Annotated in this window: 43 protein-coding genes (1 of these 43 only partly in view); 34 read left to right on the forward strand and 9 right to left on the reverse strand. The window is 42.1% G+C overall.

The genetic code is table 11. The features are described 5' to 3' along the window. Window positions 1-1,047, forward strand: partial view of a tetratricopeptide repeat protein gene (locus VL121_RS05025; RefSeq protein WP_325402808.1) — the 3' portion only. 576 nt of this gene lie to the left of the window's left edge; 1,047 of the gene's 1,623 nt are visible here — the last part of the coding sequence; its start codon lies beyond the left edge, outside the window; it ends in the stop codon at window positions 1,045-1,047. Between the two features lie 143 nt (window positions 1,048-1,190). Here the strand turns inward: VL121_RS05025 and VL121_RS05030 are convergent, their stop codons facing one another. Both VL121_RS05030 and VL121_RS05035 read right to left on the reverse strand, forming a co-directional pair. Next, complete coding sequence (locus tag VL121_RS05030) at window positions 1,191-1,829, reverse strand: peroxiredoxin (RefSeq protein WP_325402810.1); 639 nt, start codon at window positions 1,827-1,829, stop codon at window positions 1,191-1,193. 101 nt (window positions 1,830-1,930) lie between these two features. Then, window positions 1,931-2,845 carry an AraC family transcriptional regulator gene (locus VL121_RS05035; RefSeq protein WP_325402812.1) on the reverse strand — a complete coding sequence of 305 codons (915 nt, stop codon included), beginning with the start codon at window positions 2,843-2,845 and terminating at the stop codon, window positions 1,931-1,933. Window positions 2,846-3,109: 264 nt separating this feature from the next. Here VL121_RS05035 and tatC point away from each other — a divergent pair, with 264 nt between their 5' ends. Together tatC and VL121_RS05045 are read left to right on the forward strand one after the other, a co-directional pair. Further along, window positions 3,110-3,991 (forward strand): twin-arginine translocase subunit TatC, encoded by an 882-nt coding sequence (gene tatC / locus VL121_RS05040; protein ID WP_325402814.1) that lies wholly within the window; start codon window positions 3,110-3,112, stop codon window positions 3,989-3,991. A gap of 198 nt (window positions 3,992-4,189) precedes the next feature. Continuing rightward, window positions 4,190-4,660, forward strand: coding sequence for an Lrp/AsnC ligand binding domain-containing protein (locus VL121_RS05045; protein WP_325402816.1), 471 nt, complete (start codon window positions 4,190-4,192; stop codon window positions 4,658-4,660). A 130-nt stretch (window positions 4,661-4,790) separates the two neighbouring features. On the opposite strand, the gene VL121_RS05050 is transcribed toward VL121_RS05045, so the two are convergent. Beyond that, window positions 4,791-5,885: an ABC transporter permease gene (locus tag VL121_RS05050; RefSeq protein WP_325402818.1), complete on the reverse strand. Its 1,095-nt coding sequence runs from the start codon at window positions 5,883-5,885 to the stop codon at window positions 4,791-4,793. A 244-nt stretch (window positions 5,886-6,129) separates the two neighbouring features. Between VL121_RS05050 and VL121_RS05055 the strand changes: the two genes are divergently transcribed. The 5 genes from VL121_RS05055 (at window position 6,130) to VL121_RS05075 (ending at window position 13,306) form a co-directional block, all read left to right on the forward strand. Continuing rightward, complete coding sequence (locus VL121_RS05055; protein ID WP_325402820.1) at window positions 6,130-6,363, forward strand: hypothetical protein; 234 nt, start codon at window positions 6,130-6,132, stop codon at window positions 6,361-6,363. A gap of 212 nt (window positions 6,364-6,575) precedes the next feature. After that, window positions 6,576-7,988: an NADP-dependent phosphogluconate dehydrogenase gene (gene gndA, locus VL121_RS05060; protein ID WP_325402822.1), complete on the forward strand. Its 1,413-nt coding sequence runs from the start codon at window positions 6,576-6,578 to the stop codon at window positions 7,986-7,988. 96 nt (window positions 7,989-8,084) lie between these two features. Further along, on the forward strand, window positions 8,085-9,620 hold the full coding sequence (gene zwf, locus VL121_RS05065) for a glucose-6-phosphate dehydrogenase (RefSeq protein ID WP_325402824.1): 1,536 nt from the start codon (window positions 8,085-8,087) through the stop codon (window positions 9,618-9,620). Window positions 9,621-9,764: 144 nt separating this feature from the next. Further along, window positions 9,765-10,505: a 6-phosphogluconolactonase gene (gene pgl / locus VL121_RS05070; protein WP_325402826.1), complete on the forward strand. Its 741-nt coding sequence runs from the start codon at window positions 9,765-9,767 to the stop codon at window positions 10,503-10,505. A 263-nt stretch (window positions 10,506-10,768) separates the two neighbouring features. Beyond that, on the forward strand, window positions 10,769-13,306 hold the full coding sequence (locus tag VL121_RS05075; protein WP_325402828.1) for a TonB-dependent receptor: 2,538 nt from the start codon (window positions 10,769-10,771) through the stop codon (window positions 13,304-13,306). 110 nt (window positions 13,307-13,416) lie between these two features. On the opposite strand, the gene VL121_RS05080 is transcribed toward VL121_RS05075, so the two are convergent. The 4 genes from VL121_RS05080 to VL121_RS05095 all read right to left on the reverse strand — a co-directional run bounded on the left by VL121_RS05080 (window position 13,417) and on the right by VL121_RS05095 (window position 17,090). After that, a complete protein-coding gene (locus VL121_RS05080) occupies window positions 13,417-13,872 on the reverse strand; it encodes a nucleoside deaminase (RefSeq protein WP_325402830.1) in 456 nt (151 codons plus the stop codon). 31 nt (window positions 13,873-13,903) lie between these two features. After that, a complete protein-coding gene (locus VL121_RS05085; protein WP_325402831.1) occupies window positions 13,904-14,473 on the reverse strand; it encodes a hypothetical protein in 570 nt (189 codons plus the stop codon). 52 nt (window positions 14,474-14,525) lie between these two features. Beyond that, window positions 14,526-15,923: an FAD-binding oxidoreductase gene (locus tag VL121_RS05090; protein ID WP_325402832.1), complete on the reverse strand. Its 1,398-nt coding sequence runs from the start codon at window positions 15,921-15,923 to the stop codon at window positions 14,526-14,528. Between the two features lie 264 nt (window positions 15,924-16,187). After that, window positions 16,188-17,090 carry a helix-turn-helix domain-containing protein gene (locus VL121_RS05095; RefSeq protein WP_325402833.1) on the reverse strand — a complete coding sequence of 301 codons (903 nt, stop codon included), beginning with the start codon at window positions 17,088-17,090 and terminating at the stop codon, window positions 16,188-16,190. Between the two features lie 129 nt (window positions 17,091-17,219). Between VL121_RS05095 and rpiB the strand changes: the two genes are divergently transcribed. From rpiB to VL121_RS05110, 3 genes are all read left to right on the forward strand, one after another. Continuing rightward, window positions 17,220-17,684, forward strand: a complete 465-nt coding sequence (gene rpiB, locus VL121_RS05100) for a ribose 5-phosphate isomerase B (protein ID WP_325402834.1) — start codon at window positions 17,220-17,222, stop codon at window positions 17,682-17,684. Between the two features lie 91 nt (window positions 17,685-17,775). Further along, window positions 17,776-19,266 carry a M28 family peptidase gene (locus VL121_RS05105; protein ID WP_325402835.1) on the forward strand — a complete coding sequence of 497 codons (1,491 nt, stop codon included), beginning with the start codon at window positions 17,776-17,778 and terminating at the stop codon, window positions 19,264-19,266. 144 nt (window positions 19,267-19,410) lie between these two features. After that, window positions 19,411-19,842 carry a hypothetical protein gene (locus VL121_RS05110; RefSeq protein WP_325402837.1) on the forward strand — a complete coding sequence of 144 codons (432 nt, stop codon included), beginning with the start codon at window positions 19,411-19,413 and terminating at the stop codon, window positions 19,840-19,842. Between the two features lie 42 nt (window positions 19,843-19,884). Here VL121_RS05110 and VL121_RS05115 read toward each other — a convergent pair whose 3' ends face one another. Both VL121_RS05115 and typA read right to left on the reverse strand, forming a co-directional pair. Continuing rightward, on the reverse strand, window positions 19,885-20,610 hold the full coding sequence (locus tag VL121_RS05115; RefSeq protein ID WP_325402839.1) for a 6-phosphogluconolactonase: 726 nt from the start codon (window positions 20,608-20,610) through the stop codon (window positions 19,885-19,887). A 248-nt stretch (window positions 20,611-20,858) separates the two neighbouring features. After that, complete coding sequence (gene typA, locus VL121_RS05120) at window positions 20,859-22,670, reverse strand: translational GTPase TypA (protein WP_325402841.1); 1,812 nt, start codon at window positions 22,668-22,670, stop codon at window positions 20,859-20,861. Window positions 22,671-23,547: 877 nt separating this feature from the next. Here typA and nusG point away from each other — a divergent pair. The 23 genes from nusG to VL121_RS05235 form a co-directional block, all read left to right on the forward strand. Next, on the forward strand, window positions 23,548-24,048 hold the full coding sequence (gene nusG / locus VL121_RS05125; protein WP_325402843.1) for a transcription termination/antitermination protein NusG: 501 nt from the start codon (window positions 23,548-23,550) through the stop codon (window positions 24,046-24,048). Between the two features lie 111 nt (window positions 24,049-24,159). Beyond that, on the forward strand, window positions 24,160-25,260 hold the full coding sequence (gene wecB, locus VL121_RS05130; RefSeq protein WP_325402845.1) for a non-hydrolyzing UDP-N-acetylglucosamine 2-epimerase: 1,101 nt from the start codon (window positions 24,160-24,162) through the stop codon (window positions 25,258-25,260). 176 nt (window positions 25,261-25,436) lie between these two features. Next, complete coding sequence (locus VL121_RS05135) at window positions 25,437-26,279, forward strand: polysaccharide biosynthesis/export family protein (RefSeq protein WP_325402847.1); 843 nt, start codon at window positions 25,437-25,439, stop codon at window positions 26,277-26,279. A gap of 75 nt (window positions 26,280-26,354) precedes the next feature. After that, window positions 26,355-28,751: a GumC family protein gene (locus VL121_RS05140; RefSeq protein ID WP_325402849.1), complete on the forward strand. Its 2,397-nt coding sequence runs from the start codon at window positions 26,355-26,357 to the stop codon at window positions 28,749-28,751. 67 nt (window positions 28,752-28,818) lie between these two features. Continuing rightward, a complete protein-coding gene (locus VL121_RS05145; protein WP_325402851.1) occupies window positions 28,819-29,640 on the forward strand; it encodes an ABC transporter permease in 822 nt (273 codons plus the stop codon). A gap of 17 nt (window positions 29,641-29,657) precedes the next feature. Next, entirely contained in the window at window positions 29,658-30,941 is a 1,284-nt protein-coding gene (locus tag VL121_RS05150) for an ABC transporter ATP-binding protein (RefSeq protein ID WP_325402853.1), read from the forward strand. Between the two features lie 20 nt (window positions 30,942-30,961). Then, window positions 30,962-32,041 carry a DegT/DnrJ/EryC1/StrS family aminotransferase gene (locus VL121_RS05155; protein WP_325402855.1) on the forward strand — a complete coding sequence of 360 codons (1,080 nt, stop codon included), beginning with the start codon at window positions 30,962-30,964 and terminating at the stop codon, window positions 32,039-32,041. 69 nt (window positions 32,042-32,110) lie between these two features. Continuing rightward, the gene (locus tag VL121_RS05160) at window positions 32,111-32,815 is read left to right on the forward strand and encodes a WbqC family protein (protein ID WP_325402857.1); all 705 of its coding nucleotides are present in this window, start codon (window positions 32,111-32,113) and stop codon (window positions 32,813-32,815) included. A 91-nt stretch (window positions 32,816-32,906) separates the two neighbouring features. Continuing rightward, on the forward strand, window positions 32,907-33,821 hold the full coding sequence (locus tag VL121_RS05165) for a glycoside hydrolase family 32 protein (RefSeq protein ID WP_325402859.1): 915 nt from the start codon (window positions 32,907-32,909) through the stop codon (window positions 33,819-33,821). 11 nt (window positions 33,822-33,832) lie between these two features. Further along, on the forward strand, window positions 33,833-34,813 hold the full coding sequence (locus tag VL121_RS05170) for a glycoside hydrolase family protein (protein ID WP_325402861.1): 981 nt from the start codon (window positions 33,833-33,835) through the stop codon (window positions 34,811-34,813). A 62-nt stretch (window positions 34,814-34,875) separates the two neighbouring features. Next, window positions 34,876-35,298, forward strand: coding sequence for a GNAT family N-acetyltransferase (locus VL121_RS05175; RefSeq protein ID WP_325402863.1), 423 nt, complete (start codon window positions 34,876-34,878; stop codon window positions 35,296-35,298). 39 nt (window positions 35,299-35,337) lie between these two features. Continuing rightward, complete coding sequence (locus tag VL121_RS05180) at window positions 35,338-36,084, forward strand: class I SAM-dependent methyltransferase (RefSeq protein WP_325402865.1); 747 nt, start codon at window positions 35,338-35,340, stop codon at window positions 36,082-36,084. Then, window positions 36,084-37,019 (forward strand): glycosyltransferase family 2 protein, encoded by a 936-nt coding sequence (locus tag VL121_RS05185; protein WP_325402867.1) that lies wholly within the window; start codon window positions 36,084-36,086, stop codon window positions 37,017-37,019. The genes VL121_RS05180 and VL121_RS05185 overlap by 1 nt, the downstream gene beginning before the upstream one ends. A gap of 309 nt (window positions 37,020-37,328) precedes the next feature. Beyond that, the gene (locus VL121_RS05190; protein WP_325402870.1) at window positions 37,329-37,754 is read left to right on the forward strand and encodes an acyltransferase; all 426 of its coding nucleotides are present in this window, start codon (window positions 37,329-37,331) and stop codon (window positions 37,752-37,754) included. After that, window positions 37,751-38,371: an imidazole glycerol phosphate synthase subunit HisH gene (hisH, locus tag VL121_RS05195; protein WP_325402872.1), complete on the forward strand. Its 621-nt coding sequence runs from the start codon at window positions 37,751-37,753 to the stop codon at window positions 38,369-38,371. The genes VL121_RS05190 and hisH overlap by 4 nt, the downstream gene beginning before the upstream one ends. Further along, window positions 38,372-39,139 carry an AglZ/HisF2 family acetamidino modification protein gene (locus tag VL121_RS05200; protein ID WP_325402874.1) on the forward strand — a complete coding sequence of 256 codons (768 nt, stop codon included), beginning with the start codon at window positions 38,372-38,374 and terminating at the stop codon, window positions 39,137-39,139. Between the two features lie 21 nt (window positions 39,140-39,160). Next, window positions 39,161-42,439 carry a hypothetical protein gene (locus VL121_RS05205; protein ID WP_325402876.1) on the forward strand — a complete coding sequence of 1,093 codons (3,279 nt, stop codon included), beginning with the start codon at window positions 39,161-39,163 and terminating at the stop codon, window positions 42,437-42,439. A gap of 12 nt (window positions 42,440-42,451) precedes the next feature. Continuing rightward, window positions 42,452-43,024, forward strand: a complete 573-nt coding sequence (locus tag VL121_RS05210) for an acyltransferase (RefSeq protein ID WP_325402878.1) — start codon at window positions 42,452-42,454, stop codon at window positions 43,022-43,024. Then, entirely contained in the window at window positions 43,021-44,037 is a 1,017-nt protein-coding gene (locus tag VL121_RS05215) for a Gfo/Idh/MocA family protein (protein WP_325402881.1), read from the forward strand. Before VL121_RS05210 ends, VL121_RS05215 begins: the two co-directional genes overlap by 4 nt. Window positions 44,038-44,057: 20 nt before the next feature. After that, on the forward strand, window positions 44,058-45,236 hold the full coding sequence (locus VL121_RS05220; RefSeq protein WP_325402883.1) for an N-acetyl sugar amidotransferase: 1,179 nt from the start codon (window positions 44,058-44,060) through the stop codon (window positions 45,234-45,236). Window positions 45,237-45,238: 2 nt separating this feature from the next. Beyond that, entirely contained in the window at window positions 45,239-46,369 is a 1,131-nt protein-coding gene (locus VL121_RS05225) for a glycosyltransferase family protein (RefSeq protein WP_325402885.1), read from the forward strand. Between the two features lie 180 nt (window positions 46,370-46,549). After that, the gene (locus tag VL121_RS05230; protein WP_325402887.1) at window positions 46,550-47,644 is read left to right on the forward strand and encodes a DegT/DnrJ/EryC1/StrS family aminotransferase; all 1,095 of its coding nucleotides are present in this window, start codon (window positions 46,550-46,552) and stop codon (window positions 47,642-47,644) included. 18 nt (window positions 47,645-47,662) lie between these two features. Further along, a partial coding sequence (locus VL121_RS05235; protein ID WP_325402889.1) for a hypothetical protein occupies window positions 47,663-48,166 on the forward strand: 504 nt, incomplete at its 3' end.

Here is a 48,166-nt window from a genome sequence, read left to right on the forward strand (position 1 = left end):
CTGGACGCTACTGCTAACCCCACCGATAAAACCTATGCGCATCAGAAAAAAGCGGGTGAAATATTGAATGCCCTGTATCCCGGTCAGCCCGATCATCCGGGTATTGTTCACTATATTATACATACCTACGATTACCCGGAACTGGCGGAAAAGGCCTTACCGGCAGCACGCAAGTACGCCTCCATAGCCCCATCATCGGCCCACGCCCTGCACATGCCCTCGCATATTTTTACGCGGCTGGGATTATGGAAGGAGTCTATTCAATCCAACCTCGCCTCGGCAGATGCCGCCAGGTGTTACGCGGAAGGCTTAAAAATGAAAGACCATCCCGGTGCGGAACTCCATGCCATGGATTATTTAGTATATGCCTACCTGCAAAACGGGCAGGAGGATGAAGCAAAAGCCCAGGTGGACTATCTCAGGTCTATATCCGGTTCATTAACCCAAAATTTTTCAGCCAGCTATGCATCCGCGGCTATCCCGGCACGTTATGCCCTTGAATTGCGGCACTGGAAAGAAGCTGCTGATTTGGATACCAGTAATACAGCGTTCAGTGCAGACAAGCATGCCTGGGAAAAAGCCATTGTACATTTTGCCCGTGTGCTGGGCGCCGTACATACCGGCAAGCTCAAAGCAGCTAAAAATGATTTGCATACGCTGCGCTCATTACAGACTGTTTTACTGAGCGCGAAAGATGATTACAAAGCCGGCCAGGTGCTTGTGCAGGTAAAAGCGGCGGAAGCATGGATCAGTTATGCTGAAGGAAAAAAGGAAGCAGCAGCGGCATTAATGAAGGAATCAGCCAATATAGAAGACAGTACTGAAAAGCACCCGGTAACGCCCGGGGAAGTTATTCCTGCAAGAGAACTGGAAGGAGACCTGCTGCTGGCGCTCGGAAAAAACAGGGAAGCATTGCGCGCCTATGAAACGAATTTGAAGCGATGCCCAAACCGGAAAAACGGTTTGAAAGGCGCTGCATTGGCCGCCGAAAAATCGGGAGATAAAACAAAAGCAGCGGACTATAATAAGCAATTAAACGGAAGGTAATTGCGCTTATATCCTGATTCAAAAAAACAATATGGAACAACTCCAAGAGTGTGTTGAATAAAAAAACGGAGCATAATTAACTATGCCCCGCATTTGATCTTTATGTGTTTTGATTTGCCCGCGTTTCCGGGCAGTAACCGGGGTTAATTAGCCTCCGGCTGAGGTGTGTACCTTAAATACGGTTTAATTTCCTTAACGCCTTTAGGGAACTTTTTCAACGCGTCTTCTGTTTTGATAGCCGTTGATATAATAACGTCTTCCCCCTGGTTCCAGTCTGCAGGCGTTGCTACGCTATGCTTTGCCGTTAATTGCAGGGAATCAATTACACGCAGAATTTCAAGAAAATTTCTTCCTGTGGATGCAGGATAGGTTAAGGTAAGCTTTATTTTTTTGTCGGGTCCAATTACAAATACCGAACGCACCGTTGCTGTTGCTGAAGCATTGGGATGAATCATATCGTATAATCCCGAAACAACCCTGTCATCGTCCGCAATCAAAGGAAATACTACGGTAGTATTTTGTGTTTCATTAATATCGCCGATCCATCCTATATGTTTATCAACCGGGTCAACACTTACCGCCAGTACTTTTACATTACGTTTATCAAATTCACCCTGTAATTGCGCGGTGCGTCCCAGTTCGGTAGTACAAACGGGGGTAAAATCAGCAGGATGTGAAAATAATACACCCCAGCTATCTCCCAGGAATTCATAAAAATCAATTTTCCCTTTCGATGTAACTGCTTTAAAGTTCGGAGCAGTGTCGCCTAATCGTAAACTCATGATAATAATTTTTAGTGTTCGAATGAATGTAAAGCTACAGCTTCCCCATTTTTGCTGATGGTGTTTTATACTTCGATTATGGTACTTTTTATTTATTCTACTTAAATGGTAGGGTATCTGTTACCGCTTACCAATTGTTTATAATTTTTGTTTCGAAAAGCTTCCGGTGTGGTGTGGGTATATTTCTTAAAAAACTTCACAAAATAGGAGTTGTCCGGGAAATTGAGCTCCTGTGCAATATCCCCCACAGATAAGTCAAAATTAATCAGCAGCCGTTTAGCCTCCAGTATTACCCTGTTCCGGATCACTTCCCCGGCAGAAATACCCAGGTAATCTTTGCACAATGCATTTAAATGATTGGGCGTAATGTATAGTAACCCGGCATATCCTTTTGGCAGTTTTATGGTTTTGAAATTATCCTCAATAAGCCGTTGAAAGTTGCGCAGAATCACGGAATTGTAGCCCGCTGTTTCTTCCTTTATTGCTTTTGGATCATCCCTTTCAACGGTTAAAAACAATTGCAGCAATAAAGTGGCGATCATTAGTTGCGCGGAGGGTTGCTTTTCAGATTGCTCGTGCAGGATCCGTTCGAAAATTTGTTCCACCTGCTGCTGTGTATCTTCTTTCAGTAACAATACCTGGTGTGCGGCAACCTGGTCAAAGAAGGGGAACCGGTCAAGGAAGTTAGAATTGATGAAGAGCTGATCAAAAAAAGTAGATGAGAAATTTACGGTATACCCGTCTACTCCTTCGTTAAAATACCACTTGTGTACCTGCCCTGGGCGCATAAAATAAATCATGCCCTTTTGAACAGGAAATGTTACAAAATCTATAACGTGTTCGCCGGACCCCTCCGTAAAGTACACCAGGTGATAGAAAGCATGGTTATGCGCCACTTCCAGGTGCGGGTTGCTGCTCAGGTATCTCCTGAACCGGTCCGCATTCAGCAAATCGTTATGCGATTTGTTGGCAACCAGGTTATGAATATCAAAAGTGGGATATACGGGCTTGGCCATGACTTTATTTTACAAGCGCAAATTTACCACGGATACCCGGCAATTCACGGAGCAATAGGGGGTTCCTATGGTATTGTTTACCGATAATTGAAAAACACCGCAAAAGCCCGTTAAAAAACGGAAAACTACAGGCTGCTTTTTGTAATGCAATTGTTAAAGGGGGCTGATATTAATCTTATTCTATGATATAGTTATGCCGGCCGAATACAATATATGGGTAAGATCAGTTTTTTCATTAGGTTTGCTACCTCAATTTTTAATGAATTGGCAATAGAATCACAAAGAAAATCATTTTTTAAGCGAATCAGGGGGCTGCAGGGTGTTGAAGATGGGGAAATGAGTTTTATAGACCATTTGGAAGCCCTTCGCTGGCATATCGTTCGCTCCGTATTGGCAGTACTGGTTTTTGCCATTGCTATCTTCCTTAATATTGACTGGATATTTGACAATGTGATCATGGGACCTACCCAGGAGGGTTTTATTTCCTACAAACTCTTTTGTGCGCTCAGTCATAAAATAGGATTGGGAGATTCGTTGTGTATGCCACCCATTGCAATGAAAATACAGGTAACTACAGTTAGCGGTACTTTCATGTCAAGTATTTCTATTGCCGCCATCGGTGGCGTTTTAGCCGCTTTCCCCTATTTGTGCTGGGAAGTGTGGCGTTTTGTAAAACCTGCATTAAAAGAGCAGGAACTGAAACATACCAGGGGTATTATTTTCTGGGTTTCTTTTTTCTTTTTCATGGGAGCGGCATTCGGCTATTTTATGCTGGCGCCCTTTACTTTTAATTTCCTGTATAATTATTCCCTGGGCTCCCAGCAAATATTAGATTATAAACCCATGCTGAGTGATTATCTTGATTCTATCATTGATATTACTTTAGGATCGGGTGTTGCTTTTGAACTGCCGATGGCTTCATGGGTGCTGGCAAGAATAGGTTTGCTTACAGCAGGATTTTTACGAACCTACCGCAAATATGCATATATAGCCTTACTGGTACTTGCCGCCATCATTACGCCTTCACCGGACTGGGGCAGCCAAATGATTGTTTGCGTTCCACTTTTTCTTTTATACGAGATCAGCGTTATTATTGCCGCAAGGGTTAATAAAAAGAACGATAAGAAATGGGAAGAGTGGAGCTAGTGAGTAGTAAATAGTAAGTGGTAAAGATATGGCGATTTGAGTTTTTCCCAATGCGTCAGGAACCTGATGCTTCATGTTCTGTTTTTCGCTTCCCTGGCTGTATTACGAATTTTGCCCGAAATATTTTTTACTTATAATTATCTTTTTCCTGTCTGTATATCGGTAAATTGTAGTATCATGTAGATAAATCAGCGTGGAATGGCTTCAAAAATAAATTTAGACAAATTAGACCTGCAGATCATTTCAGCGATGATGGAAAATGCGGGGATATCCTATGCTGATTTAGGAAAAAAACTTTCTGTATCGGGCGGCACCATACATGTGCGGATTAAAAAACTGCAGGAAAGCGGTGTGGTAAAGGGTACGCGGCTCAATGTGGAATTGAAGGAACTGGGTTATGATATTACAGCGTTTGTGGGCATTTACCTCGAAAAAAGTTCTTTATACGATACAGTAGCCAAAGACCTTAAAAAAATACCCGAAATTGTGCGGCTTAATTATACTACAGGCAACTATAGCATGTTTATTGAAATTGTATGCCGCGATATTACCCAGTTAAGACATGTACTGCACGATGAACTGCAAAAAATAAAGGGTATTGAAAGAACCGAAACATTAATATCGCTGGAGGAAAGCTTTAACCGCAATGTGCAGGTAGGTCCGCTGTAAGATGCCAAATCCGAAAGTTGAAATTTCTAAATCCGGGGAAAAATTTATCCCCCAATGACAAACAATAAGCTCAACATTGAAACAGACATACCCTGTAACCTGTACCCTGAATCAATATCAAATCTTAAATTTACTCACTCCTCACATCCAATGCATCTCTCAATCCATTGCCCAGTAAATTAAAGGCCAGTACCAGCAGCATAATACAAATGCCGGGCGATATAGCCAATAAAGGATTATGGGTGATAATAAAATTGTAATTTTCTTTGATCATCAGTCCCCAACTGGGCTGCGGCGGCTGAACGCCTACGCCCAAAAAGCTCAGGCCGGCTTCTATAACAATGGCCGATGCAAAGTTAGAAGCCGCCATAACCATAACCGGGCCAAGTACATTAGGAAGAATATGCCTGAAGATGATCCTGAAACCGGTAAAGCCCAGCGCCCTGGCGGCTTCAACATATTGCAGTTCACGTATGCTCATCACCTGCGTACGAATAATCCTTGCGGTATTTACCCACAGGGTTAAACCAACGGCAATAAATACCTGCCAGAACCCCTTTCCTAATGCCAGGGTAATGGCAAACACCAGCAGTAGCGTGGGAATGCTCCACACCACGTTAATAAACCACATAATACACTTATCTGCGCTGCCGCCGAAATAGCCTGCAACAAGTCCCAGCACTATGCCTATAGACAAAGAAATAACAACCGCAATCAGTCCCACGGCAAGGCTTACCCGCACGCCTACGATCAGGCGGCTCAGGATATCTCTCCCAAACTTATCTGTACCCAGCCAAAACGTTTTTTTAACAATGATGGAAGATAGACCGGCATCCCTGTTCTTAATATTATACGCCTGTCTTTCTGCTACGCCTTCATCAATATACCGCTGCACTATAATACTGTCGCCTGCCTGCTGCCACGAATAAACAGGTATATAAGCATACGCATCCTCCTGCCCGTTTAGTAATCTTTCAAAAAAAACTGATTTTTGAACACTTTTGCTTTTAGGCAGCATAAAAAACAGCATACTGAACCCTGGTTTCTGACCGCCAATCTCCACAGTCATCCTGTTGGCGTTGGGGGAATGATCAGGAGCAAACAAATAAGCAAAAACGCCTGTTAGTACAGCCAAAGCAATAAGGTAAAGTCCAAAGACAGCACCCTTGTTCTTGCGCAACCTTCGCCATGCAGACTGAAAAAAAGAAGATGATACATTTTGCACGGCGTAAAATACTAATTTCTGAAATGAGAAGATGGAAATTTGAAGGAGAAGAGAAAGGTGAGCGGTAAGAAGTGAAAAAATCCTTTGTGTACTTTGCTCCTTCGCACGCCTTGCCTTCCCCGGCCCGACTGAACATCGTTCGGGCGGACGTCTGGTCAGGCAGGCGTGAAACCATCCGAATACATTTTCTTTAACATCTTGCTATGTATAAGAAATGAGAAAAATATTAACTTCGTTCCCTGGAATGAGATATATTTTATACATATTGCTGGGCTATGTGATTTACCGCTTTATTACAGGCTTTTTATTTCCTGTTTTCAAAACGGGTAAACAAATAAAAAAGCAGTTCAATGAAATGCAGCAGCGTATGCAGGACAATATGCAGCAGCAGTCTTCTGCCGGTTCGTCTCCTCCGCAGCAATCATCGGCCGGCAAATCTCCTGTGGGGGAATACATAGACTTTGAAGAAGTAAAGTAGCGCCTTCCTGCCTGTTATAACGATGCCCGGATATCTTCGTCCGGCAATGCGTTTTCCAAATACCACATATTTACACCTTAGCAATCGTTGAATAGATTCTTTCAATATTTGCCCGTACTCCCTGATCATTTTAATAGTTGTCTAAAAATCAGGGAAGATAAACAGATGAAATAACCTAAATTTGCCATCCTTTTCATTTTATTCAAACTACAATGGCAAATCAATTATTCGATTTTGGATTGATTGGGTTGGGCGTTATGGGACGCAACCTGTTATTAAATATGGCCGATCACGGCTTTGCTGTAATGGGATACAACAGGAGCCCGCAAAAAGTTACGGAATTAGAGAGCGAAATTGTTCCGGGAACTACGGTAAAAGGCACTTCCGATCTTAAGGTAATGGCAAACGCGCTTAAATTACCCCGCAGGATCATGATGCTGGTACAGGCCGGCAAACCGGTAGACGATGTACTCAACGAACTGATCCCCTTTCTTGATAAAGGCGATATTATAATTGACGGCGGTAACTCGCACTATACCGATACCTTACGCCGCGTACAGTATATGCAGGAAAAAGGCTTTCACTTTATGGGTATGGGCGTTTCGGGCGGCGAAGAAGGCGCCAGAAGAGGCCCCAGCATTATGCCCGGCGGCGACCCCGAAGCTTACCAGCATGTAAAACCTATGCTGGAAGCCGTTTCGGCAAAGGTAAACGGCGAGCCCTGCGTAGCGCACCTGGGCAAGGGCGCTGCAGGACATTACGTAAAAATGGTACACAACGGCATCGAATACGGTATTATGCAGCTTATAAGCGAAGTTTATGATGTGCTGCACCGCGGCTATGGTCTGAGCAATGATGAGCTGCATGAGGTATTTAAACAATGGAACGAGGGCGAACTGCAGTCTTTCCTGGTAGAAATAACCCGCGATATATTTTTAAAGGATGATGACAAAACCGGCAAACGCCTGGTGGATGTTATTTTAGATAAAGCGGGTTCCAAAGGAACGGGCAAATGGACTTCACAGGACGCGATGGACCTGGGTATTGCCATTCCTACCATTGACATTGCCGTAAGTATGCGCAATCTTTCGGCGCTCAAACAGGAAAGGGTAAACGCTGCTGCGGTATATCCTTCCGGCATTAAAATAACCGGGGTTTCCAAAGAAGATATTATTCAGCAGGCAAGGGAAGCCCTGTTTTTTGGAACCATGATCAGCTATGCCCAGGGACTGGCATTATTATTCGTGGCGTCTAAAGAATACGATATGGATATCCCGCTGCCGCAGGTAGTAAAAATATGGAGAGGGGGTTGTATTATCCGCTCTACTTTGCTGGAAGTATTTTACCAGGCTTATTCCAGTAATCCCGACCTGTCCAATATTTTATTAGACAGCCATATTGCGGCCTTACTGAAAAGCAGGGAGGCTAATACCCGTAAGTTCACAGGCACGGCTGTTCAGGCAGGCATTCCCGTTTCCGCGCTGGCGGTATCTTTGGGTTATTTTGATGCCTACCGCAGTGCCGTAATGCCAACCAACCTGATACAGGCCCAGCGCGATTTTTTTGGCGCCCATACTTATCAGCGTGTTGATGAAGAAGGGATATTCCATTCCAACTGGCAATAGCATACCTGTGTTTAAAAAGGGAAAGAAGGAAAAACCCCGGTTTCCGGACCTGGGTGCTTTTACTCATTGTTAAGCTGTTATTCATATTACAATTACATGCAAGCAACTATTTCAGGCACGCAAAACCATAAGCGTCCGCCTTCTTCGCTGATCTTTATTTTTGGAGGAAGCGGCGATCTTAACCTCCGTAAACTTACGCCGGCATTATATAATTTGTTCTTAGATGAATGGATGCCCGAAAAATTCGCTATCGTAGGCATCGGGCGAAGTGAATATGACGGCGATAAATACAGGGCGCATTTGCTTGAAGGCATCAAAAAATTTTCCCGCCGCAAAGGAGAGGAAAATGGCCACTGGCAAAATTTCGCGCAGCATATCAGCTACCTGCAAATGGATGCCGAAGACGAAGCGGCATACACTAAAATATCCGACATCGTTAAAGAAAAGGAAGCGGCTTTCGGCGAACATCCCAACGTTATTTTTTACCTGGCCGTAGCGCCCCAACTGGTGCCGGATATTGCTGCTAAACTGGGACCCCTGAATATTTGCGCGGATACCAAGTGCACCCGCATTGTTATTGAAAAGCCTTTTGGTCACGATCTGCAAAGCGCAAGAGAACTGAACCATTTGCTGAGTACCATGTTTGATGAAGACCAGATATTCCGTATTGACCATTACCTCGGTAAGGAAACAGTGCAGAATATTTTGGCCCTGCGTTTCGCCAACGCTTTATTTGAGCCTATATGGAACCGCAACTATATAGAAAATGTACAGATCACCGCTGCCGAAACAGTGGGCGCCGAAAGCAGGGGCGCCTATTATGAAAAATCGGGCGCCCTGCGCGATATGGTGCAGAATCACATGCTGCAACTGATGTGCATGGTGGCCATGGAAGCGCCTGTTTCGTTTGACGCTAATGAGATCCGTAATAAAAAAGTGGATGTACTGAATGCCATACGTAAAATAGATCATGCCAGTGTGCAGGATTATGCAGCCAGGGGGCAATATGCAGAAGGATGGATGAAGGGTGAGAAGGTAGCAGGCTACCGGCAGGAAAAAAATGTAGCTCCGCAGTCGGGCGTGGAAACCTTTGCCGCTGTTAAGTTTTATATTGATAACTGGCGCTGGCAGGATGTTCCTTTTTATGTGCGTACAGGCAAGCGCATGCAGAATAAAAGCACTATTATTACGCTGCAATTCCGCCCGGCGCCCAGCTTCGCCTTTCCGCGTGAAGCAGCCGATACCTGGCGGGCCAACAGGCTCACAATCAGCATACAACCCGAAATGGATATCCGTATCCGCTTCCAGGCCAAACGTCCGGGGCAGGATATGACCCTGAGCCCTGTGGATATGATCTTCAACTATGATGAAGCATATGACGAACATGAACCTGAGGCTTATGAAACACTGCTGTTGGATGTAATGGAAGGAAATGCCACCTTATTTATGCGGGTAGACCAGGTGGAAGCAGCGTGGAAGATTATTATGCCTATATTGGAAACCTGGGAAGCCCGTACGCCGGTTAATTTCCCTAACTATGCGCCTGACTCCTGGGGACCGGAAGATGCGGAAGCCCTGATTGCCAGGGACGGGTTTAACTGGATAACGCTGCCACCGCCACATGAGGAGTAGCAGGATAATGCTAATTTTAAAATGGGGAGAATGGTTGCAGTTTACAGGAAACCATAACCAAATAAAATTATAAAGTCCGGAGCCGGAAGCGAAAATCGAAGCGTAATGCATCTCAAATTATAAATTTCCAAATCTCAAATCTCCATGCTTCATATACAAAAAGATCCTTCAACTGTAACCGCTGCATTAGCGGAATGGATAACGCAAACCATTGAAACTGTTTTGCAAAAGCAGAACAGGTTTACCTGGGTGCTTACCGGCGGCAATTCACCAAAGGCATTATACGAACTTTTAGCTGCCAGCCCGTATAAAGAACGTATTGCCTGGGATAAATTACATATTTTTTGGGGAGACGAACGTGCCGTGCCTTTTAGCGATGAGCGCAACAATGCAAGAATGACCTATACCTATTTGCTGAATAAGGTTCCCGTTATTCCGGAACAGGTGCATGTAATGCGAACCGATATGGATCCCGCGCAATCGGCGGTGGAATATGAAAAGATGCTGCACGGGTATTTTGGAACGGAAGGAAATAGTTTCGACCTGGTATTATCGGGCATGGGCGATGATGGCCATACGCTCTCTCTTTTCCCGGGAACGGAAGTGATTCATGAAAAACAGGCATGGGTGAAAGCCTTTTATTTAGCTGCCCAGCAAATGTACCGGATTACCCTTACGGCGCCTGTGGTAAACCGGGCGGCGTTAGTTGTATTTCTAACCTTTGGCGCTAATAAGGCAAAAGCTTTATACGAAGTGCTGGAAGGTAAGCCCGATATTGATCTTTACCCCTCACAAATTATACAGCCCGCTTCGGGCAAGCCGCATTGGTTTGTTGATGCGGCGGCGGCTGCTTTGCTGAATAAAAAACCCGCACTGAACCAATAACATATAGTACTGAGTGGCAAGGCCTGCTTATATGCAGGTATTTAAATTACCACAACAAAAAGTTAAAATCACTTAACGATTCACTTTAATAGCTGTCAATTACCACCTCCTCCTGCATAAAACTGTACCTTTATTCATCTCTCATATATGTCCCTTTTATCACCTTAAGTCGGGAAACCGTATGCACATAACCGCTGTGCTTACATATAGATTTGGCGATAATCAGAAGTGTTTGTATTGATTTATCAACCCAAAAGTAAAGCATGAAATGTATTATACCATTGCTGGTTTTTATTGTTATTTCTTTGGAAGCCAATGCGCAGGATCCTGAGCAGCAGCCAACAGGCGACCATCAGCCCACCCTGCAGGTAAGATCGAACAGGATATACGGTAAACTGGTAGATGAAAACTCGGGCAAAGGTATAGAAGCCGCTTCCGTACAATTGTACCTGGCACACAAAGACAGTTTATACGAAGGAATGCTCACCAAAAGCAACGGCAATTTCAGTTTTTCTAATATTTCAACTGCATATGGTTATAAGCTGATCATCTCCGCATTGGGATATGAACCTTTTGAGCAAATCATTGCCGCTTCACCGGGAGAAAACGGGCGGTTTGAGAAAGACCTGGGTAATATTGCGCTTCATCCCGCTATCAAACAACTGGCAGATATAACAATAACGGCTACCCGGCCGGCGCTGGAAATGAATATAGACCGCAAAGTATTTAATGTGGACAAAAGCTTAACGGCTACAGGCGGTACGGCCGTTGATGTAATGAAAAATATTCCTTCGGTTTCTGTTGATATTGACGGTAATGTGGAACTGCGCAACAGCACGCCCCAGATATTTGTAGACGGCAGACCAACTATTCTTACTTTAGACCAGATACCTGCCGATCATATTGAAAAAGTGGAACTGATTACCAACCCATCGGCTAAATTCGATGCCTCTACTTCGGGAGGGATCATTAACGTGGTATTGAAAAAAGAAAAACGCTTTGGGTTAAATGGAATTGTAAGCACTTCTGTTGGCGTACCCCGTGTACTCAACGGAAATCTCAGTCTTAACCTTCGCCAGGGTAAATTGAATTTTTTCATGAGCGGTGGTTACAACCAGTCTGGCGGAAAGGCCAAGGGGAAAACCCTGCGGGAAAACAAACCGGGTGGCGTTACAAAGGACTATTTCAACCAGTATTCCGTTAACACCCGTTTTCGGAAATTCAGCTCCATTAATTTTGGTTTTGATTATTTTATGGATAACCGTAATACCTTTTCCATAACGCAGCGCTTCGGTGGCGGAAACTCAAAAAGTGATGAAGTGCAGGAACAGGAATACCTCAACAGCAGCAAAGTACTAGCATATTATGGCAACCGTGTGGGCGACAGCCGCTGGGGATTTAACCGCAACAGTACCCGGGCCAGTTATAAACATACTTTTCCGCAGGAAGGCCGGGAACTTACTGCTGATATTACCTATAACTATGGCAAAGGCAGTTCTAATTCAACTATTCTTAACCGTTATTTTTATCCTGATGGCTCAATATACAAACCGTCTGCTACAGTTAATAATGACGGAAGAAACAATAACAACCAGGTTACTTTTGAAGCCAATTATCTTCATCCCATAGGGGAGAACGCAAAATTTGAAACGGGATTAAGAGCCTATTTTAACGATTATAAAAGCTACTTCAATGTTTTTGGGTACGATAACGGCCAGGAAACAAAACTGCCTTTAAGTAATAATTACAAATACACCGAAAATATAAATGCTGTATACGGTACCTATTCACAAAAAATGGGAACCTTCTCTTTCCAGGCAGGATTAAGAGCCGAGTATTCTAAATTTGACGGACTACTAATTGACAATGCGTTTAAGTTTGGTTATCAGTATCCCAAATCGCTCAGCAATATATGGAATGCTTTATTCCCAAGCCTTTTTCTAACTCAGCGGATCGGGGAGGACGATGAGGTGCAGGTTAATTTTTCGAGGAGGATCAGGCGGCCCAATTTCTGGCAGTTGAATCCTTATATAGAAATCAACGATCCGGTTAACCTGCGGCAGGGTAACCCGCAGTTGCAACCTGAATTTATTAATTCGTTTGAGTTCAACTACAGCAAAGGTTTTAAAGGCGGCAACCTGTTAGGCGTTTTGTACTGGAGAAATAACCCGAACGATATTACACAATACAGCGATACCATAACAGCCGCCCAGTATGAGCAACTGCAAAATGCGGCGGTAGACCCCAATGCCATCCTGAATACCTGGGTAAATGCCAGCACCACCAACAGGTACGGCGCCGAGTTTACGCTGCAATATAAAGCGGGTACCAATTTTGATATTACGCCCAGCATTAACCTGCAATACCGGAAAGTAAATGCCCGTATCAATGATATTGATCTGAGCAACAAAGGTTTCAACTGGGACGCGAGGCTCACCGCCAACTACAAAATTAAAACAGATAAAAAACCGGTGTTCAATAACCTGGCTTTCCAGGTCATGGGCAATTATGAGTCGCCGCGTGTAATACCGCAGGGTAAAATGCTTTCCGAATTCAGTGTTGACTTTGCCATACGTAAAGACCTTTTGAAGAATAACAGGGGTACCATTACTTTCGGCATCAACGATGTGTTTAATACCCGCCGCTGGGGAACCATTTATGATACGGAAAACTTTTACCAGGATGCTTACAGGAGATGGAACGTAAGAAACTTCCGGCTCTCATTCAGTTATAAATTTGGTAAAGCCGATTTCTCTTTACTGAACCGCAACAACCGCGGTGGCGGAGGAGATGAGGATTGATGAGGCAGGTGTCAGGTATCAGGACAGTTGAGTAACTCTAATGCCGGGCGGAGTACTCTGTAACTTGTAACCTGCACCCTGTAACCCTCCTGCTTCCATTTTCACATTCCCTATCTCCTGTTTTTAAAAAAGCTTTTGATCAACTGCGCGCATTCTTCCTGCAAAACGTCTTTTACCACAATAGCTTTGGGATGAAATGGCGACAATTGGGGATAGTTACTGAAAGGGGGGCGGCTGATGCTTCCGTTTTTTTCATCAGTGGCGCCAAAAATAATTTTGCCGATCTTACTCCAGTATAATGCGCCTGCACACATCAGGCAGGGTTCCACTGTAATGTAAATCCTGGCCCCGGGTAAATATTTACTGCCCAGGTAATTAAACGCAGCAGTAAGCGCAATCATTTCGGCGTGGGCTGTAGGGTCTTTTAGTTTTTCTACCTGGTTATAACCGCGTCCAATAATGGTATCGTTCATTACTACTACGGCGCCTACAGGTATTTCTTCTTCTTCAAAGGCTTTCCTGGCTTCGTTTATTGCCTGTCGCATAAAATGTATGTCTTCCTGCATAGTATCCGAAATTATAACAATTCCACGGTACTCATTCTTGTTTTTGCAGGTGTTTAAGTATATTCATTTCCCCATCACGGATCCTGATAAAGAAAAAGGAACGGGCATCTTCCATACGAATAATATAAGTGGGAGCGCTATCACTTTTGAATGATTCAATTTCATGAATAAGCATGATCGCATAATCATAATACTCCCGTTTTACCATATCGCGCACTTTAAAGGGTAATTTCTCTTCTGTATATATCTTCAAACTGTTCGTCCAGTTTCCCTGCTTATTGTAATAGGCTGTATAATCTATGCCATTGGCAACATAATGCGCTTTAAATCCTCCATCTTCCATAATCACCCATGACTCGTTATCAACATTATTATACCGGTTCATAAAATCTCTTACAGCCCGGATATTAATGCTGTTTAAATATTGCCTGGATTTTGGATGAGACATTACGGGAGCTGCTTCGGGAACATGGCGGCGGGCAGCGGCGATAGAAAACTTATACAAGTGTTTTCCGGCGGCAGCAAACCGCTGGGCTTTGACGCCAGCAGAAAGTATTAGGAAGATCAGTATTGCCGCAACTGAATAAAAAGCCTTTTGCATAAAACGGAGATTTAAACAATACCATGTTTATATAACCGGATAATTTATTGCATTATGCCACGGTGTCCGCTTTTCTGAATTGCGGTTTAATGTTTTGATTCACCCGGAATAAATTATGCGGATCGTATTTTGCTTTTATTTCCATCAGTCTTTTATAATTGTCGCCATAAGTGGCTGCTATCCTTTCTTCGCCTTCATCCATCATAAAATTTACATAAGCGCCCCCTGCGGAGAAGGGATGCAGCGCGTTCCAGTAATCTTTTGCCCAGTTGATGATCTTTTCTTTATTAGCAGGGTCGCCGTCAATGCCTACTATTACCACGGCATAGTTGGCATCGCGGTAATGCCAGGCAGTATCATTTTTACCAACGCGCGATGCGGCCCCGTTTACCGGGTACATATGCATACTTGAAAGCGGTGTTGGCATGTTATTGCCATATTCCGCATGCAACGCAATGGAGGTGCTGCTCAAGTCTTTTACAAAATCGGCTTTCCAGTACCAGAGCAAACCCGGGGGATACAGCCCATCAAACATGGTTTGCAAAGCAGGCAGGGGCATGAACCCCACAAAATCCAGCGCGGGTGTTTTAAAAGCCCTGATGGGTTGAAACACTTCTTCGGCTTTGCCCGGATCGCCATTATAGCACCATACTATACCGCACATTTTCTTCATATGTAAATGTTCAGGAAATGGCGCGCCGGGAGGAACGGTGAGGAAAGCGAAAAAGCCATTGATATTTTCGGGTGCTTTGGTTATAAAATTATGATACCATTGCATCATCTCTTTTGCATCTTCTATATGCCAGAGCATTGGACCGCCATAAATGGTATGTGCGGGGCTTAATGTAAAAAGAAATGAAACCACTATTCCAAAATTTCCGCCGCCGCCGCGCAAAGCCCAAAACAGGTCGGAATTTTCTTCGGCTGAGGCCTTCACCTGGCTGCCATCTGCCAGAACAACTTCGGCCGCTATAAGATTATCTATAGAAAGACCATATTGACGGGTAAGATGGCCAAGTCCGCCACCCAATGTAAGTCCCGCTACTCCTGTTGTTCCAAAAATGCCCGATGGAACCGCCATCCCTGCTTCGTGTGTAGCGGCATCCATCTCCTTTAATAAACAACCGCTTTCCACAGCTACCGTTTTGCTGGCGTGGTTTATTTTAATCGCTTTCATACCGGAAAGATCAATAACCAGTCCGCCATCGCAAATGCCCAGTCCGCCGGCATTATGCCCCCCGCCTCTTACCGCAAGAAGCATATTGTTTTCTCTTGCAAAGTGTACACAGGCAATAATATCGGCAACATCTGCACATATGCAGATCATAGCAGGGTACTTGTCAATCATACCATTATATACTTTTCGTACGGTATTATACGCCGCATCGGCGGGCTGAACCAGTTTTCCCCGTAAACCGGCTTCGAAAGTGCTGATTATTTCGTTTGTCATCTGGCAATGTTTGAAGCGTTTAATGATGTGTATAATCTTTTTCAAAATTATTGAGCAGTAATGCCGTGCTGTTTGCTTAAAGGCTCAAAAATTTGTTCCACAGGTTCAATTTGGGGAATGCAGGGGTAAGCTGGCGCTGGTAAGATAATATTGCAGAGAGGGATAATGGATACGATCACAAAAGTAAGCGGACAACCTGCCAAACAATAGCAATTATTGTTCAAAGAATAGCAATATCTGATCATTTTGCAGGTGCATATATATTTAGCATGCATTTATTTTAGTAAAGCACGATGGTGTGCAGCCGAATTTTTCAGAAAAGCATTTGGTAAAATAGGAGGGGCTGCTGAAACCGGTTTGATAGGCGATTTCAGCGATCTTTGTTTTTTCCTGTTTCAGCAATATTGTGGCTTTATTCATACGCAGGTCAAGCATAAAATGATGGGGAGACCTTCCGGTTAGGGCTATGATTTTCCGGTAGAGCTGCGGCCGGCTTATACAAATTTCGCTGCTGATGCTATTAAGATTGAAATACTGATCTGCGAGCCTGTATTCGGCAATACGCATCAGGCTGGATAAAAATCTTTCTTCTTTTATGGTAAGCCATTTCACCTCAGTGCTACCTGGTAAAAGTTGCTCCTTCCGGCAATAGTTTTTTGCAAGTGCAGAAATTAATATCCCGTTATCGCGCACTGCCAGGCTCAGGTAATGTGCCAGTTTGATGGCCTCATAAAAAAGGTTGCCCTCCGCTGCCGGGGGCTGTATTAGGCTTACCCCAATTTTTAAAACGATTTCCGGAAGTTGTGCCTGGGATTGTATAAATCTTTGCCGGATTTGAATGGCGCATTGTACCGCCAGTGCCGCATCGTTAAACACGCCCATAAGGCTGTCATCAGTTTCCCATTTAAGTTCCTTTCCCTGAAAAGCGGCTATATTGTTCATGACGAGCTCCTTTGCCCGGTAAAGAGGGGGTAGTAGCAGGGAATGCTTTTTTGAACGGGTAATATCTTTTATGGAATACACCATGGCAGCCAGAATACCCCTGTAGCCGGGGCCGGCTGTTTCATTACCGGGATGTATATAGCCACAACCCGGTATAAGGTCTTTAGCCGCCGGTTCTTCATAAATGCCGGGGCGCGGAGTTGCAGACTTACAGGCGTTAACCATATCATGCTTTTATAAAGTGAGGCAAAGCACCTGTTAAGATACGAATTACTGATTATAATCTAAAGGTTATGCACCGCTTTACTTATTTTTGTAAAGTATACATCTTTTCACAGGCAAACCTGGTAATATATGAGTATGCTCCGGTCATCTTTTAATCTTTTTCAACCGATTGCTATTGGTTGCGATCACGCCGGGTTTGTATACAAAGAAGAAATTGTTGCTCAACTGAAAGCGGAGGGTTTTCAATTGCAGGATTTTGGAACACATTCTAAAGAGTCGGTTGATTACCCCGATTTTGCCCACCCTGTGGCTAATGCTGTTGAACAGGAAGAAGCAGCATTTGGCATTCTTTTATGCGGCAGCGGTAATGGTGTGGCCATAACTGCCAACAAACACCAGCACATACGTGCAGCTATTTGCTGGAGCGTAACCGTATCAAAGCTGGCGAGGCAGCATAACGATGCCAACATTATTTGTATACCCGGCCGCTTTGTATCTGTTGAGCTTGCCCTCGAAATGATATGGAAGTTCATTCAAACAGAGTTTGAAGGCGGACGCCATGCGATGAGAGTGGATAAAATAGCCTGTGTGTAATTCCGTTTACTTTACCATTTATCATAACAATCATACGCCCAAATGTAATTTTCCATTATGTTTGGGCATATTTATTTCAAAAGACCGTAGTATGAAAAAATTATTCCTGTTGTTGCTTGTTTTATCCGCCCTTGCGGGCCGCGCTCAGCGATATGCCAACCCCAAGCCCTTTGCGAAAGATATTACTGTTGAAGATTTGCAAAGGCATTTATACATTATTGCGGGAGCCGAAATGGAAGGCAGGGAAACAGCTACGGAAGGACAACGAAAAGCCGCCGCCTATATTGAAAATGAATTCAAATTGCTGGGGCTGGCGCCCGGGAATAAAAATAGCTACGAGATGTATTTCCCGGTATATGCCGACTCTTTACAACAGCTTGCTTTATCCATAAATGACACGGGATTTATAGCCGGCCGGGATTTCTCGGTTAATCTTGCAGATAACCATCCTGCAGGCTTCCGTTTTTCGGAAGTTGTTTTTGCAGGATACGGACTAAGCGATACAGCACGCGATGACTACGAAGGACTGGATGTAAAAGGGAAATTAGTGATGGTGTGGTCTGAAGATGTGGCAGGCAATATTCCGGCAGGTAGCCGCAGGGGATTTAGCGGTTTTACACAGCAAATGGCTGCCATGAAAAATGGCGCCGCGGCGCTTTTAATTATTACTAAAAATATTATTCCCGCGGTAGTAAAAGGCAGTATGTATGTAAACGCATACCACAAAACACAAGGCATTACTACTTTTTATATCAGCGAAAACCTGGCGGAGAAAATAATGGGGCCGGGCTATACGGCTCAGAAAGCTGCCGCTATGCCACAGGTGTATACGGCCAATATAGCGCTCAGCTTTAATAAAACAATGGTGACCATGCAAAGCAGTAATGTGCTGGGTATTTTAGAAGGAAGCGATTTAAAAGACGAATACGTAATACTAACGGCACATTATGATCACCTGGGGAAAAAGGATGGCATCATATGGTATGGTGCTGATGATGATGGCTCGGGTACCGTAACCATACTGGAACTGGCAAAAGTATTTACAAAAGCAAAAGCGGCTGGTAAAGGCCCCCGGAGAAGCATTGTGTTTATGACGGTAAGTGGTGAAGAAAAAGGTTTATGGGGATCCGATTACTATTCATCACATCCGGCCCTGCCTTTGGAAAAAACCACGGTAAACTTAAATATTGATATGATCGGACGTATAGATCCCAGCCGTAAGCACGGAAATTCTGCTAATTACATTTATATAGTAGGTGATGATAAACTGAGCTCAGACCTGAAGCCTATTAGTGAGGCTGTTAATAAAAAATACAGTAAACTGGAGCTGGATTACAAATACAATGACCCCAAAGACCCGGAAAGGATATACTACCGCAGTGATCACTATAACTTTGCTAAAAAAGGTGTGCCTGTTATATTTTACTTTAGTGGCTTGCATCCCGACTATCATGAACCATCCGATACGCCGGACAAGATCAATTACCGCCTGCTGCAAAAAAGAGCGCAACTGGTATTTTTTACCGCGTGGGATATGGCTAACAGGAATGATATGTTGAAGCGTGATATTCCTTTACGATAGAAAGAATAAAACCGCAGCCGGGTAATGCGCGGGATCATGATATGAAAATATATAAATAACCGATATTTGTAAATAATTGTGTTAAAACAGTCGGGGATTCTTTTGGGGGTACAGCGTTTTTGCGTTATTTTGTTTTAAAAATGAATGGGAAAGCGCAACAACCCTCCCCTGCCTGCCGGCAGGCAGGCTCCTCTCTCCGGACAACATGTACCATACTGGAAAATGGATGAAAATAAAACCAGGAATACTATTTTAGATGCATTATGCCTGCTGATTGCAGGTGAAATTATTGCTATATTGGCCAGCAATAATTTTTCCTGGGCGGTTACTATTGCCACGGCAGTTGAAGCAGGCTTTTTTATTATACTCGCGTTTTTAGCCAGGAAAAACCCTTACCCCTCAATCCTGTCTGCGCTGGTTTTGTTTATCATTATTTCTATTATTTCGGCAGCACTTAAACCCACCTACCTTGGCGGCAGTATTATCATTAAAATTTTCATCCTCATTTACCTGGTTCGGGCTATATCTGATGCGCGGGAATTGCAGGCTTTTAAAAAAGGAAGGTTCAAAAAATAAGAACAAGTTCGGTTGGGGTTTACCGGCTGTTATATGAACAGGCTATGTCAGCATAACCGCCGCTTCTTCATCAATCATCACTATACTATTGCTGTGCTGCCGTATAATGCTTGCCGGTAGCGCATTGGTTATTTCACCTTCGAGCGCTTTTTGTATGATTGCGGCTTTTTTATTTCCATTGGCAAGGAGTAATACTTTTTTACTTTCCAAAAGATGTTTTAATCCAAGTGTAATACCCTGGCTGAGTTCTGTGGCTTCTTTAAAATATTTTTGTCCAACAGCAGTAGTGGTTTCATCTAAGGGGGCTATATGTGAATACAGGTCAAAAGAAATGCCCGGTTCATTAAACCCAATATGTCCGTTCATTCCAACGCCAACCAGCATCAGGTCAATGCCGCCATTTTCAAAGATCACACTGTCCATTGCGGCGCATTCCTGAGCAAGGTTTTCGGATAAGGCGTTGAACAAATGGATATGTGAAGCGGAAAAGTGCAGGTGCTTAAACACTTCGTTGCGGAAAAAAAAGGCGCAGCTCCCTTCATTATCCGGGGGGATGCCCACCCATTCATCTAACCCGATAAAAGTGCAGGATGAAAAATCAACATTTTCCGCTTTTGCTTTTTGTACCAGCAGTTGGCAGGTAAGCAATGGCGTACTTCCCGAAGGCAGGCACAATACGGCATCCGGCTTATGTTTTACCAGTGAAATAATTTCATTTGCCGCCTGTTGCGATAAGGCGTTATAGTCTTTAAAAATGATAAGCTGCATCCTGTAAAGGTATCAACGATCGGTTGAAAAGAACCGTCTGGCAGGCTTTATTTTCTTATTTTGCCATTTATTCTAACGTAGAAATCTGCCTGGAAAAGTGACTGGTCTGAAGAGCTGGAAATGCATCGCTATACGAAGTTTCAAACTTCGTTTCTGTTATGTTCTCCCGGGACTTTGTCCCGCAAAATACAGCTATACAAAAAGGCTGATCCTCCCGAACCGGCCTTTCAAAAAAATGTTATCTGCTTTTATGCTTCCTGCACGCTCAGCTTTTTGGATTGCTTTTTACGTTCCTCATCATCTAATATTACCTTGCGCATACGGATATGGCCGGGGGTAACTTCAATACATTCATCGTGCTGGATATATTCCATACATTCTTCGAGCGACATCATTGTTTTTGGCGCTATGCGTGTTGCATCATCGGTACCACTGGCACGGTGATTGGTAAGCTTTTTTGCTTCCGTAGCATTTACTACCAGGTCGCCCGGTTTAATATGTTCTGCAATAATTTGTCCTGCATATACTTCTTCTCCGGGATCTACAAAAAAGGTTCCGCGATCCTGCAATTTATCAATGGAATAACCGGTAGTTTTATCCTGGTTCTTCGACAACAGCACACCGTTATTCCTGCCCGGAATAGGGCCTTTCCAGGGTTTGTATTCGTTGAAACGATGCGCCATTACAGCTTCACCTGTAGTAGCCGTTAAGAGTTGGGTGCGTAACCCTATCAGTCCACGGGAAGGGATATCAAACTCAAGGTGTTGCATATTACCTTTTGTTTCCATTACCAGCATCTCGCCTTTGCGGCGTGATACCAGGTCAATGGCCTTGCTTGCAAATGCTTCAGGAACATCTACCACTAATATCTCGTAAGGTTCACATTTTTTGCCATCAATCGTTTTTACAATTACCTGCGGCTGTCCTACTGTTAACTCATATCCTTCCCTGCGCATAGTTTCTATTAATATACCCAGGTGCAATATACCGCGGCCATATACCATAAAACTGTCGCCATTATCATTATCCAGCACTTTAAGCGCCAGGTTTTTTTCTGTTTCTTTCATCAGCCTGTCGCGCAGGTGCCTGCTGGTCACAAATTTTCCATCTTTGCCAAAGAAGGGGGAATTATTAATACTGAACAGCATGTTCATAGTAGGCTCATCCACGCTGATCACCGGTAACGCTTCCGGAACTTCCGCATCTGCGATCGTATCGCCGATATTAAAGCCCTCCAGTCCTACCACTGCACAAATATCACCTGCTATTACTTCCGTAACTTTTTTCTTTCCCAGCGATTCAAAAACATAAAGCTCTTTTACTCTCGACTTTTTGATGGAACCATCTGCCTGCACCAGTGCAAAAGGCTGACCTTCCTTAATGCTGCCACGGGTAACCTTACCCACGGCTATGCGCCCCAGAAAGGAAGAGTAATCTAATGAAGTGATCTGCATCTGCAGCGGTCCTTCGTTTACCTTAGGTTCGGGTACGTACTTTAAAATACCATCTAATAAAGGAGTGATATCTTCAGAAGGTGTTAAGGAATCATTGAACCAGCCGTTCTTACCGGAGCCGTAAAATGTAGGAAAATCAAGTTGCGCTTCGGTGGCATCTAAGTTAAAGAACAATTCAAACACCGCGTCATGTACTTCATCGGGACGGCAGTTCGGCTTGTCTACTTTATTAATGATGACCATGGGCCGCAGGTTCAGTTGCAGGGCTTTTTGCAATACGAAGCGGGTTTGTGGCATGGGGCCTTCAAACGCATCTACCAATAATAGTACGCCATCGGCCATTTTTAATACCCTTTCCACCTCCCCGCCAAAATCAGAGTGACCGGGGGTATCAATTACATTAATTTTTACGCCTTTATAGATAACCGAAGCATTCTTACTAAAAATAGTAATACCTCTTTCTCTTTCCAGGTCGTTATTATCCATGATCAGTTCGCCGCTTTCCTGGTTAGACCGGAATACATTGGTTTGATGTAATATCTTATCAACCAGTGTGGTTTTACCGTGGTCAACGTGAGCGATGATGGCTATGTTTCTTATCTGCATTTTATAAATTCTTTAACTCAGCCTTTGGAAATCAGCAACGCCCATAAAGGCTGTATAAGACACCTAAAGCCAAATGGCTATTTTTTTGAGGGTGCAAAGCTACAACAAATCCACGGGAGCGCAATCGTTTAGCGTTTAATTATTGTTATTTTAGCATCCTAACCATCTTCCAACTGCGGATACCTGGAATAATAGGATTAAAAAGCCTGCTTAACGGGCTTCCATACAGATTACATCTTATTGATACCGGTTATTCAATATCCCCCGCGTTTATCTGCGAAATTTGCCGGAAACATAACCCGGAAATATATAGTTATTATAATAGTGGAAGCTCAAATTTCAAACTCGTTCCCGCTGTTACCTGATACCTGAATTGCTTTTTACCTCTATATTTGCCAAACGAAATTGTTGTGAGCTTTTATATAAGCTCCTGACTATCTTGAAGTTCCCGCATTAGTAAAGATTTAATATACCGGCTTTGTATCATATACCTGATCCGGGTACGATATATGCTAAGAAAGCAGGCTTTAAGCGTGGAATAGTTTGCCGGTTGCAAAAATAAATTTGTGACCGAGGTGGCGAAGCTGTGAAGAATGTGGAAGTGTGGGAAATGTGGAGAATGTGGAAATGAGGAGGCAAGTTGCAGGCTGCAGGGAGGAAGCGCCTAAAACAGGTACAGATGGTTCATTCCCACGGAGGGCAGGCTGGCAATGACAGGTACAATTCAAATCCGGGATGGGTACACACTACTGACAACTGACTTCTCACCATTTAAGTATTTATCCTGGCATTAGCAATTACTGCACTGATAGCTGATTGACGGCTGACAGCCGCAAATCTAAAATAACAATCTTCTACCTTCCGCCATTCACTAATCATGAACAACAACACTAAAAAATGGTACGCCATATATACTAAGCCCAGGTGGGAAAAAAAAGTATATGCCCTGTTGCAGGAGCAGGAAATAGCGGCCTACTGCCCCTTGAATAAAGTAAGGAAAAAATGGAGCGACCGCTATAAAATTGTGCATGAACCCCTGTTTAAATCGTATGTTTTTGTGCAGGTGGAGGAAAATGAAATGACGAAAGTAAGAATGGTGGGCGGCGTGGTGAACTTCGTGTACTGGAACGGTAAACCCGCCATTATAAAAGATGAAGAGATTCACATCATCAGGAAGTTTTTAAATGAACATGAACATGTAGAAGCCGAGCCCTTGCAGTTTATGCCTAACCAGCGGGTAAAGATTATGAGCGGCGTACTCATGGACAAGGAGGGTATCGTAATCCGGTCGGATAAAAACAAAGTACAGGTAGTATTAGAAAGTCTTGGCTTTAGGTTAACCGCCAGGCTGAGCAGTAATGAAATAAGGCCGGTGTGAAAGGTAAAGACAGACAAAAGTAAAATCCAGGAGAAATATAAAGCATCAAAAGGCAAATAACAAGCGCCAAATAAATCTTAAATCCTTACAAAACCATACTAACCGTTTAAAATGACTGTAAAACAGGTATATATTGTAGTAGGAACGCGCCCCAATTTTATAAAAGTTACCCAGTTTAAAAAAGCAGCCGAAGCATATAAAAATATCCAGATCAGCATTATACATACCGGACAGCATTATGACGCCAAAATGGCCGATGTGTTTTTTGATCAGTTTGAGCTTGTTCCCGACTATTTCCTGAACATACCGCCCGGCTCTCCCAACAGCCAGACAGCGGAAATTATGCTGCGCTTAGAAAAACTATTCCGGGAAAACGGCGTCCCCCACCTGCTGATGGTGGTGGGAGATGTTAATTCTACCCTGGCAGCCGCGCTTGCGGGCTATAAATTAAACATCCCGGTTGCCCATTTGGAAAGTGGTCTCAGGAGCTTCGACAGAACGATGCCGGAAGAGATCAACAGGATACTTACCGATGAGATCAGCGATTATTTTTTTGTTACGGAACAAAGCGGGATAGATAACCTGGATAGAGAGGGCAAACCAAAGAACAACCTATTTTTTGTGGGCAATACCATGATTGATACCCTGGTGGCTTTCAAAACTAAAATAGATAAATGCGCCATAACTGATGAGCTGGGTATTACAGCACAAGCCTTTGCCCTCATGACCATGCACCGGCCGGCTACTGTAGATAATAAGGCAGGCTTAACCCAACTGCTTTCCATTATAGAAAATATAACCGGGCATTATAAGCTGGTATTTCCCATTCACCCGCGAACGCTGAAAAACCTGTCTAATTTTGGACTGATAGACATGTTTACCACCAATAAAAACATTATTACCACCCCGCCCTTAGATTATTTTTCATTTCAAAAGCTTATTACCTCTGCAGCATTTGTGATAACAGACAGCGGGGGCATACAGGAGGAAACCACTTTTATTCAAAAGCCCTGCTTAACGCTGCGGCCCAATACGGAACGGCCGGTTACCTGCACTTCGGGTACCAACACCCTCGTACCCTTTGATACAGCGAGTATTGCCGGGTTCATAACCGCTATCCGCAACGGGCAGTATAAAACCGGTAAAATCCCCGATTTGTGGGATGGCAAATCATCAGACCGCATTGTAAAAATATTGGCAGATATTTTATAAACGTATAAAGCCAGGAGCAGGAAGAAGGGATAGTTGAGCGGTGAAAGAAGTAGTATTTTCTGCTTAGTACTTGCTCACCTGATACCCGACAGCCCCAAACAACAATATCCGCAATTACCATACGTTAATTCTTTTTTGCAATTACCTGTGCAGTACATTATTATAAATACCGGCGAATGACTATCCATAACTTCATTAATAAAGTAGTAACCCGGGTCGCCCCGGGAATACTGGCGTTGTGCTTACTGCTGTTTTCGTGCCGCACCACCAGGCCGGTGCAATACCTGCAGGGACCTATTGATACCGCCGCGCTCAGCCAGATTAACCTGCCGGAGCCGCTGATACAGAAAGGTGATCTGATAGGCATTACCATATACAGCGACAATCCCGAAGCTACGGCTGTATTTAACCAGCAAATGAATACCACGCTGGCCGCCGGCGCCGCTTCCGGTGCAGGTGCAGCTACCGGCACAACAGGATCCGCTCCCCAAAGCATGCCCGGCTATTTGGTAGATGCCAACGGAAATATCCGCTTCCAGTTGCTGGGTGAGCTGCATGTGGAAGGACTGACTAAAGCGGGATTGGAAGATATGCTCAGGGAAAAATTAACCAAATACCTCATGAACCCTTATTGCAATATCCGTTTTTTGAACTATAAGTTTACCATGTTGGGTGAGGTTGCCAAACAGGGTGTTTATTCGGTACCGGGCGAAAAAATAAATATACTGGAAGCCCTGGGTATGGCCGGAGATATTACCTTATATGGCTTGAAAGACAGCATTATGGTAGTAAGGGAAACCAATGGCAAAAGAAGCTTCGGCAATTTGGATGTAAGCAAACCGGATATATTTGCTTCTCCTTACTATTACCTGCAGCAAAACGATATCGTAATTGTAAAGGCTAATCCTAAAAAGCCTGATATATCTGAACAGGAGTCTTCCCGTAATTTCGCAAGGGCGGCTACTATTTCCACCATTCTGATTTCCCTTACTTTAGTATTTATCCAAATTTTTCGCTGAGTATAATATAGAACTTGCAGAAAACGTATTTTAAATGCAGCTTTTCATTGACCCCTAAACGAACGAATAAAATACATGCTTGACAAATACGATACGGGTTTTGAAACTGCGCCTGCCGCAAAGGAATTTAATTTAAAAGAACTTATTTTCAAATACCTGCGGTATTTACCCCTGGTAGTGGTTTGTATACTGCTTGCGCTGGTATTGGCATTCATAAAAATAAGGTACGAAACGCCTATTTATAATGTAAGCGGTTCTTTATTTATTAATAAACAAACCAAAAGTGGCGGAGGTGGCGGTGAGAGCCTTGAAGACATGTTCCTGTTTTCCAATAATGTAAATCTTAAAAATGAATTAGAGATATTAAAGTCGCGCCCCCTGGTGCAGCGGGTGGTAAAGAACCTTGACTTGCAGATAAGCTATTTTAATAAGGGCAAAGTAAGGTCTTCCAATATATATGGTTCTGCCCCGGTAGCATTAGAGATCATTACGCTCAAAGATTCTTCCCGCTCCTTTGCATTTGAAATTGAGGCAACCGACAAGCAGTTTAAGTTTCAGCATACAAATGGGCATTTTGAATACAATAAAATATTTGAAAACAATGTTGGGATTTTTCGTTTAAAGCGTTTATCCGATCGCTCATTCAACGCTTTCAGCAGTAATGTATTTATCATCTCTTATTCACCATTGGCAAGAGCTACCACCGCATTGGCATCGTCTATTAGTACGGCTCAAACCATTGACCAGGCCACCATTTTGGATATTTCCATTGAAACGGATAATATACCCTATGGTAAGGATGTAATCAATGAGCTGATGAAGGAATACGGTAAAATGAACGTGGAAGATAAGCGCCAGATATCAAGAGTAACCATGCAGTTTATTGACGAACGTTTAGATACCATTAAAAATGAGCTGGGCGATGTGGAAAGCGGCCTCCTCCGCTTTCGTGAAAAAAATAACGTCATTGACCTGGGTACACAATCGCAGCTATATTACGATAATTTTGCCGAGAGCAATAAGCAACTGGTTACCCAGCAGGTGCAGATCGGTGTGGTAGATTATTTATTGCAATACCTCAATGATCCATCCAATCAATACAAGATCGTGCCCACTGATCTGGGCATACAGGAGTCAACTTTGTTGCCACTGCTTAGTCAGTATAACGCTTTGCAGTTACAGCGCAATAATCTTGTACAAACAACGGGGCCTTCCAACACCGCATTGCTTACCGTAAACGCTACCCTGGCAAAATTGCGGGAACAGATCCAGGAAGCGCTGAAGAATGTAAAAGAAGCGTATAAAATTACGGCTAATAAAATGCAGGAGCAGATCAGCCGCTCCCAGTCGGGTATTAAAACGGTGCCTTCCAAAGCAAAGGGCCTTTTGGATATAGAACGCCAGCAAAAAATAAAGCAGGATCTCTATTTGTTTTTACTGCAAAAGCGGGAAGAAGCGGCTATTTCTGCCGCCGCTACCGTAGCCAGTTCCAGCCCGCTGGAAGAGGCTTCCGCTTCGGGCGCGCCGGTAAAGCCCAATAAAAAAAGCATTTACCTGCTGGCGCTTTTTGCCGGGATACTGGTTCCGGCTGCTATTGCGGCACTTATTGAATTATTGAAGGATAAAATACTGGAGCGGGAAGAAGTTATCAAACAAACCCAGGCGCCCATAATTGGTGAAATAGGCCATGCAGAGGACGAAACCCTGGTAGTGAAGGCTGGGAGCAGAACGGTGGTGGCCGAACAGTTCCGCATCATGCGCACCAATGTGCAATACCTGATCAATAAAATAGCCAGGCCTGTAATACTGATTACCTCTTCCGTAAGCGGCGAAGGCAAATCTTTTGTGGCCACCAATTATGGCGCAGCAATGGCGTTAACGGGCAAAAAAACAGTGGTCCTTGAATTTGATATCCGTAAGCCCCGCCTGTTAAAAGGGCTTGATATGCAGGCTACAAAGGGCTTGAGCAATTTTATTATAGGTAAGGCAACGCTGGAAGATATCCTTCAGCCAGTGGCTGAATTTCCCGGCCTATATGTTATAGGCTGCGGACCTGTGCCGCCCAACCCCTCGGAATTATTATTAGATAAGCAGGTGGGAAAATTATTTGAGGAGTTAAAATCACGTTTCGAGTTTATTATTATTGACACGGCCCCGGTTGGGTTGGTAAGCGATGCTTTTACGCTCAGCACCTTTGCCGATGCCAGCCTCTATATTGTTCGGCAGGGCTACACCCTTAAGCGGCAATTGAGTTTGGTGGAAGACGTATACCAGCAAAAAAGACTGCCCAATATGGGGCTGGTGATAAATGACATTAAAACCCAGGGACGTTACAAGGGATATTACGGATATGGCGGCGGAAGCTACTATGGGTATGGCTATGGATACGGGTATGCCCAGGCTGGAGACTACTTTGAAGTTAATAAAAGGACCAGTAGAAATTGGTGGTACAAATGGATAAAAAAAAGGTAGTTGTAGTAGCCCGCCCCTTTTCAATATCTTTTTGGAGAGGTATACATTTTCAAACCCAAATCAGCAAATGGAAGAACTTATAATAGAAGCGGGCAGAACGGAAAAAAAATATTGGAAAGACCTTTGGCGTTACCGCGAATTATTTTATATATTAAGCTGGCGCGACATAAAAGTAAGGTATAAGCAAACAGTTATTGGCGCGGCCTGGAGCATTATTCGCCCTTTGCTTACTATGATCGTTTTTACTGTAATATTCAGTCGTGTCGCCAAAATGCCAGCGGGTTTAGACGCCCCATATGCTATACTGGTTTATGCCGGTATGCTACCCTGGACGTTTTTCTCTTCTTCGCTTTCAGAAGCCAGTGGCAGCCTTATAGGTAATACCAATCTTATTTCAAAAGTATACTTTCCTCGCCTTATTATACCCGCTGCTACGGTAATAACCAGCCTGGTGGATTTTGCCATTTCATTTGTGTTGATGCTGGGTTTGTTTGTTTGGTATCAATACTCACCTGGTTGGCAAATGTTATTATTACCCCTATTCCTCCTTCTTGCTTTTATTGCTAGCCTAGGCATCGGGTTGTACTTAACAGCAATGAATGTAAAATTTCGTGACTTCCGGTACATCGTACCTTTTATTGTACAGTTCGGATTGTATATCAGCCCGGTCGGATTTAACAGTAATAATATTCCTGAAAAATGGCGATTGCTGTATGCACTTAATCCTATGGTTGGGGTGATAGATGGCTTTCGCTGGTGTTTGCTTAATGGTCAGCAACATTTGTACTGGGATACAATGTTGATTTCCTTAAGTGTTTCTCTTATATTCCTTTGGATAGGTATACGCCAATTCAGGAAAATGGAAAAATCCTTTGCGGATCTTATCTAATCAATATTTTAATATTAATGAGTGATACCATAATTAAAGTCGAAAATCTGAGTAAAAAATTCATCATTGGGCATCAGCGTGCAGAACGCTATACGGCACTCCGGGATGTAATAGTGAATAATGTAACGGGGGTGTTCAGAAAAACGAGTGAATTGATAAAAGGCAATGCCATAGTAGAGGGCGTTACCGAAGATTTTTGGGCACTAAAGGATATTAGTTTTGAAGTAAAACAAGGGGATCGTGTAGGCATTATTGGACGCAACGGTGCGGGCAAAAGTACATTATTAAAAATATTAAGCAGAATTACGGAACCTACTGCCGGGCGCATTATATTAAAGGGACGTATTGCCAGTTTGCTGGAAGTAGGAACGGGTTTTCATCCCGAATTAACAGGTCGTGAAAATATATTTTTGAATGGTGCTATTCTTGGAATGACCAGGGTAGAAATCAGGAGAAAATTCGATGAGATCGTTGACTTTGCAGAGGTGGAGAAATTTCTGGATACACCGGTAAAAAGATACAGCAGCGGCATGTATGTTAGGCTGGCTTTTTCTGTAGCAGCCCATTTGGAACCCGAAATTTTAATAGTAGATGAGGTATTAGCTGTGGGTGATGCGCAGTTTCAAAAAAAATGCCTGGGTAAAATGGAAGATGTCAGCCAAAGCCAGGGACGAACTGTATTGTTTGTGAGCCATAATATGACAGCCATGCAAACCTTATGTAATAAAGGAATTTTGCTGGAAATGGGGGAGCTGAAATACAAGGGATATATGCCTGAAACAATTACCCATTATTTAAAACAATTTACCAGCGGAAAACGAAAGGTAAAATGGGAATTAAACCATGCTCCTGGCAATGCGAATGCAAAGTTTTTAAGTGCGGAAGTAAATGTTATTAACCGATCACAATCATCTGTAGATATATTTGAAACGGGGGATGCCTTTGAGTTTCAATTTGCTTTTTTTAATGAAAAAGAAGGATTAACTGCGCTTGACATTACCTTCCATTTAATGGACGAAATGGGGCGTTTGGTTTTTGTAGGTTCTTCGGGCATTCATAATGCTGCGGTTAAGAATTTTGAAAAGGGAGAAATAAAATTCATTTGCCGTATTCCTGCCGATTTAATTCATGAAGGCAGCTATAATATCAGCCGGTTACTTTTGGTGCAGGATAGAGGAGCCATTAACCTGGAGGTAAAAGATGTTATTCAGTTTGATGTAATAAGTAAACAGGAAGAAAACTTGGGTTGGATGGGTGGAAAAGAGGGGGTTATTAAACCCAAACTTGAATGGATATATTAAAATAATATAGTTTTATTAGAATGATTAATGTTACAAAACCCTTTTTGCCCCCTTTTGACGAATACCAGCAGTACCTGAAGGGCATTTGGGATAGAGCATGGCTTACGAATAATGGGCCCTTGGTAAATGAACTGGAACTTAAACTAAAAGAATACCTGCAAGTGCCACATTTGCTTTTTTTAGCAAATGGTACTATAGCGTTGCAGATTGCAATAAAAGCCTTAGAACTAAATGGTGAAATAATCACCACTCCTTTTAGTTTTGTGGCTACTACCAGCAGCATTGTATGGGAAGGGTGCAAACCCATTTTTGTTGATATAGACCCCGGGAGTTTAAACATTGATCCCCAGAAAATAGAGGCTTCCATAACAAACCAGACAACGGCAATCTTAGCTACCCACGTATATGGCAACCCCTGCGACATAGATGCCATACAGCACATTGCTGATAAACATACACTTAAGGTAATATACGATGCGGCCCATTGCTTTGGAACCACTTACAAAGGCAAATCCGTTTTTGCATACGGGGACGTTAGTACTACCAGTTTTCATGCCACCAAATTGTTTCATACCATAGAAGGAGGGGCCGTATTTACTATGAATGCGGATTTGTTAAAGAAGATGTCTTTCCTGGGTAATTTTGGGTATAATGGCCCTGAAGATTTTGAAGAGGCAGGCATTAATGCTAAAAACAGTGAGTTTCATGCCGCTATGGGCCTTTCAAATCTAAAATATATTTCGAATATTCTCGAGTCACGAAGAGCCCAAAGTCTTCGTTACGATCATTGGCTAAAAGAAAGTGGACTAGCAAGTATTGCTATAAATCCAGAATCTAATTTTAATTACGCCTATTATCCAATTTTATTTTCCGATGAAAAAACGACTTTAAAAATAATAAAGGAACTGGATGGTAATAAGATAAAGCCCCGACGATATTTTTACCCCTCACTTAATACTATAGAAATTTATAAATCAGGCGTACTGCCCGTTAGTGAAGAGATGTCAAAACGAGTATTGTGCCTGCCACTATATCATACGCTTTCGATGGAGGAAATTGATTTTATTTGCCGGATTATTTTAAGGGTGATGGCATATTAAGAAGAAGCTGCCACTATAAAATGCATAAGCCCGATATCAATTAAAATAAACGATTCTTAAAATCCCACAATGAAAGTTGCCATCATGCAGCCTTATTTTTTCCCATACATTGGTTATTTTCAGTTGATCAATGCTGTGGATGAATTTGTAATTTATGATAATATACAATTTACAAAAAAAGGCTGGATCAACAGGAACAGAATTCTGATTAATGGTAAGGATGACTATATAACGCTTCCATTAAAAAAAGACTCAGATTTTCTTCAGGTATATCAAAGATGCCTGGCAGATACCTGGGAATCAGACCGGAAGAAAATGCTTAACCGGATAAAAGAGTCCTATCGTAAGACTCCTTATTTTGACACCGTTTTTCCGGTTATTGAAGAATGTATTTTATTTGAAGATCAGAATCTTTTCAATTTTATTTTGCACTCAGTTCAACAAATCAATGAGTATCTAAACATAAAAACACCGTTAATAACCGCGTCCACAATTCCTATGGATCATGAATTGAAAGCGGAAAGTAAAGTAATTGAAATCTGTAAAAGTCGAAAGGCCAATATATATATTAATCCCAGTGGCGGAGTAGGGCTTTATTCAAAAAATAATTTTGCTGATCATGGTATAATTTTGCAATTTATTAAGTCTATTGATATTGAATATAAACAATTCGACAAAGGTTTTGTTCCCTGGCTTTCAATTATAGATGTAATGATGTTTAATTCAAAAGATCAAATTGCTGATTACTTAGATTCATTTTATACTTTAAACTGATATCGAAACAGTCCGATTTTTCAAAAACCAACAATTATTCGCAAAAATGTTTAAGTGGAAAAAGCTTGGTAGGATTTTTAATCCACAGGATATGAAAGATATACCCTGGTTAAATGAATTTGCACAAGCGCCATCCGTTTTAATTTTTGATGATTTTATTAGAGTATACTTTTCCTGCAGACCATTACCGGATGATAAAGGTCAATATGTAAGCTACACCGCATATATTGACTTGAACAGAACTAATTTATTTGAAATAATAAATATAGCCAAAGAACCCATCCTGAAATTAGGAGACTTGGGAACTTTTGATGAATTTGGTATATATCCTACTTCTGTAATAAGAGATGGCAATGAAGTGGTTGCCTACTATGGTGGATGGACAAGATGTGAATCAGTTCCATTTAATGTTGCTGTCGGACGTGCCATAAGTTATGATAATGGAGAAACCTTTACCAAAAGCGGAAAAGGACCCATCTTGTCTTACAGTATTAATGAACCATTCATAATCAGTGGACCCAAAATCAGGCGATACAATAATTGCTGGCATCTTTGGTACATAGCAGGAAAGAAATGGATTGAAAATAATAACAAACCCGAACCTGTATACAGGATCCGTATGGCATCTTCTGCCGATGGTATAATTTGGGAAAAGAAGGACAGAGATTTGATTAAAACCAAACTGGAGGAAGATGAATGCCAGGCTAGCCCGGATGTTTTTTTTCATAACAATAAATATCACATGTTCTTTTGCTATCGGTATAGTTTAAACTACAGAGGCAAAGAGGGCGGATACCGTATAGGATACGCCAGTTCAGATGACATGGAGACCTGGATAAGAGATGATACTAAGGCTGGCATTGATGTTTCTGAAGAAGGCTGGGATGCTGAAATGATTAGTTATCCGCATGTTTTTGAATTGGATGGAAAAATTTTTATGTTTTACCTCGGTAATCAGGTTGGCAAATATGGATTTGGTTTGGCAGAGTTGGAAGGACAGCTTTAAGAAATACAAATATGAAATGGAAGAAACTGGGAAAAATTTTTGACCCTACACAACACAAATTACCTAATGATTGTTTTGCATTCGCCCAATCTCCTCAAACCCTGGTATTTGATGATTTTGTAAGAATTTATTTTTCTACCAGAAAGAAGGATAGCAACGGGAAATTCCTGAGTTATATTGCTTTCATTGATATGGATAAAAACTTTAAAAGTGTAATTAATATTTCGTCACAAACAGTAATTGAATTGGGCAATCCCGGCACTTTTGATGAACATGGCATTTTCCCTATAAATGTATTGAGGGATGGCAATAAAATATTAGCGTATACCTGCGGTTGGCAGAGAAGAGTATCTGTTTCGGTAGAAACCTCGGTGGGTTTGGCTTATAGCGAAAATAATGGACTTTCATTTCGGAAAATAGGCGATGGACCAATCTTAACTTCGTCATTAAATGAACCCTTTTTAGTTGGTGATGCCTTTGTGGTAAAGTATAACAATATTTTCCACATGTGGTACATTTTTGGTACCAGGTGGATAGAGGCTTCTGATGAAGAACCAGAAGCCAGAATTTATAAAATCGGGCACGCTATATCCCATGATGGGATAGCATGGGAAAAAGAAGGGAGGCAGATAATTAGTGATAAACTTAATGGTGAAGAATGCCAGGCATTGCCAACAGTAATTTACTTCGATAACAGGTATCATATGTTTTTTTGTTTTAGGCAGGCTACTGGATTTCGAAAAAACCCAGCCAGGGGATATAGAATAGGCTATGCGTATTCCGATGATTTAACTAAGTGGATACGGGACGATGATAGTGTTGGAATCAATACTACCGAAGGAAGTTGGGATTCGGATATGTTATGTTATCCCCATGTTTTTGAATGCAATGGGAAAATATATCTGCTGTATAATGGTAATGAATTTGGACGCTATGGTTTTGGGCTTGCGGTTTTGGAAAACAGTGAAACGTCAAAAATTAAGTTTAATTAATTTTAAGCTCAGGTCTTTCAATGCAGGATACTAGTCGAATTGCTTTTACCATTAAACAGGCTTTGGAAGAAGAGATTTACCAGCACCTTTTGAAATGCAGTGATTACTTTTTACCTCCTTTAGCGGAAACGGTAGATATTAAATCGTATGCAAAAAAGATTTTTGAAAATGCCGTAACTTTTGAAGCATGGGTACAAAAAGATTTGATTGCAATGGTAGCGGCTTATATAAATGATGAACAGTGCCGAATGGCTTACATAACAAATGTAAGTGTTGTAAATAGCTATAGTGGTAAGCATATAGCATCGGGGTTATTAAAAAACTGCATTCAATATACTGCAGATAAGAAATTTTCTGAAATCAGACTGAAGGTTTTTATTGATAATATCAGGGCTATTCAGTTATACCAAAAACTAAATTTTGAAAACGTTGAAGTGAAAGGCGAATACTTGATAATGAAATTAGACTTAGATAATGCAGAATGATTAAAATGAATTTTATAGCAATAAAATTTTAAGAATAATATGTCGAATACGCGTAATTATAATAAAGAGCTAAAAGATACAGCCGATCACAAATATGCATATAACTTTGACTTTGATGTAATGCATAAATATATGGTTACATCATTTCAACCTTTTTTCCGGGAAGGAAATTTACTGGAACTGGGCAGTTTTAAAGGAGATTTTACCAAAAGACTTATTCCTTTTTTTAATGATATTACCTGCGTAGAGGCTTCTGATGAAGCTATAAATATTGCCAAAGAAAATATAAAGGATAGGATTACCTATTTTAATTCACTTTTTGAAAAAGTTGAATTACCGTGCAAATATGATAATATTATTTTAACTCATGTACTTGAACATATTGACGATCCTGTTGCTTTGATGAAAAGAATTAATGATGAATGGCTTTCTGATACGGGAAGATTTTTCCTGGTTTGTCCAAATGCAAATGCGCCATCCCGGCAAATTGCTGTAAAAATGGGATTAATAACACATAATGCCGCTATAACACCTGCAGAGAAAGAACATGGGCATAGAATTACTTATACTCTGGATACATTAGAGCGGGATGCCAAAGCTGCAGGCTTGCAAGTAGTACATCGTTCCGGTATTTTCTTTAAGGCCCTGGCAAATTTTCAATGGGACAGGTTACTGAATACGGATATAATTTCACCCGAATACCTTGAGGGTTGTTACCAATTAGGACAGCAGTACCCGGATTTATGTTCGAGTATATTTTTGATGTGTGAAAAAGGCAGGAGCTAATGGATCCGCAAGTTCCCAAAGTGAGTGTATGTTTAATAACGTACAAACACGAATTGTATATAGAGCAGGCCATCGAAAGTATTTTAATGCAGAAGGTAAATTTTGCATGGGAAATAATAATCGCCGATGATTGCTCCCCTGATGGAACGAGAGATATTATTCTCAAGTATCAAAAATTATATCCGGAACTTATCCGGACTGTTTTTCAGCAGGAGAATGTTGGCCCTGGTAAAAACTATGTAGATCTTATCAATGCGGCCCGTGGCACATACATTGCCTATATTGAGGGAGATGATTACTGGTCGGATGAATACAAACTGCAAAAACAGTTTGACTTTATGCAAGTGCATCCTGACTTTTCTTTATGTTACCATAAAATAAAATGGATATACGCCTACGAAGCCCCTCATGATGCTGACGCAGAATCCAATGCTGCTGATCCACCGGTATCCACTATTTATGACGTACTTAAAAAAGGGTGGTTTATACGGTCTTGCTCCATGTTTTTTGTAAACTTCAGGCTCCCTGCCGGCTTTGCCGATTTGTTTATTGGTGACTATCCATTGCATGTGTTGCTGGCTGACAAAGGAAGAATTGGTTTTTTGAATGAATGCATGGGCATATACCGCATTAATGACCAGGGGCTTTCGGAAACTATCTTAACGAGCGCCGATGTAATAAGTCTGAGAAAAAATGTGAAAGATCAAATCTTCATGCTTAAATATTTGGATCGTCAAACAGGATTTAAATATAAAAATTACTTAAATTCAAAAATCGTTGATGAGCTTTATCGCTTACTTTCTTTTACTTTCAAAGCGAGCAAAGTGGTGTTTTTATCGGAGCTCAGAAACGCAATAGCCTCTAACGGAGTAAAATTTATTGCTGCAGGATTTATCAAAAAAGGTTTCTCTAAACTAAAAATGATTAAAAATTAGGTTGCTTCGAAAAGCTACATGTGTTCACATCTGCTTTAAATCGTATGCCTTTTAGCAAATTATAGCTCACGAATCTGAACCGAACAGTTGATTAATCAATTAAAATATTTTTTACGGCGTCCTTTACAGTTGCCCATTGTCCTGCTTTGCAAACTCCCATATTTTCGTTTCATCAGGGAAACCTCGGACTACCAGTGCAGGGTGAGTTTTGAGTTTTGGTTTTTACAAAAAGTATTAGGCTTTGGAGGTAATAAAAAGGTGTATTGGCCGGTTCACTGGACAAGCCAGGTATACGATGTTGAAAATATTATGGTAGGTGTAGATGCTTATCCCGGAATAATGAAAGGTTGTTACATTCAGGGCAAAGGAGGAATTCATATTGGTGACTATACTCAAATTGCACCCAATGTAATAATTGTAAGTTCTAATCATGATGTATATGATAGCAGAAAATCTGTCTTAAAAGTTGTAAAAATTGGGAAATATTGCTGGATTGGGGCAGGTGCTAAAATAATGCCCGGTGTAGTTTTAGGAGACTGGACGATTGTGGGTGCAGGAGCAGTTGTAACAAAATCATTTTCGGATGGGTATTGTATAATTGGAGGAGTTCCGGCTCAAAAATTAAAGCAACTTGAAAAAGAAAGATGCATCCCCTTCAAAAATAAAGTTGAATACAATGGCTATATACGATCAGATAAATTTGAAGCATACCGGAAAAAATATCTGAAAGTATGATATTAACAATAATTGACTACGGTGTAGGCAATCTCAGCTCCATAAAAAACATGCTGAAAAAAATTGGAGTTGATTCCATTATAAGTAATAAAACAGACGATCTTATAAATGCTGATAAGCTGATCCTTCCCGGTGTGGGTCATTTTGATTACGGTATACAGCATTTGCATGAGTCGGGATTGATGGATCCTTTGAATGATAAGGTATTGCAACATAAAACACCCATATTGGGCATTTGCCTCGGCGTGCAATTATTAACCCAAAGCAGCGAAGAAGGAAAGGAAAAAGGATTAGGCTGGATAAAAGGAAGAACAGTAGCTTTTGACAAACCGAAACTGGATGGTAACCATAAGATCCCGCATATGGGCTGGATAGATATAAAAGGGTTTGAAAATTCCAAACTTTTTACCGGCATGTATGATGAGCCACGTTTTTATTTTGTGCATTCCTATCATTTGCAGTTAGATAACCCTGCTGATGTGCTGGCTACCGCCAATTACGGATATAATTTTGCCATTGGTATTGAACATGAAAATATTCTGGGTGTTCAGTTTCATCCCGAGAAAAGCCATAAATACGGCATGAAGCTGCTGGAAAATTTTGTAAAATATTATTGAGTGAGAAGGATAAGGGTAATACCCGCTTTATTGCTGCATAAAGGTGGATTAATAAAATCCGTAAAGTTTAAGGATTATAAATATGTGGGCGACCCCATTAACGCGGTAAAAATATTCAATGAAAAAGAGGTGGATGAAATTGCATTGATTGATATTGATGCCAGCCGGGAGAAATGGGGGCCTGATATTAAAAAAATAGCCGAAATAGCCAGCGAGGCCTTTATGCCCATGGCCTATGGAGGTGGAATTACCAGCATTGAGCAGATTAAGGATTTATTTTACAATGGCATTGAAAAAGTGATCCTCAATAAGGCTGCGGTGCAAAACCCGGCTTTAGTAACGGAAGCCGCCCGCTTATTTGGCAGCCAGAGTGTGATGGTATCCATTGACGTAAAAAAACACTTTTTAAAAGGGCCAAGGGTATACACAGACAATGGTAAAACCAATACCGGCTTTGCACCGGTTGCATTTGCCCGGCAAATGGAAACTGCGGGTGCGGGAGAAATATTATTGAACAATGTTGACAGGGATGGTACCTATAGTGGTTATGATACCCGGCTGATAAAAGAAGTAGCACAATCAGTGCGGATTCCTGTCATTGCCATAGGCGGCGCTTCGGCTGTGGATGATTTTTGCGCAGCCGTTGAACAGGGCGCTTCAGCTGTTGCGGCGGGCAGTATGTTTGTGTTTCAGCGTCCTCACAATGCAGTGCTGATCAGTTATCCGACACAACAGGAATTAAAAAGAAAATTGTATGCTTTGCGCTGAGTTTTGAAAGACTCCATACCTATGACAACTATTTTTGAAAAAATCCTTATATTTTCCTTTCTTTTACTTTACCATATTACTGCATCAGCACAAAAAGTATCGGTAAAAACAATGGCCAATACCATTGAAATCAGCAATGGCCTGCTCGGTATCGTAATTCCTTCAGAACAAGCTTTTAAATCAGGCCAACCCTGCCCGGCTCCGGTGCAATCCTTCATTTACAGCAATGGAGTATATTCCGACAATAGCTTTAACGAACTGACAAGCGCCTCACCAGCCATTTCCATGAAAGTACAATTGGTTACCAATACCAGTTCACAGGTTACAGCAAGAATAGCTTACCATTTTCAAAAAAAGGAGTTCAGCTATGGCAAACTAAAATTCAAAGGTGCGGAAGCCGGCCCCGGCTTCTATACCTGTGAAGTAACAGTGAAAAAGGGAGAAAAATCTATTCTTGTGGAAGAAGATTCGGATTATGATGTCAATTATACGGTTAAAATAAGTGATGGACTTTTCCCCGACCAGGCAAGATACCGCGGATGGGCATCAGCTTCTGTAAAACAGGGGTATGAGCCCACTGGTAAACCGTACCGCTCAGAACTTGAAAGAGCTTATCCATTAGACGCTACAGTAGACCTGGATTATTCCGCTCCCTTTAGCTATCCACGCCTCGTACTATGGGAACCTGCGGGAGGAGAATATAATTCAGGGAGGTACTGGCAGGTATTCAATAAAAAGAATGGTGAAAAGGCCAACCTTTTTGGTTTTTTTCAGGGTAAGCCCGGCCGCCTTTTAGGAGCCAGGGGAGTAGGTGTACAATTACAGCTAGCCCCGGAAGATAAATTAAGACAAGAAAAAAATATAGCTTCAATCCGGGTAAATATTGACCGCATTTATGCCGATTTGTCCTGGTATCCCCGTAAACGATTTCAATGGGCGGCATTTATCAGCACAAAAGCGGATTTGTTGTCTCCGGAAAAACAGCAACCTATTGGCAGGGAAATGAACCGGGTTTCGGGATTGGGAATGGTAATAGACGATTATGCAAAAAAACCAGTGAAAATAATACCCTCTTTTTACAAAGGGGCGATTTATATGCCCGGGAAACAAATGGAGGCCCTGCGTGTAAAAATCAAATCTGATGACAGTTTTTATAAAGAGTTATGCGTCATTGATGGCCGTTTAAAACCCATATTTGATGCCTGGCGTTCTGCAGATTCCGCAAAATCACTGCTTCAGTCCCTGTTAAAAATAACGGAACAACTGCAGGATCAATACCGTAACGGGGAGGGCACTTATGCTTTTAAATACAGGTATTGGATGGGTACCAACCTTTTTAAAGATTATGCTTTGCAGGTTGCCTGCCTTTTTGCTGATAAAAGTATTCATATTTCTGAAAACGACAAGAAGAAATTAGAAGGGTTGATCGCCATGATGGCCCGGATTGTTTGGGACGATAATAATGTACCGATGATAGACAGCGCCGGAATAAATTTTGGCCCGGCGAATATGGCTTTCCAGTACCGCAACAACGGGAGGATATTCTTCGCTTTGCTTTTGGCCCGGGATCCCGAATTTGCCGGCAGAGCCAGGCAGGCGCTGAAGATGATCAATACAGATATTGAAGAAGCCATCTATACCAACGGGTCTGCCTTTGGCTCGCCGCACTATATTCAGGCTACCCTGGAACCCGTGCTCTTTTCTATGCTGCAGCTTAAAAATGCAGGTATTGCCGATCTTTTTCAGACCAACAAAAAGATACGTGATTTTGCGGGATTCTACACTGCACTGGTAACGCCGCCATCAGTAAGGTTTCAACTGAACCGGAAACTGGTTTCCTTTGGAGACGGATCAGAAGAAAGCGCTCCTGCATTTGCCCTGCTGGCAACGGGCTTTGCAGATATTGACCTCCTGCTGAGTCATCAATTGCTTTCTTTGTTTTTTAACGGATCCGCCCGTTCTACGCTTTTTGGACCGGTAAGCCTGGCGGTTGATTTATCGGCTCAACCTGTTAAATTATTTGAGGCCACTACCGCTAACTATACCGGGTATATGTCGCATTTGCGGTCAGGGATAAACACCCCCAATGAAACAGCCCTGTGGGCATTGAACGGCGAGGGTTATTATGATCACCGTAATGATGATGCGGGAGAAGTGGCTATATATGCCCTGCAGACGCCATTATCCCTTAGCAGGAGTTCTTTCTATTATCCTTCGGCTACGGATGCCCGTATCCGATCGGTGGTAGTTCCCGAAAGCCTATTTCCAGAATGGAATAAAGCGGAGCAGCCTATTGCCGGAAGATCATTAACCAACCGTACCTGGCCGCTCAGTGATAATACCGCTTTTGCCAACCTGGGCTACAGCAGTTCCACTACCATTAAAATGGAAATGAAAGATGGTACCCAGTGGTTCAGGAAAATAAACATGATTGTTGTACATAAAGAATTACCCATTATCGTTTTTTATGACAGTGTTGCCGGAAAAGGATCGAATATATGGAGTATGCCCATGATGTCTGATGGAGCGGTTAATACACCGGCTGGTGCAGTCACCCCTCTAAAAAAACTACATAACAATGGCAGCAAAAAACAATTGCCGGAGGCCACGGCACTGAAACAGCTGCCGCCGGGCCTTAACCGCTTTGTGTTTACCGGCCAAAGTTGGCCCGCTCATCCTGCCCAGGGGATCAACTGGCAACTTTATACGTATTCCAGGGGTCAAATGGATTTTACGATGGCCGATTGGGGCACCACCTGGCAAAATACCCTGGAAGTAAATGAATTCCGGAAAACCAATAAACGCAACTATTCCGAAGAACAGCAATTCATCAGATTGCGAAGCGATCAGCCATTTTTTAATGTATTGCTGCCCTATGCCAAAGACCAAAATCCCTATAGTGGTAATATAAAAACGCCTTCAGCGGGTATAATAAGTGTTGAACAGAATGGGCAAGATGTAATGATCAGCCCGGATTTTTTTTACCTTAAAACAAAAGACAGGTTTTCAGCCGCCTTACTTTCTGAAACTTCACGGCTAACCTATCAGGGTATTAGCATTTCGGGTGGTTATACAGAATTGGAATATAACACAGATACCGTTAAAGTAAGGGTACATGGAAATCCCGGCAAAAGAAAGATAACTTTGCCGTTTTTATTAAAAACCACGGGTAAAACACCAGGTGTGCTGGTTGAAACGCTATCAGGAAATACTGTACTTACGGTGAATTGCCAATCAAAGGATTACAACCTGTCCAATGGAAAAAAGGGATACCAGGAATATACATTCAAAAGAAAATAGCAGGCAAAAGAAATGAGTTATTATGCGCATGCTACGGCGGTAATTGATGAGGGTTGCCTGATTGGGGAAGGAACAAAAATCTGGCACTTTTCGCATATTATGCCAGGCAGTACTATTGGCAGGGACTGTAATATCGGGCAAAATGTAGTGATCTCCCCCCAGGTAGTATTGGGTAATAATGTAAAAGTGCAAAATAATGTATCGGTATATACAGGCGTTACCTGTGAGGATGATGTGTTTATAGGGCCTTCAGTGGTATTTACCAATGTATTTAATCCCAGGAGCGCTATAACACGAAAAGATCAGTATCGTAAAACAGTAGTGCGAAAGGGCGCTTCTATTGGCGCTAATGCCACCATTGTTTGCGGCTATGAAATTGGGGAATACGCTTTTATTGGCGCAGGAGCGGTTATTACCAAACCGGTTCCTGCCTATGCACTGGTAGCTGGTAACCCCGGGAGGCAAACGGGCTGGATGAGTGAATACGGGCATAAACTGAAATTTGATGAATCCGGCATTGCCTTTTGCCAGGAATCGGGCGAAAAATACTTGCTGCAGCATAATAAGGTTAGAAAAGAAAAATGAATACAACAGAAAAAATAAAATTTGCAGTAGTGGGCATGGGCCATATCGGAAAACGCCATGCCACCATGCTTGAAGGAAATGCCGAATGTGAACTGGCTGCAGCCTGTGATGTATTTCCTTTGGGATCAATTGTTTTCAGGGGAAATGATGTGCCCGTATTTAATGGTGTGGAGAAACTTTTAAAAAGCGGGATTTCTTTTGATGTATTAAGCATTGCTACGCCTAACGGGTTTCACGAAGAACAGGCTTTGCAGGGCTTAAAAGCCGGCAAGCATGTAGTGATTGAAAAACCGATGGCCCTGTCAAAAGCGGGATGCGAAAAGATCATTTATGAATCGTTGCACCAGCACAGGCAGGTATTTTGCGTAATGCAAAACCGCTATTCACCGCCATCCGTATGGTTAAAGAAAATCCTGGCTGACAATATCCTGGGCAAAATTTTCATGGTGCAGATCAATTGTTACTGGAACCGCGATGAAAGATATTATACCAAAGGCAACTGGCATGGAACCAAAAACCTTGACGGAGGTACGCTTTTTACCCAGTTTTCGCATTTCATTGATATCATGTTTTGGCTGTTCGGCGATATCACCAATATCAATGCCAGTCTCCGCAATTTCAACCATAAAGACTTAACGGAGTTTGAAGATTCAGGCTTTGTGCAATTCGATTTTGTAAATGGTGGAATGGGCAGCATCAATTACTCCACCAGTTGCTGGAATAAGAACCTGGAGAGCAGCATTACGATCATAGCTGAAAATGGTACCGTAAAAGTAGGCGGGCAGTACATGAACGAAGTAGAATATTGCCATATAAAAAATTATACCATGCCCCAACTGCCACCTTCTAATCCGCCGAACGATTACGGCGCTTATAAGGGCTCAGCAGCCAATCATCATTATATTTTTGAAAATGTAGTAGATGTATTAAAGGGCAGGTCACCCATAACTACAAATGCCCTGGAGGGGCTTAAGGTGGTAGAAATTATTGAACGGATATATAATAACCAATAACATAAACTACTGAATAATATATGTTGATGTATGATGAGGAAAAGCTGAAGCATGATCCGGCAGCCAATTTTGGAAGGCCTTATCAGCAATGCAGTATTAGTGTGATGGACACGATAGCCGATCCTGATATACGGTTTGATGAAAAGGGAATATGTAATTATTATTATGAGTACCTGGAAAGAGAGACAGCAGCAGTTCCAAAAGGAGCTGAAGCGGAAAGACAGTTAAAGGAAATTGTTGATAAAATAAAAGTTTCAGGTGCAGGCAATAAGTATGATTGCATTACCGGAGTTAGCGGAGGCGTAGACAGCACCTACCTGGCATTAATGGCAAAAAAATTAGGGTTGCGCCCCTTAATTGTTCATTTTGACAATAGCTGGAATTCTGAATCAGCAGTGAAAAATATTGAAAATATTATTTCCAAACTGGGATTTGATTTATATACTTTAGTGGTAGACTGGGAGGAATTCAAAGATTTGCAAATTGCTTATCTGAAAGCCTCAGTAGTAGACATAGAAGCAATAACGGATCATGCTATAATCGGAACCATGTACCGCCTTGCGGCAGAAAACAATATCAGGTACATTCTAAGCGGAGCAAATGTAGTTACCGAAACCACCCTTCCCCGATATTGGATATTCAACAAAATGGACCATGTTAACATCCAGGATATCCACAGCCAATATGGCAAACTGAAATTAAAAACATTTCCTTTTTTCAATTCTACCAAAAAACGCCTGTATACAAAGCTTAAAAAAGTAGAAACAGTTTTCCCGCTCAATTATCTGCCGTATAATAAGAAGGAAGTGAAGGATGAAATAACAAGGGAGTTAGACTGGAGAGATTATGGAGGCAAGCATTATGAATCTGTTTTTACAAGATTTTACCAAGGGTATATACTACCTGTAAAATTTGGAATAGATAAGCGTAAAGCACATCTTTCTAACCTGATTTTTTCGGGTCAGATAAAAAAGGGGGAAGCGATCGAAGAATTAAGCAAGCCGGGATATGATTTACAACAACTGAAAACAGACTATGAGTTTGTATTGAAGAAATTTGAATTGACGGAAGAAGAATTTGAACAAATCCTTAAACTTCCCCGCAGGGAACATTCGGAATTTAAAACAGAAAAAAGTGTTTGGGATCAGTACATGGTATTAAAAGTAATGAAAGGCATTAGAAATAAAATAAAAGTATAGGCTTGGGTACAGATTTTTTCAGAGATAAAACCATTCTCATTCTTTCGCCTCAACCCTGGTATAACCTGTTTATATCAAAACACAATTATGCCAGGGCATTTGCTGCTCATAATAAAGTTATTTATGTTGGAGCTCCTGCATTCAATAGTAAAGGGTATAAACTCGTAAAACCCGAAAATGAGCTAAACCTGGAGGTGCTGGAATATAATATTTCATTACCGGAAAAAATCAAGTTTCATTGGCCGGGACTATACCGGTTTTTTATAAAACACACACTGCGAAAAATACTGGCAGAGCAGTTTAACCGTATTGATGTTTGTATAGACTTTGGTTGTTATCAGCAATACCGGTCTCTTGACTGGATGCCTGCTAAAACCCATATATTTTTTCCGGTAGATGATCATGATTTTTTAACGGCAAACGATCGTGGTGCTCACCTGGTGCTTTCGGTATCTGAGAATATATGTAAAAAGTTTTCCGCTTCGGGTAAACCCTGTCATTTCATCAATCACGGTCTGAATAAAGAGTTTGAAGAAAACGCACTCGGGATTTTGAAAGAGGAGAAATTTTGGAAGTCCGGCGAAAAAATAAAAGCAGGCTATTCCGGTAACCTGTTTATCCCCTTTTTGGACATTCCTGTATTAAAAAAAATTGTACAGGAGAATGCACATGTTGAATTTCATTTTTTTGGAACCACCCACTTCAACAAACAAAATAAAGAGCATGCGGAATGGGATCATTTTTTAAGAAATACCCCTAACGTGGTATTGCATGGATTTTTGCATCCAAAGGAATTGGTGCAGTCATTAAATGATATGGATGTTTTTTTACTTTGTTACAAACCCGATTACAAAAATTACCATGCCGAAAACTCACACAAGGTTTTTGAATATTTAAGCACCGGTAAGGTTTTAATTAGCACCTATCTGTCAATTTACAGAGATAATCCTCTGATGTTGATGTCTGGTAAAGATAACAATGAAGAATTGACGGGAATTTTTGCCAGTACAATAAAATGTTTGGAAGAGCATAATTCACTTGGATTGCAAAAAGAAAGGATTGCACTTTCCCTCGATAATACGTATAACCGGCAAATAAAGCGAATCGGACATCTCATTGAGGAAATTCAATAAAACCCATTTTGTTTTGGAGAAGCACCCGCAGTGTTAATTAATAAATTTACTATCGTAAAAAAGTTTGTAGATTTTTATTAATAAAAGATAATGAACAAGGATCTTTTACATAGAAATCCCTGATCGTAAAAATTCTTGATTATAAGAGGATCACATATTCTTACAGCAACTTTTAGAAATATGAATTCATTTATTCCCATTTCCAAACCCTCCATTACAGTAAAAGAAATAGCCTATGTAACAGATGCGGTAAGCTCAACATGGATTTCTTCCCTGGGAAAATATATTGACAGGTTTGAAGCCGATTTTGCTGCCTTCTGTGGCACTAAATATGGAGTAGCCACTTCTAACGGAACCGTAGCGCTTCACCTGGCACTGGTTACCCTGGGCATTGGCAAAGATGATGAAGTAATTGTACCTGATCTGTCTTTTGTAGCAACCGTAAATACAGTATTGCAGGCGGGGGCTGTGCCGGTTTTTGTGGATATTGATCCCTATAATTTATGCATGGATCCCAGAGCAGTGGAAAAAGCCATTACGCCACGCACCCGGGCCATCATGCCTGTACACCTTTACGGGCACCCCGCAGACATGAACGCCATTAACAACATTGCGGCAAAACATAACCTGTTTGTTATTGAAGATGCGGCAGAAGCGCATGGTGCAACCATCAATGGTAAAAAAGTAGGTAGCTGGGGTGTGTGCGGGTGCTTTAGCTTTTATGGTAACAAGAATATTACTACGGGTGAGGGCGGTATGATAACCACTGATGATGAGGCCTTATACCACAGGTTACGCTACCTGCGCGACCATGCCATGAGCAAGGATAAAAGATACTGGCATACAGAATGTGGCTACAACTACCGCATGACCAATATGCAGGCGGCGCTCGGTTGCGCCCAGATGGAGCGGATAGATGAACTGATGGAACGGAAAAGACAAATATTCAGCAGCTATACAGCCCATTTAAAGGATATAGCCGGTATAAGCCTTAACAGAACATACGATTGGGCAACCCATGCGTATTGGCTGGTATGCCTGGAAATTGAAAGCTACAATGAAGTGCAGCGGGATGCTTTCATCCGGCGTCTTAAAGAGCTGGGAGTAGACAGCAGGCCCTATTTTTATCCCATGTCAGCTATGCCCTATCTTAAGCAAGCGGATACCCCTGTTACGCATGCGCTATCACAAAAGGGAGTTAACCTGCCTACTTATTTTGACCTGAAGGAGGAAGAAATTAAACGTATTTGTGATGCTGTAAAGCAATCATTATAAACCTAAATGATCCGCAGGATGTTCCAATTTTTTTTAGCGTTCATTGAAGCCATGATTCGGAATATTGGCGGAGGGTCCGGCAGGAGAATACGCTATTGGTATTACCGTAAAAAGCTGGGAAGTTGTGGAAAAGGGGTATACATTGATGTAAATGTAACTGTATTGAACCCACGCAGTATTTTTCTGGGTGATAAAGTATGGATTGATAATGGGGCAATCCTGATGGCAGGGAAACCCGGAGACGGCCGTAAAACTGATATCAGGACTAATGAACAATATCAATATGGAAGAGGGGAATTGCATATTGGCAATGAAGTGCATATTGGGCCCCAGGTAATCATCCAGGCGCATGGCGGCTGCGAAATAGGTGATAAATTAACTATCGGTGCCGGAAGTAAATTGTATACACTTTCGCATCATTACCGTAATACAATAGATAAGACGGATACAAAAAGATATCATTTTGGTTCTATGGTACCCAATGATGAACAGTTTTTGATCGAGTCACCGGTAGTGGTGAAA

The sequence above is a fragment of the Agriterribacter sp. genome, from assembly GCF_035497235.1.
Classification (GTDB): domain Bacteria; phylum Bacteroidota; class Bacteroidia; order Chitinophagales; family Chitinophagaceae; genus Agriterribacter.

Coding starts and splice junctions, on each gene's coding strand:
- rpiB (WP_325402834.1), top strand. CDS start 17,220: ATGAGTATGCTCCGGTCATCTTTTAATCTTTTTCAACCGATTGCTATT.
- VL121_RS05150 (WP_325402853.1), top strand. CDS start 29,658: ATGAGTGATACCATAATTAAAGTCGAAAATCTGAGTAAAAAATTCATC.
- gndA (WP_325402822.1), top strand. CDS start 6,576: ATGGCAAATCAATTATTCGATTTTGGATTGATTGGGTTGGGCGTTATG.
- VL121_RS05110 (WP_325402837.1), top strand. CDS start 19,411: ATGGGAAAGCGCAACAACCCTCCCCTGCCTGCCGGCAGGCAGGCTCCT.
- VL121_RS05090 (WP_325402832.1), bottom strand. CDS start 15,923: ATGACAAACGAAATAATCAGCACTTTCGAAGCCGGTTTACGGGGAAAA.
- VL121_RS05165 (WP_325402859.1), top strand. CDS start 32,907: ATGAAAGATATACCCTGGTTAAATGAATTTGCACAAGCGCCATCCGTT.
- VL121_RS05180 (WP_325402865.1), top strand. CDS start 35,338: ATGTCGAATACGCGTAATTATAATAAAGAGCTAAAAGATACAGCCGAT.
- VL121_RS05220 (WP_325402883.1), top strand. CDS start 44,058: ATGTTGATGTATGATGAGGAAAAGCTGAAGCATGATCCGGCAGCCAAT.
- VL121_RS05215 (WP_325402881.1), top strand. CDS start 43,021: ATGAATACAACAGAAAAAATAAAATTTGCAGTAGTGGGCATGGGCCAT.
- VL121_RS05160 (WP_325402857.1), top strand. CDS start 32,111: ATGAAAGTTGCCATCATGCAGCCTTATTTTTTCCCATACATTGGTTAT.
- VL121_RS05085 (WP_325402831.1), bottom strand. CDS start 14,473: ATGCAAAAGGCTTTTTATTCAGTTGCGGCAATACTGATCTTCCTAATA.
- VL121_RS05170 (WP_325402861.1), top strand. CDS start 33,833: ATGAAATGGAAGAAACTGGGAAAAATTTTTGACCCTACACAACACAAA.
- VL121_RS05030 (WP_325402810.1), bottom strand. CDS start 1,829: ATGAGTTTACGATTAGGCGACACTGCTCCGAACTTTAAAGCAGTTACA.
- VL121_RS05190 (WP_325402870.1), top strand. CDS start 37,329: ATGGTAGGTGTAGATGCTTATCCCGGAATAATGAAAGGTTGTTACATT.
- VL121_RS05115 (WP_325402839.1), bottom strand. CDS start 20,610: ATGCAGCTTATCATTTTTAAAGACTATAACGCCTTATCGCAACAGGCG.
- hisH (WP_325402872.1), top strand. CDS start 37,751: ATGATATTAACAATAATTGACTACGGTGTAGGCAATCTCAGCTCCATA.
- typA (WP_325402841.1), bottom strand. CDS start 22,670: ATGCAGATAAGAAACATAGCCATCATCGCTCACGTTGACCACGGTAAA.
- nusG (WP_325402843.1), top strand. CDS start 23,548: ATGAACAACAACACTAAAAAATGGTACGCCATATATACTAAGCCCAGG.
- VL121_RS05145 (WP_325402851.1), top strand. CDS start 28,819: ATGGAAGAACTTATAATAGAAGCGGGCAGAACGGAAAAAAAATATTGG.
- VL121_RS05095 (WP_325402833.1), bottom strand. CDS start 17,090: ATGGTTAACGCCTGTAAGTCTGCAACTCCGCGCCCCGGCATTTATGAA.
- VL121_RS05035 (WP_325402812.1), bottom strand. CDS start 2,845: ATGGCCAAGCCCGTATATCCCACTTTTGATATTCATAACCTGGTTGCC.
- VL121_RS05055 (WP_325402820.1), top strand. CDS start 6,130: ATGAGATATATTTTATACATATTGCTGGGCTATGTGATTTACCGCTTT.
- VL121_RS05135 (WP_325402847.1), top strand. CDS start 25,437: ATGACTATCCATAACTTCATTAATAAAGTAGTAACCCGGGTCGCCCCG.
- zwf (WP_325402824.1), top strand. CDS start 8,085: ATGCAAGCAACTATTTCAGGCACGCAAAACCATAAGCGTCCGCCTTCT.
- pgl (WP_325402826.1), top strand. CDS start 9,765: ATGCTTCATATACAAAAAGATCCTTCAACTGTAACCGCTGCATTAGCG.
- VL121_RS05230 (WP_325402887.1), top strand. CDS start 46,550: ATGAATTCATTTATTCCCATTTCCAAACCCTCCATTACAGTAAAAGAA.
- wecB (WP_325402845.1), top strand. CDS start 24,160: ATGACTGTAAAACAGGTATATATTGTAGTAGGAACGCGCCCCAATTTT.
- VL121_RS05155 (WP_325402855.1), top strand. CDS start 30,962: ATGATTAATGTTACAAAACCCTTTTTGCCCCCTTTTGACGAATACCAG.
- VL121_RS05210 (WP_325402878.1), top strand. CDS start 42,452: ATGAGTTATTATGCGCATGCTACGGCGGTAATTGATGAGGGTTGCCTG.
- VL121_RS05185 (WP_325402867.1), top strand. CDS start 36,084: ATGGATCCGCAAGTTCCCAAAGTGAGTGTATGTTTAATAACGTACAAA.
- VL121_RS05075 (WP_325402828.1), top strand. CDS start 10,769: ATGAAATGTATTATACCATTGCTGGTTTTTATTGTTATTTCTTTGGAA.
- VL121_RS05105 (WP_325402835.1), top strand. CDS start 17,776: ATGAAAAAATTATTCCTGTTGTTGCTTGTTTTATCCGCCCTTGCGGGC.
- VL121_RS05140 (WP_325402849.1), top strand. CDS start 26,355: ATGCTTGACAAATACGATACGGGTTTTGAAACTGCGCCTGCCGCAAAG.
- VL121_RS05205 (WP_325402876.1), top strand. CDS start 39,161: ATGACAACTATTTTTGAAAAAATCCTTATATTTTCCTTTCTTTTACTT.
- VL121_RS05080 (WP_325402830.1), bottom strand. CDS start 13,872: ATGCAGGAAGACATACATTTTATGCGACAGGCAATAAACGAAGCCAGG.
- VL121_RS05045 (WP_325402816.1), top strand. CDS start 4,190: ATGGCTTCAAAAATAAATTTAGACAAATTAGACCTGCAGATCATTTCA.